We start from the raw sequence: 56,284 nt of genomic DNA on the forward strand, positions 1-56,284 counted from the left end.
CGGAAGCGGCGCAGAAGGCCGGGCGTTTCAACGACGAGATCGTGCCGGTGTCGATCCCGCAACGCAAGGGCGAGCCGCTGCAGTTCGCGACCGACGAGTTCGTGCGTCACGGCGTGACGGCGGAATCGCTGGCGGGGCTGAAGCCGGCGTTCTCGAAAGACGGTTCGGTGACGGCGGCGAACGCGTCGGGCCTGAACGACGGTGCGGCGGCGGTGCTGGTGATGTCGGCGCAGAAGGCGGCGGCACTCGGTCTGACGCCGCTGGCGCGGATCAAGGCGTACGCGAACGCGGGCGTGGATCCGAGCGTGATGGGCATGGGCCCGGTGCCGGCCTCGCGCCGGTGCCTGGAGCGCGCGGGCTGGACGCCGGGCGACCTGGACCTGATGGAGATCAACGAGGCGTTCGCGGCGCAGGCGCTGGCGGTGCACAAGCAGATGGGCTGGGACACGTCGAAGGTGAACGTGAACGGTGGTGCGATCGCGATCGGTCACCCGATCGGCGCGTCGGGCTGCCGGATTCTGGTGACGCTGCTGCACGAGATGGCCAAGCGCGATGCGAAGCGCGGGCTGGCGTCGCTGTGCATCGGCGGCGGGATGGGCGTCGCACTCGCGGTCGAGCGTCCGTAACCGGCCGTTCGTCACCAGCGAACCGAATCCGGGCGCCGGCCGATTGCGGCTTCGGCCGGCGCCACGTGAAGTCAGAGGGGCCTCAGGCAGCTCTCGAAACCAAAAAAATGGAGTGAGATTTATGTCTCAGCGAATTGCGTACGTAACGGGCGGGATGGGCGGCATCGGCACCAGCATCTGCCAGCGTCTGTTGAAAGACGGCTTCAAGGTGGTCGCGGGTTGCGGCCCGAACTCGCCGCGCCGGGTGAAATGGATCGAGGAGCAGAAGGCGCTCGGATACGATTTCATCGCGTCGGAAGGCAACGTCGGCGACTGGGACTCGACCAAGGAAGCGTTCGACAAGGTCAAGGCCGAAGTTGGTGAGATCGACGTGCTGGTCAACAATGCGGGCATTACGCGCGACGTCGTGTTCCGCAAGATGACGCATGAAGACTGGACCGCCGTGATCGACACCAACCTGACGAGCCTGTTCAACGTCACGAAGCAGGTGATCGACGGGATGGTGGAGCGCGGCTGGGGCCGGATCGTCAACATTTCGTCGGTGAACGGCCAGAAGGGGCAATTCGGCCAGACCAACTATTCGACCGCGAAGGCCGGCATCCACGGCTTCACGATGTCGCTCGCGCAGGAAGTCGCGACGAAGGGCGTGACGGTCAACACCGTGTCGCCGGGCTACATCGGTACCGACATGGTGAAGGCGATCCGCCCCGACGTGCTCGAGAAGATCGTCGCGACGATCCCGGTGCGGCGTCTTGGCGGTCCGGAGGAAATCGGCTCGATCGTCGCGTGGCTCGCGTCGAACGATTCCGGCTTTGCGACGGGCGCCGACTTTTCGCTGAACGGCGGCCTGCACATGGGCTGAACGCCCGGGCTGTGCGGGCCGGGTGGCCGCGCAGCCGGGTGTGTTCCGAAGGCCCCCGCCTCCCGGATTCGGGCGGCGGGGATTCGTCACTTGCGCTACGCTGCACAGAAGGGCGTTACATGACCACTACAAAGAAGACGGCCGAACGGCTCATCAAGAAGTATCCGAACCGCCGGCTCTACGATACCGAGACAAGCACGTACATTACGCTCACCGACGTGAAGCAACTCGTGCTGGAGCAGGAGGACTTCAAGGTCATCGATGCGAAATCCAACGAAGACCTGACGCGCAGCATCCTCCTTCAGATCATCCTCGAAGAGGAAAGCGGCGGCGTGCCGATGTTCTCGTCGTCGATGCTGTCGCAAATCATCCGCTTCTACGGTCACGCGATGCAGGGCATGATGGGCACGTACCTGGAAAAGAACATCCAGGCGTTCATCGATATCCAGAACAAGCTCGCGGATCAGTCGAAGAACCTGTACGACACCAATGCGATGAATCCGGAAGTCTGGTCGCAGTTCATGAACATGCAGGCGCCGATGATGCAAGGGATGATGACGAGCTACATCGAGCAGTCGAAGAACATGTTCGTGCAGATGCAGGAACAGATGCAGAACCAGGCGAAGTCGATGTTCAGCACGTTCCCGTTCAAGCAGCCGGGCGCGTCGGAGCCGGAGAAGAAGTAGCGATTTCGCGGCAGGCCGGCCGTGGCGGCGCGAGTTGTCGGGCGTCGGTGCCGCGAAGCAAGGCGGCGCGGGGCGGCCGATCGATCGTGCGTTCCCGCACGACGATGCGCGGCTGCCGCCTGCCGGAAGCGTTGGCCGACGGTCGTTCATGATCGTCGGCACCGAATGCTCGCGCCGGGCATGAACGGGCATGACCGTGGTCCGGTCGATCGAGCTCCAGTCACATACGAATGAACGCCGGGACGCGCCGCACCTGACAGATGCGTTTGTACCGGCGCGGGTGTTTGCCTGTCGAACCCGCAGCGGCGCAGCACCGCAAAGCCGTGGAAGCCGTCTGTCGCGAATCGCGACATCGGGTCCCGGGCACGACAAGATGTGCGATGCCGCGCCGATGCGGTGCGGCCAAGAAAAACAAACCGAATGAGAGAGAGCATGCGAGGGATTCGAATGGCATCGGCCGGCAGGCTGGCCGGTCTTGCTTCGATGTTCATGTGCGGCATTGGCCTGGCCGCACCGGCCTTTGCGATCGGTTGCGCGAAAGTCGCGCAACCGATCGAGAAGCGCATCTGTGCGAATCCCGGGCTGCGGGTGGCCGATGCGCGCATGAATTCGGCCTATGCGGGCGTGCTGAAGGCTGCGCCGGACACTGCTATCCGGGACATGCTGGTGCGCAGCCAGCGCCGCTGGATCGACGCGCGCAACAACCGTCTCGCGGCCGATTACGAGGGGCGTCCGCTGGCCGCCAACGAAGTACGCAAGGCGATCGACCAGCGTACGGCCGAGCTGGCCGATCAGTCGGGTAAAGGGCTGATTGCGCGTGCGCTGGCCGAGCGCCAGTGGCTCGCGAAATACTCGGGTGGCCCGTTGACGGGTTTCGACGGAAACTGCGATTTCATTCCTGACGATGCGAGCGGCGCGCACGTGTCCTATGCGTGTTTCGGCGCGGTCCATGTGCAGAATCGTGCGCGGGTCTGCAGCCAGAGCGAGGACTGGGCGACCGGCGCGGTTTACCAGTACCGCTCGGTGAGCGTCGCCGATGGCGGGAAGGTGCGCCCGGTCGCGTTCTGCGAGGCGCCGGCGCATGGGCATGCGTGCGATAACGGCGGCGCGCAATCGGGGTGGATGCGTGCGGGGGTGTCCGGCGACGACAAGCGTGCGCCAGCACCGGCCACCGGTTTGCCGCAACTCGATGCGGAAATGTGGCCGATCGGCGACGGAGACGATGCGGTGTGGTTCGAGCGGTGCCTGACCGCGGCGATGTTTCCGTGAATGCAGGACCGGATCAAGCCCGCTTCGGCGGGCTTTTTTGCGACCTCGTCGCGGGCGCGATTTCACGCAACGCGGGCCGGATGTGTGCGAATGCCGACGGTAACGCCGACGGGTCCGGCCCGGATTGTTTTAAAGCGCCGAGAATCCTTACGCGTCGTCGTGCGGCGGAAGATCGAGCACGAGCTTGACGGCGCTGTAGTTGGCCTTGAGCGAAAACACGCGGCCGATCACGAGAAACGTCTGCCGCGAATTCTCGAGTTCGACGAAATCGCCCGGCTGCGGCACGTGCGCGCCCTGATCGTACGAAAAGCTGGTGCTGGTTTGCTCGCCGATGGTTTCGGCAGCGTGTTCGGTGAATTCGATCGTGATGTGGGTGGTCATGCGGGCCCCGTTGGGTAATGGAAGAGAACGAACGCTGCGATTTTCGCATAGCGGTGAGGCGGTTTCGGGGTGATTCTGGCGCGGTGGCGTTTGCCGATCATGCCCGTCATCTCGTCGCATCGTCTTGATAGGGATGGATCGGCTTCCCCTGTCGATCTGGCGCGCCTTCGCGAGGCGCACATTGGCGTTGCGGTCCGTAGTATCGCAACCGTCGGTTTTGGCTCGCCGCCCCATAAATAGCTGTAAACCCGCGCTTTTGCTGCTGCACCACCCCAGTCCAGATGTCCCAATCCCCCAAAGTAGGGTTCGTATCCTCGGGTGCCCGAACGTCACTCGATATTAATCAGCCGGTGCAGGTAGCTAGTACGTATCAACAATGTTGACACGTCGATGCGATGAGGCTAAAGTGTATCTACACGTTTATACGTGAGCTATGGAGATATGAGATGACTGTTCAAACCCTCAAGCGTTGGGGGAACAGTCTTGCGGTTCGTATTCCCGCGAGCGTAGCGCAAGAGGCACGCTTCGCAGAGGGGCAGGAAGTCGACATTCATGTGGTTGATGGCAAGGTGCAGATTCTTCCGCACGTTGGCGTCAAGCGATTTTCTCGAGAGCGATATTTGCAGCAGCTTCGCGATCGGAAACTCGAACCGCATCCGATTTTGGACTTCGGCGATCCGCAGGGCACTGAGTTTGGAGGTCCGGACGATTCCACCTGACGCGGAACCGATAGGATCCAAAATATGCTGAACGGAGTACCGGAAGCGGGTGATGTAATTCGGCTGTACATCGGGCCGAGCAAAGGTAACGAGCAAGACGGGTATCGCGCTGTCGTGGTCATCACGCCAGCCGATATCAACGAACTGACGGGGCGCATAGTTGGCTTACCGATTACGTCCTCCGTTCGAGGGTGGGAGTCGGAGATTCCGATTTCAAGCCTCGCTCGGCCGGGCGTGGCGCTGGTAGATCAGATCGTGAATCTGTCATTCAAGGCGCGTGAGTTTCAATTCAAGGGCGAGCGCGCAACGGACGAGGAAATGGAAGCGATCAGATACGCAGTTCGTATGTTTCTCGACCTGTAACGCAACAACGGCGCCGTGAGGCGCCGTTGTTTATTTGGTCACCGTCAGCCTTGCTCGACAACGTGTTCCTGGTAGTCGCGGTTACATGTGCGATCATTGAGTGACACATTCGATCGCCTCAAGGAAGAACCCAATGAGCTTGAGTGACTGGATACCGGCAACGGTGGTGACAGGAGCGTGGAGTTTCGTACTTTGGCATTACAAGGAACGGGTCGGGGCGTACTTGACCAGAAGTGTTCAACATGATTTCGACGTTTGACTAGCCGAAATTCAAAGCGAGTTTCGTGACAAGGAAGCCAAGTTCCAAGCGGACCTGAGAGCGAAGGAAAAACTGATCGCGCCCACCGCGTCGGCCAATAGTCAATGCAGCCTTCGGCCGTATGCGTGCCTGCCCACCTATGCGAACTCGCAAGGGGGCAGGTAAATAAGAGAAGATCTTTCTAATCACTGCGCATGCGATGATTAGCGAAATTACTCTGTCGTTGACGCATTGGGGACTGTTTGTTCCGTTCCCCAAGAGGCTTCGTCGAATGATTTGTAATGAATGCTGGAATTTTTGGCGTCTTTGTACGCCAAATACAGATTCTTATTGAATACCGCTAATGTGACCGGTTCGGATGTTGTGGAACCCGAAACTCCTCTGTCGGACCCCCAGCTTGTTCCATCGAACGAGTTGTAATAAATTTGGTTGTCGGTGCCGCCACCTTTGTGCGCCATATACAATTTCCCATTGAATGCCGCTAATGCAACTGCCTGACTGGTCCAGTCCCAGTCGTTGATTTTTTTCGGTTGATCCCAGCTATTTCCAGTGAGGTTGTATGAGGTATAGTAAATGCTGTTGTCGTCGACACCCTTGTATGCTAAGTACATCCTGTCGTTGAACGTCGTCAATGCAACCGGCTGGGTGGTTTCGGCACCGTGGACGCCGACATAGCCTCCCGATTTCCAGCTCGTTCCGTCGAATTTATGGAAGTAAATGTGCGAGTCGTTGGGGCCCTTGTGTGCCATGTATAACCTTCCATCGTATGCCACCAAGGCGACCGGTTGACGAGTGCTGTCTTGCGGCACGGTATGTTCCTTGGGATCCCAGTTCTTCCCATCGAACGATGCGCAGTAAATGTTGTTGTTGTCGAAAGCACCTTTGTGCGCCATGTACAGCTTCACATTGAATGCTGCTAATGTAACTGCCTGGGTGATCCAGAAAGCCCCATTTTTGACTGACGTCGGGTTCTCCCACTCTTTTCCATCGAAAGATGTGAGGTAAATGTTGTTGTTGCTGCCGGCGCCTTTGTATGCCAAGTATAGCCTCCCACTGAATGTCGTCAATGAAGGGTAATTTAGTGCTTGGGTGGTGTCCGGGGAAGTGTCTTGGTTGCTTTCTTCGTCAACAAGCCGATTGTTGTCATTCATGATGTGCCTCTCTCGATTGTTAGTAATTTTTGAATCGCCGACGTATTTAAGTCGATGCTATTTAGGCCTGCACGTAAAATTTGAAAGCTCACGTGCAATAAACGTAGTCTTGTTCATGCCGCAGAGCCATTACACTCGATTACGCGCCTACGTTATCTGGACGTAGCGCGATTCGATGGAATTGCTGACGCTCGATCACTTCGAAGCGCTAAGCGAAAGGCATAACGAAAACGGCCCTGAAGCGCCGTTGTTCTCATGCAGAGGTCGGCTTCGATAATCTACGAAGATGCCCGCTGCCGACCGGCGTGGTGATCCGCAACCCGTGAAAGCTGACCGTGCTGATCGTGCTGGTGGTCGGCGCGACGAACTGCACATCGTCCGTGCCGGCGATCTCGGTCGGCTTCTTCGTTGCAGTGGTTCTCTCTTACGTTCGAATTCGATGACCCGGACCCACGGGTTCATTTCCCGGCAGTGGCCACACGCAGTTTTGATGCTGGCCCACGGAGCGCGGAAACGCTTCCCATAGGGACATCGAGCACAGGTCGCCGGTACAGCGCGAAGCTCCCTTCGTGCAGCCTAGCAAACGATCGGTTGCGCCTTCAGCCGCTCGCGCTTGTATCTGCGCCGTCGCTGGTCGTCACAGCCGAGATGCCGGCGTTCACAATCTGCCCCTGAGCCTGTAGCGATTCAGCGCGGCTTAGGCGATTCAGACCCTCGACTTCAGGACGAAGTCGGCCGGCACCTCGTTGTCCTTGATGGCGCGCGGGGATACGTCAAGTGCGCCTTGCCTGATGTACCGCTGTTGACAGGCCGACAGACCCTCATCCCGAAGAGAAGGGGACGTATCAACCCCCATCCCCCGATCCACTGCCGATCTGGCGGCCTATCCGATCCAGCACTCCATGGCCGCTTTCCCCGCCAGTTTTGCCTCGCCGAACCCTAAATCGCTGTAAACTCACGCTTTTGCTGCCACGCCCCCACACATCCAGATGTCCCAATCCCCCAAAGTAGGTTTCGTTTCGCTTGGTTGCCCGAAAGCGTTAGTCGACTCCGAACAAATCATCACCCAGCTGCGCGCCGAAGGTTATGAAATCTCAGGCACCTACGACGGCGCCGACCTCGTCGTCGTGAACACCTGCGGCTTCATCGACGAAGCCGTGCAGGAAAGCCTCGACGCAATCGGCGAAGCGCTGACCGAAAACGGCAAGGTGATCGTCACCGGCTGCCTCGGTGCCAAATCGAGCGCCAGCGGCTCGAACCTGATCGAGGAAGTCCATCCGAAGGTGCTCGCCGTCACCGGCCCGCACGCCGTGGGCGAAGTGATGCAGGCCGTGCATTCGCACCTGCCGAAGCCGCACGACCCGTTCGTCGACCTCGTGCCCGCGGCCGGCATCAAGCTGACGCCGCGCCACTACGCGTACCTGAAGATCTCCGAAGGCTGCAACCACCGCTGCACGTTCTGCATCATCCCGTCGATGCGCGGCGATCTCGTGTCGCGTCCGGTCGCCGAAGTGATGCTGGAAGCCGAGAACCTGTTCAAGTCGGGCGTGAAGGAACTGCTGGTGATCTCGCAGGACACGAGCGCGTACGGCGTCGACGTGAAGTACCGCACGGGCTTCTGGAACGGCAAGCCGATCAAGACGCGCATGACCGACCTGGTCGCCGCGCTCGGTGAACTCGCCGCGCAGTACGGCGCATGGGTGCGCCTGCACTACGTGTACCCGTACCCGAGCGTCGACGAAGTGATTCCGCTGATGGCCGAAGGCCCGTTCAAGGGCCACGTGCTGCCGTATCTCGACGTGCCGTTCCAGCACGCGCACCCCGAAGTGCTGAAGCGCATGAAGCGCCCGGCGAACGCCGAGAAGGTGCTCGAGCGCGTGCAGAAGTGGCGTGAGATGTGCCCGGACCTGACGATCCGCAGCACGTTCATCGCGGGCTTCCCCGGCGAGACGGAAGAGCAGTTCGAAACGCTGCTCGACTTCATCCGCGTGGCGGAACTCGATCGCGTCGGTTGCTTTGCGTACTCGCCGGTCGAAGGCGCGACCGCGAATGAACTCGACGGCGCGCTGCCCGACGAGGTCCGCGAGGAACGTCGCGCGCGCTTCATGGAGGTGGCCGAGGAAGTATCGGCGAACCGCATCCAGCGCAAGGTCGGCAAGACCCTCAAGGTGCTGATCGACGAAGTCAGCGCGGAAGGCGGTATCGGCCGCACGGCGGCGGATGCGCCGGAGATCGACGGTGTCGTTTATGTCGAGCCGGCGGCGAAGGCGTCGAAGCGCTACAAGGTCGGCGATTTCGTGTCCGTGAAGATCACGGGCGCCGACGGCCACGATCTGTGGGGCGAGGTGTAAGCAATGACCGGCGCATTTCCGGAGATCCTCGCGCTCGGCGAGGCGATGATCGAATTCAACCAGTCGCAGCCGGGCCGTCCCGAATTCCTGCAGGGCTTCGGCGGCGATACGTCGAACTTCTGCATCGCCGCGGCACGCCAGGGCGCGTCGACCGGCTTCGTGTCGGCGATCGGCGACGATCCGTTCGGCCGCCTGCTGGCCGACATGTGGCGCGCCGAGCACGTCGATACGACGTATGTGCGGATCGACCGTGCGGCGCCGACCGGCGTGTATTTCGTCACGCACGGCGCCGATGGCCACCAGTTCGACTATCTGCGCGCGGGCTCCGCGGCGAGCCGCTATGCGGTGGGCGACCTGCCGCTCGACGCGCTGGCGGCCGCGAAGGCCGTGCACCTGTCGGGCATCAGCCTCGCGATCAGCACGGCCGCGTGCGACGCCGCGTTCGCGGCGGTCGACCATGCACGCCGCAACGGCGTGAAGGTCAGCTTCGACACGAATTTGCGCCTGAAGCTGTGGCCGTTGTCGCGCGCCCGTGCGGTGATGCGTGAGGCGCTGCGCCAGACGGACATCTGCCTGCCCAGCTGGGACGACGTCACGGCGCTCACGGGCGCGAACGATCGCGACGCGATCGTCGACGCGATGCTCGAACACGGGCCGCAGGTCGTCGCGCTGAAGCTCGGCAAGGATGGCGCGTATGTGGCGACGCCGAACGAGCGGCGCGTCGTGCCGGGCTTTGCGGTCGAGGCCGTCGATGCGACGGGCGCGGGCGATTGCTTCGGCGGCGCATTCGTCGCGCGGATCGTCGCGGGCGACGATCCGTTCGCGGCGGCGCGTTATGCGAACGCGGCGGCGGCGCTGTCGACGACGGGCTACGGCGCGGTCGCGCCGATTCCGCACCGCGACGCGGTGGAGCGCCTGATGCAAGGCTGACGCGGAACACGCACGCTGGCCACGGCCCCGCACGATCGATTCATTCGCTGAGAAGGATGAGGAGGCAACATGCAACGTGAAGTGGTGGTGGTGAGCGGCGTGCGTACCGCGATCGGCGATTTCGGCGGCAGCCTGAAGGACATCGCGCCGACCGAGCTCGGCGCGAAAGTCGTGCGCGAAGTGTTGCAGCGTGCGCAGGTGTCGGGCGACGAAGTCGGCCACGTGGTGTTCGGCAACGTGGTGCACACGGAGCCGAAGGACATGTATCTCGCGCGCGTCGCCGCGATCAACGGCGGCGTCGCGCAACATGCACCGGCGCTCACGGTCAACCGGCTGTGCGGTTCGGGGCTGCAGGCGATCGTGTCGGCCGCGCAGGGCGTGCTGCTCGGCGACGCGGACATCGCGATCGCGGGCGGCGCGGAGAACATGAGCCGCGCGCCGTATTCGATCCCGGCGGCGCGCTTCGGGCAGCGCATGGGCGACATGCGCGCGGTCGACATGATGGTCGGCGCGCTGAACGATCCGTTCCAGACGATCCACATGGGCGTGACGGCCGAGAACGTCGCGACGAAGTACGGCATTTCGCGCGACGCACAGGATGCGCTCGCGCTCGAATCGCACCGCCGCGCGTCGCATGCGGCGAAGGCCGGCTACTTCAAGGAGCAGATCCTGCCGGTCGAGCTGATCGGCTCGAAGAAGGGCACGCCGGTGATGTTCGATCACGACGAGCACGTGCGCCACGACGCAAGCCTGGAGGATTTCTCGAAGCTGCGGCCCGTGTTCGTGAAGGAGAGCGGCACGGTGACGGCCGGCAACGCGTCGGGTATCAACGACGCGGCGGCCGCGGTGCTGCTGATGGAGCGCGGCGTTGCCGAGAAGCGCGGCGCGAAGCCGCTGGCGCGCCTCGTCGCGTATGCGCACGCGGGCGTCGATCCGGCCTACATGGGGATCGGCCCGGTGCCAGCCACGCAAAAGGCGCTCGCGCGCGCAGGGCTGACGGTCGCCGATCTCGACGTGATCGAGGCGAACGAGGCATTCGCCGCGCAGGCCTGCGCGGTGACGCAGGAACTGGGTCTTGACCCGGCAAAGGTGAATCCGAACGGGTCCGGCATTTCGCTCGGCCACCCGATCGGCGCGACGGGCGCGCTGATCGCCGTCAAGGCGCTGTACGAGTTGCAGCGCGTCGGCGGCCGTTACGCGCTCGTCACGATGTGCATTGGCGGCGGGCAGGGCATCGCCGCGATTTTCGAGCGAATCTGAAGCAAGGAGCAACGCAAGGTGGGTCGATATTCGGAATGGCAACGGGCGCTCGTCGTCGCGGGCGCGCTGGCGGCGGGCATGGCGATGTCGGGCGCGGTCGCGGCGCAGGCCGTCGCGCCGGGCACGCAACAGGACGAACCGGCACCCGCGCGGCCGCTGCGGCCGAATCCCGAGTTCGCCCGCCTGCCGCGCTACGAAGGCATGCTCGGCGACCGGCCGATCGTCGTGCATCTCGGCCCGAAGACGGACGAGGAAGGCGTGCACGGCGAATACCAGTTCACCGATACGGGTGAGGTCGTCCTGCTCGCGGGCGATCGCGACGGCGATACGCTGGAAATCGAGGAATCGAACGACGGCACGAACATCACGGGCGTGTGGGTCGGCCGCTTCGACGCGACGGGCGACCTGAAGGCCGACCGGATGAACTCGGACGAGTCGGATCCGCAGCCTGTCGTGCTGCGTCTCGCGCCGGGCAAGCGCGCGGCGCTGCAGGTGCGCGACGGCCGCGTGCAGGAGATCGAGACGGTGGGCGGCGTCGTCAACCTGCGCACCGACGACTGAGCTCGTGCTGGCTCGGTGTGCGCGGCGCGCATTGTACCGGGCCAAATGCGCCGATTTTGGCTAATCTAGCGACATATTCCGCAACCGAACGGCCTCGTGCCCGCCTTCCTGTCATGACTGCATCCACCTCCAAGCGCGCGCTGCAAACCCGCATCGTTCAACCCGACGACGTCATTCCGGAAGGCTTCCGTTCGTTCGTGCCGCCGGTCGCGCGCGCGTCGACGGTCGTGTTCCCCGATCTCGCGACGATGCGCGCGCTCGTCTGGCACAACGACAACCAGTGGCGCTACGGGCTGCACGCGACGCCGACGTCGCTCGCGCTCGCGCAGCGGCTCGCCGAGATCGAGGGCGGCACGCACGCGCTGCTGCAGCCGTCGGGCCTCGCGGCGATCATGAACGTCTATTTCGGGATCGTGAAAGCGGGCGACGACGTGCTGATTCCGCACAACGTGTACGGGCCGAATGCCGACTTCGGCAACTGGCTCGCGAAGGATTTCGGCATCACGGCACGCTTCTACGATCCGCTCATCGGTGCCGGCATCGCCGACCTGATCCAGCCGAACACGCGGCTGATCTGGATCGAGGCGCCCGGCTCGGTGACGATGGAAGTGCCCGACGTGCAGGCGATCACGGCGGTCGCGAAGGCGCGCGGCATCGTCACCGCGATCGACAACACCTATTCGGCCGGGCTCGCGTTCAAGCCGTTCGATCACGGCGTCGACATCTCGATGCAGGCGCTGACCAAGTACCAGTCGGGCGGCAGCGACGTGCTGATGGGCGCGACGATCACCGAGGACGCGGAGCTGCACGCGAAGCTGAAGCTCGCGCGGATGCGCTGCGGGATCGGCGTGTCGGTCGACGATTGCTCGCTCGTGCTGCGCAGTCTGCCGAGCATGCAGGTGCGCTTCGACGCGCACAGCAAGAGCGCGCTCGCGCTCGCGCAGTGGCTGAAGGCGCGGCCGGAGATCGCATCGGTATTGCACCCGCAGATTGCCGGCTGCCCGGGGCACGCGTCGTTCGCGCGCGACTTCACGGGCGCGGGCGGGCTGTTCTCGGTGGTGTTCGACGCGCGCTACAGCGCGGAGCAGATCGACCGCTTCGTCGAGTCGCTCGAACTGTTCGCGATCGGCTGGAGCTGGGGCGGCGCATGCAGTCTCGCGATGCCTTACGACGTCGCGTCGATGCGGCCGGACTGGCCGCATCGCGGCACGCTGGTGCGTTTCTACGTCGGTCTCGAGGATGAGGCCGACCTGCGCGCAGACCTCGAGCGCGCGATGCAGGCCGCACTCGGCTGACCGCAGGCCGATAACGTTCGCGGAAAAACGAAACGCCGGCGCGATGCCACATCGCGCCGGCGTTTTTTATTTGAGGTCGTGCGGGATCAGAACAGCCGCAGCAGCCCGTCGAGGCCGACGTGATCGAACGCGACCGTTGCCGCTTCGCGCACGACGGGCTTCGCGTGGAATGCGACCGACAGCCCGGCTTCGGCCATCATCTTCAGGTCGTTCGACCCGTCGCCCATTGCGATCGCGCGGTTCGGCGCGAGGCCGAGCGACGCGCACGTCTCGCGCAGCAGGCGCGCCTTCACGTCGGCGTTGACGATCTCGCCGAGCACCTTGCCGGTCAGCTTGCCGTCGACGATCTCGAGCGTGTTCGCCTGCGCGTAGTCGAGGCCGAGGCGCGCCTTCAGCCGCTCGGTGAAGAACGTGAAGCCGCCCGACACGAGCAGCGTCTTCATGCCGGCGGCCTTCACGCCGGCCAGCATCGTCTCGGCGCCGGGCGACAGTTGCAGCCGCTCCTCGTACACGCGTTCGAGCGCCTGCGCGTCGAGCCCGGCCAGCAGCGCGACGCGGCGCGTGAGGCTTTCGTTGAAATCGCGGATCTCGCCGCGCATCGACGCTTCGGTGATCTCGGCGACCTGCGTTTTCAGTCCGCAGAAATCGGCGATCTCGTCGATGCATTCGATCGTGATCAGCGTCGAATCCATGTCCATCACGACGAGCCCGAAATCGCCGAGCGCGAGGCCGGCCTCGACGAACGCGAAGTCGAGCGCGTGCGTGCCGCAGTACGCGTCGATGTCGAGACGCTGCGCCGGGTTCGCGTTGTCGATGCGCAGCGCGTGATCGTCGGTCTGCACGATGCGGGTGCCGCGCGACAGCGCGAGCAGCGGTTTGTGATGGGCGTCCGACAGCGGCGCAAGACTCTGGATGACGAGGTTGTGGGTCATGGCGGGATGATTGGGAGGCGAATGAAACGCGTGCGCGGCCAACGGGCGGCCGCCTGCGAACGCGGCCCCGTTCGGCTGCGGGCCATTGCGTCGCGAACGCGCCATTGTAGCCGCTCGGTCGAGGCCGGTACGAATCCTGAGGCCGGACTCGAACCGGCACGCGCGCGGCGCGAGCACGAACGCGGGTGCCTAACGTTCGTCCGCGCGATCCCAGTACGGCGGATCGCCGAAATGCTCGGCGAGAAACGCGATGAACGCGAGCGTCTTCAGCGGCACGTGCGCGCGGCTCGGATAGACGGCCCAGATCGCGACGTCGTCCGCGAACGGATAGTCGTCGAGCACCGTGACGAGCGCGCCGCTCGCGAGCAGCGGGCCGACGTCCCAGGTCGACTTGATCGCGATCCCGAAGCCGTCGACGAGCGCTTCGCGGATCGCCTCGCCGTTGCTCGCGACGAGCCGGCCGCCGACCCGCACGGTGAGCGGGCCTTGCGGCGTGGCGAACGACCAGTCGCGCTGGTCGCCGAGGATCACGCATTCGTGTTGCGTAAGGTCGGCCGGATGGCGCGGCGTGCCGCGTGCGGCGAGATACGCGGGCGAGCAGCACAGCACACGGCGGTTCACGGCGAGCTTGCGCGCGACGAGCGTCGAATCCTTCAGCGCGCCAAGGCGGACCGCGACGTCGTAGCCGTCGTCGACGAGATCGACGATCTCGTCGGACAGCCGCAGGTCGAGCGACACCGACGGGTAGCGGCGCAGGAACGCGGGAATCACCGGCGCGACGTGCTGGCGGCCGAACGACGACGACATCGACACCTTCAGCCGCCCGTACGGCTCGCTGCGGCCGTGGCCGACCGACGCGCGCGCGGCGTCGGCGGCCGACAGCAGCGCGTCGGCGCGCGCCATGAAGACTTCGCCGTCCTGCGTGAGGCTGATGCGGCGCGTGGTGCGGTGCAGCAACCGCGCGCCGAGCTGGCGCTCGAGCTGCGCGATGCGCGCGCTCGCGACCGCGGCCGAGACGCCGAACTCGCGTCCGGCCGCGGTGACGTTCGCGAGCAGCGCCGCGCGCACGAACAGCGCGACGTCGAGCAGGTCGAGCGGCTTGTCGGGAGCCGGAATCGGATCGGACGTCATTATTCTGAAATTCCTGAAAATGTTTCAGGAAATATAGCGGTTTTCTCGAAGGATCGGGTTGCCTACGATGACGTTCATGGGGCTGCGCCGCGGCCCGCCCGGTTGCCCTGAAAGGAGTTTCGTGATGAAAGCTGTTGGACTGACCCGCTATCTGCCGATCGACGACCCGCAAGCCTTGCTCGACGTGGAACTGCCGCAGCCCGTGCCGGGCCCGCGCGACCTGCTCGTGAAGGTCGAGGCCGTTTCCGTGAACCCGGTGGATTTCAAGGTGCGCGCGCCGAAACCGAAGGTCGAGGACGCGCCGCGCGTGCTCGGCTGGGATGCGGCCGGCACGGTCGTCGCGGTCGGTGCCGACGTTACGCTGTTCCGGCCCGGCGACGAAGTGTTCTACGCGGGCAGCATCACGCGGCCCGGCACGAACAGCGAATTCCATGCGGTCGACGAACGGATCGCCGCGCTGAAGCCGCGCACGCTTGACTTCGCCGCGGCTGCCGCGCTGCCGCTCACCGCGCTGACCGCGTGGGAAGCGCTGTTCGACCGGCTGCATGTATCGCCGCAGGGCGCGGACGCCGGCAAGTCGGTGCTGATCATCGGCGGCGCGGGCGGCGTGGGTTCGATCGCGATCCAGCTGGCGAAGACGCTCGGCAAGCTGCACGTGATCGCGACCGCGTCGCGGCCGGCGTCGGCCGAATGGGTGCGCTCGCTCGGCGCCGATGCGGTGGTTGACCATTTCGGCGACCTGCCTGCGCAGTTGCGCGACGCAGGGCATCCGAACGTCGACTACGTGCTGATCTTCAACGACACGGACCGCCATTTCCCTGCCGCCGCGGAAGTAATCCGGCCGCAGGGCGGCATTTGCACGATCGTCGAGAACGAGAAGCCGGTGCCGGTCGAACTGCTGAAGGCGAAGAGCGCCGCGTTTCACTGGGAATTCATGTTCACGCGCGCGATGTTCGAGACGCCGGACATGATCGAGCAGCACCGGATCCTCGGCGAAGTTGCGCGGCTCGTCGACAGCGGCACGCTGCGTACGACCGTCGGCGAGCAACTCGGCGCGATCAATGCGGCGAACGTGCGGCGTGCGCATCAGTTGCTCGAAGGCGGGCGCGCGATCGGCAAGCTCGTGTTGAGCGGCTTCTGAGCGTCCTCAGGCCCGTCGCTTCGCGCCACGCCCTTCGACGGGCATCCCCAAGGTGACTTCCTTCGAGGCGGCCCGGCGTTTTCCCGAGCGCCGACATCACGCGTAAGGTTGCGGCGCCGCGAACGCAAGCGGGGTAACACCCGATGCGTTTGCGGCGCATTGCGTGCCGCTTGGCGGTAGACTGGCAGCGCATCATGCATCGAAAACCGCGCGGCACGCGCGTGCCGCCGCATTACAAGGAGGTCAGCATGAGCCAACGCAGTTTGTCGGTCGCCGCATCGTGGTCGGTCGTGTTCGCGGCGGTGTGCGTCAGCGCGAGCGTATTCGCGGCGCCGCCGGTCAAGGGCAGCCTGAAGGGCGGCGGTACGGGACAGCTCGAATACACCGTCAAGGTCGATTCGAAGACCTTCGGCAATACGCAGGAGACCCGCAAGATCCGCTCGGGCGAGACGGACGACTTCAACTGGAAGTCGGTGCCGCCGAGCGGCGCGGTCGCGATGCCGAGCGGCTGCCCGAACGCCGACAGCCTGCCGCGCGACGAGAACGGCGCGATGGTGCGCCAGACCCAGGTGCGGCTTGCGCCGTCGGTCGACGCGAAGGGCGTCGCCAACGTGCAGCTGAGCTTCCAGGCGGCCGCGCCGAAGGGCACGCGCAACGTGACGGCCGGCGGCAAGTCGCTGCAGTGTCCGGACGTCGCGTCGGTGAGCCAGGTGAAGTGGGTGTCGATTCCGACCAACGGCGGTTCGAAGTCCGTCACGATGAGCGATGGCACGAAGGTGACGGTGTCGATCAAGCATTGAGCCGCGCCGCGCGGGCCGGCGTGTCGTCCGGTGCGCGCACAACGGATTCGAATGGCGTGACAAGCAGGGCGGCACGTGACCGTTTCGTGCCGCCGTCACGATGCTTTTGCGAAATTTGCTTAGCAGTACGTTGCTGCTGCAACCGCTCGCGATGCGAGCGCGTCGTGTGGCGACCTGCGTGACGTCATGCGGATGTTACGTTATGCTTTCGATCGTCATCCTCCTTCCGTAACGATATCCCGATGAAATTCCGAATGCGCACGCTGCTGTCTGCCGCTGTGTTCGTCGCCGCGCACGCGCACGCGGCCGACGATTGCAGTTTCGTGAAGAAGGTCGAGCTGCCGTCGCGACAGCAGGTGGCCGTGGTGTCGAGCGGCGCGCTCGAACCGTGCTCGACCGGCAGCTACGCGGTGCGCGTGTATTCGACCGCGCATGCCGCGCCCGGCTTCGATACCGACGATTACGTGACGGGCGTGCTGCATGCGCGCGACGGCACGATTGCCGACGCGTTTACGGCCGACCTCGGCGCGCGAGCGCCGCAGGCCCTCGTCGTGACGACGCGCTCGGCCGGCAGCGGCGGTTATGTCGGCGCGCAGGCCTACGTGACGACGCCGCGCGCGGTGCGGCTCGTCGCGTCGGTCGATGGTCTTGCGCCCGGCGCGGACATCGCGGCCGCGTTGCGGCAGGCGATCGGCAAGCGCCGCGCCGCGCGCTGACCGCGCATCGCGCTTCGCGCGGTGCCGTTGCGTGTCAGTGCGCGCGCTCTTCGAGCCGCGCCGCGAGAAAGCGGTGATCGGCCGAGAACAGCCGGCGATAGGTCATCAGCACCGCGCCGACCGTGCCGAGCGCGGAGGCCGCGGCAATCAGGAACATGATCACGATCTGGTAGCGCACGGCCTGCAGCGGCGACTGGCCGGCCAGTACCTGGCCCGTCATCATCCCCGGCAGGCTCACGACGCCGACGACGGCCATCTGGTTCAGCGTCGGCAGCATGCCCGCGCGCACGGCCTGGCGCGCGGCGTCCTGCGCGGCTTCCCAGCGCGTCGCGCCCAGCGCGAGAGCGGTCTCGACGCGGTCGCGGCGGGCCGTGAGCTCTTCCATCATCCGCTCGACACCGAGCGACACGCCCGTCAGCGTATTGCCGAGAATCATCCCGAGGATCGGAATCGCGTATTGCGGCGCGAACCACGGATGGATGCGGATCACGGCGAACAGGCCGACCGCCGCGACGAACCAGCTGCTGAACCAGATCGATGCGATGCTGTCGATGCGCTGGCCGCGGTACGTGCGCTTGCCGCGTCCCGCGCCGGCGAAGCCGGCGATCAGCGTCATCAGCGCGGTGAGCGGCAGCACGACGTACCAGTGAGGATGACCAAATACCCAGCCGAGCACGTAACCGATCGCGAGCAACTGGACGACGGTGCGCACCGCCGCGAGCGCGAGCTTGCGGCCGAGGCCGAGCGACAGTGCGGTCGAGATCGCGCCGTTGACTGCGACGAGCGCGGCGGCAATGCCGACGTCGACGAGACTCAGGTCCTGCAGTGCCGGGCTCATTGTGCAGCCTCCGTCGGGTTCGCGACATGCAGCACGCCGGCCTGCATGACGAGCCGCAGCGTGCCGATCCGCGCGGCCTGCGCCGGATCGTGCGAGATCCACATGTACGCGCGTGCATCGGGCGCCGCGTCGAACCATGCCCCGACGAGCGCCTCGATCGCGCGCGCCGATTCGGGATCGAGCGCGGAGGTCGGCTCGTCGAGCAGCAGCACGTCGGGATCGAGCTGCAGCACGCGCAGTAGTGCCGTGATCTGCGCTTCGCCGCCCGACAGGTCGCTCGCGCGCTTGTCGAGAAAGTCGGCGCCGCGGCCGGCCTGCGCGGCGAGCGCTTCGGCGCGCGCGCGATCGAACGCGACGTCGCGATAGATCGCGAGCGAATACGGATAGCGCAATTGCGATTCGACGGTGCCGTCCATCTGCGCGGGGCGCTGGCGCACGTAGGCGACGCTGCGCCGGTAGCGCGGGATCGCGCTGCGCCGGATCCGGCTGCCGCGCCACAGGATGTGGCCGCCGTCGAGCGGGTCGAGCAGCGCGAGCGCGCGCAGCAGCACGCTCTTGCCCGACCCGGACGGGCCCGTGATGGCAAGTCGCGATCCCGCAACGAGGCTGAAATCGGTCGGGGCGAGCAGGGTCTTGCCGCTGCTGGCGTCGCGCCGCGTGATGCGCTGCGCATCGATGAGGCCGGTGGGGGCTGTCATGTCACAAATGAAAAAAAGCGTTAATGGCGCCGAAACGTCACCATGGCGTGCGTCATAATACCGATTGAAAAGCCGCGAGTGTCGTGCGCCGTTCGTCCACGCACGCGGCCCGGCATGATGCGGCAACACTTCAGAACAACAACGGAACCGCCATGACGCTAACCCGAGCCATCGGCAAATCGGCTGCATGGATCGTCGGTATCGTCGCGGTGCTCATCGCGGCGGCCGGCGTCTTTCTTTTCACGTTCGACTGGAACCGCGCAAAGCCGTGGGTCAACGAACAGGTGAGCGCCGCACTCGGTCGCCCGTTTGCGATCAACGGCGACCTGAAGGTCGGCTGGCGTCGCCCCGACGGCGAAACCGGCTGGCGTGCCTGGGTGCCCTGGCCGAGCTTTTCGGCCACGCAGCTCGAGATCGGCAATCCCGACTGGGCGAAGGTGCCCAAGTTCGTCACGCTCGATGCCGCGCATTTCGATCTCGCGATCCTGCCGTTGCTCGCGCACGAGATCGTCATCCCGTCGATCGACGTTGTGAATCCTGCCGTCGACCTCGAGCGGCTCGCCGACGGCCGCAATACGTGGACCTTCCAGTTCAAGCAATCGTCACAGCCGTCGCCGTGGAAGGTGCGGCTCGACAGCTTCGGCTTCGCGAAGGGCACCGTCACGTATCGCGACGCGATCACGAAGGCCGACCTGACCGTCGCGATCGATACGCTCGGGCAGCCGATTCCGCTCGGCGACGTGATGGCGGAGCAGGAGCAGACGTCGCGTGCGGCGTCCGCGCAGCGGGTCGGCAAGCACGGCGCCGCGCAGTTGAGCGCGAAGGCCAACGCAGAGGCCGCGTCGAGCGCATCCGCCGCACAGGCGGCAAGTGCGGCGTCGTCCGCAGGCGCTTCGGCGGCGTCTTCGGTTGCTTCGGCTTCAGCGTCGTCTGCCCCGTCTGTCGCTTCCGCATCGACGGCGGCCGTTGCGTCCGGCGCAAGCGGTGCCGCGGCGCCGGCGAAGCCGTCCGGTCCGACCTATGCGTTCGGACTGAAGGTCGACGGCCACTACAAGAACGTGCCGATCAGCGGTACCGGCAAGCTCGGCGGCGTGCTGGCGATCCAGGACACGTCGCGACCGTTCCCGCTGCAGGCCGACGTGAAGGCCGGCGACACGCGGCTCGCGATCGTCGGCACGCTGACCGACCCGACGCATCTCGCGGCGATCGACCTGCGGCTGTGGCTGCAGGGCACGTCGATGTCGCACCTTTACCAGCTCACCGGCATCACGCTGCCCGACACGCCACCTTACGCGACCGAAGGGCGGCTGATCGGCAACTTCAAGCCGCACGCGAGCACGTTCCGCTACGAGAACTTCAACGGCCGCGTGGGCGGCAGCGATCTCGGCGGCACGCTCGCCTACGCGCAGCTCGAGCCGCGGCCGAAGCTGTCGGGCGAACTCGTGTCGAACCTGCTGCAGTTCGCCGATCTCGCGCCGGTGATCGGTGCGGACACGGCCGCGAGCAAGGCGCAGCGCGGCGACACGACACGCCAGCCGTCGGGCCGCGTGCTGCCGGTCGAGACCTTCCGCACCGACCGCTGGCGCGCGCTCGACGCGGACGTCAAGTTCACGGGCCGCAAGCTGATCAAGAGTTCGAGCCTGCCGATCACCAACCTGTACACGCACATCGTGATGCAGGACGGCGTGCTGTCGCTCGAACCGCTGCAGTTCGGCGTCGCGGGCGGCACGCTCGCGACGACCGCGCATCTCGACGGCAGCGGCACGCCGCTGAAGGGCCGCTTCACCGTGGCCGCGCGGCACCTGAAGCTCAAGCAACTGTTCCCGACGCAGAAGGTCATGCAGTCGGCGCTCGGCGAGATCAACGGCGACGCGTCGCTGTCGGCGACCGGCAATTCGCCGGCCGCGCTGGCCGCGACGTCGAACGGCGAAGTGAAGGCGCTCGTGACCGACGGCCGCATCAGCCGCCTGCTGATGGAAGCGGCGGGGCTGAACGTCGCGAACGTCGTCTACGAGAAGCTGTTCGGCAACAACGACGTGAAGATCAACTGCGCGGCGATCGACTTCGTCGCGACCAACGGTATTCTCGACCCGAAGATATTCGCGCTCGATACGGACGACGCGCTGATCAACGTCGACGGCCCGATCAGCCTGCGCGACGAAACGCTCGACCTGAAGATCCATCCGCATACGAAGGGCTTCCGGATCTTCTCGCTGCGCTCGCCGCTGTATGCGAAGGGCACGTTCAAGAACCCGAACGTCGGCGTCGATGCGACCGCGCTCGCGCTGCGCGCCGGCGCGATGATCGGGCTCGGGCTGATCAACCCGTTCGCGGCGCTGATCCCGCTGATCGCGCCGAGCAACAACCGGGACGTGCCGTGCTCGGAACTGTTCGGGCAGATGAAGGAGAAGGTTGCGCAGAAGGCGGCGATGAAGGCCGGCAAGTGATGGGCGCGCTCGTCGAACGGCGAGCGCGCCGCAGCGGCGCCGCACGCCGTGCGTTTGCACGACGGCCGGCCGCCCGGTCGCGCCGATCCGGCGAGCAGTTGCGACCGTCAGCGGCGTGTCAGCGGCCCGCGCGCGCCCAGTGCAGCACGGCGTCGACTTCCCGGCCGTCGATCCGCGCCGGGGCGGCGGTGCCGAGTTGCAGGCGATCGCCGTCAAGCACGGCGACCCGCTGCTGCACGTTGCCGATCCAGTTCGGGAACAGGCTGACGTCCATTTCGTGGGTCAGCGTGCCGTCATCGTCGACATGAAAGGGGCCGGAATAGGCGATGTAGCCGCGCGCGGCGGTCGCGCGCTCGTCGGCGGTGCCGCCGTGCAGGTCGCCGTTCGCGTACGGCGGCCGACCGGCGGCCATCAGCTGGGCGGACATGTAGCCGTCCGGTGTGTAGAGAATCCAGCCGCGCACGTCGCGGCCGAGCGGATAGGCGATCGCGCTGCCGTCGCGCGGGCGGACTTCGTAGGACACGAGGCGCCATGCGCCGACGAGTTGTTCGCGAAGCTGGCTGGCAAGCATGCGGGATTCCAGTAAGACGGCGGTGGGGCGCGTGCCGTCGTGTTGGCGGGCCGCCGGGCGGCGGACCAGGGGGCGGAACGCGCTGTCGGAACGGCATGGTCGGCAGTTTCTCCGACACCTGCTAAAATACACGGTTTTCCGTCGATTTATCCTTTAACGGGACCTGCCGTGCTTTCTACTGCCAACATCACGATGCAATTCGGGCCAAAGCCCCTGTTCGAGAATATCTCGGTCAAATTCGGCGAGGGTAACCGCTACGGTCTGATCGGCGCGAACGGCTGTGGCAAGTCGACGTTCATGAAGATCCTCGGCAGCGACCTCGAGCCGAGCGCCGGCAACGTCGCGCTGGAGCCGAATGTCCGTCTCGGCAAGCTGCGCCAGGACCAGTTCGCGTACGAAGACGTGCGCGTGCTCGACGTCGTGATGATGGGCCACACCGAGATGTGGGCCGCAATGACCGAGCGTGACGCGATTTACGCGAACCCGGATGCCACCGACGACGACTACATGCACGCGGCCGAGCTCGAGGGCAAGTTCGCCGAATACGGCGGTTACGATGCCGAAGCGCGCGCGGGCGCGCTGCTGCTCGGCATCGGCATCGAAGAGAAGTTCCACAGCGGCACGATGAGCGACGTCGCGCCGGGCTGGAAGCTGCGCGTGCTGCTCGCGCAGGCGCTGTTCTCGAAGCCTGACGTGCTGCTGCTCGACGAACCGACCAACAACCTCGACATCAACTCGATTCGTTGGCTGGAGAGCATGCTCAACGAGTACAACTCGACGATGATCATCATCTCGCACGATCGTCACTTCCTGAATTCGGTGTGCACGCACATGGCCGACATGGACTTCGGCACGCTGAAGGTCTGGCCGGGCAACTACGACGACTACATGCTCGCATCGGCGCAGGCGCGCGAGCGCCAGGCCGCGGCGAACACCCGCGCGAAGGAGCGCGTCGCCGAACTGCAGGACTTCGTGCGCCGCTTCTCGGCGAACAAGTCGAAGGCTCGCCAGGCGACGAGCCGCGCGAAGCAGATCGACAAGATCAAGATCGAGGATTTCAAGCCGTCGTCGCGGCAGAACCCGTTCATCCGCTTCGAGTTCGAGAAGAAACTGCACAACGTCGCGGTGGTGGCCGAAGACATCACGAAGAAGTACGAGCGCACGATCTTCCAGAACTTCAACCTGTCGGTGCAGCCGAGCGAGCGTATCGCGATCATCGGTGAGAACGGCGCGGGCAAGACGACGCTGCTGCGTTCGCTGCTCGGCGCGCTCGCGCTCGAACACGGCACGGTGAAGTGGTCCGAGAACGCGAATGTCGGCTACATGCCGCAGGACACGTACGAGGAGTTCCCGAACGACATCACGCTGATGGACTGGATCGACCAGTACCGCAAGGATGGCGACGACGAAACGATGGTGCGTGGCACGCTCGGCCGCCTGCTGTTCTCGTCGGACGACATCAAGAAGTCGGTGAAGGTGCTGTCGGGCGGCGAGAAGGGCCGCATGATCTGGGGCAAGCTGATGCTCGGTCGCCACAACGTGCTGCTGATGGACGAGCCGACCAACCACATGGACATGGAGTCGATCGAGTCGCTGCAGATCGCGCTCGAGCAGTTCGAAGGCACGCTGATCTTCGTGTCGCACGACCGCGAATTCGTGAGCGGGCTGGCGAACCGGATCATCGAAGTGCGCACGGATGGCACGTTGTTCGATTTCGGCGGTAACTACGAGGAATTCCTGACGAGCCAGGGGCAGGAGTAATTGCCCTGACGCGTCCGTTCATGTGCCCCGGCTAAGCGGCACGAAGCCGGGCACATAAAGCGGAACGGCCGGAAACGCATCAAGCCCGCATCGACAGCATTGTCGATGCGGGCTTTTTCATTTCCGCCCCGGCGAGGCCCGACGGCGTTGCTCATTCCAGTTTCCTCTGGTTAATCGACTTCAGGTAAATTACCCACCGAACGCCAATCTCCAACCTCCAATCCCCATCCCGACCCGGAGCCGCCCCTCGATGCAGGACCATCCTTTCCCGCTCGACCTGTCCGGCCTTGCGCCAAGCCTGTATGCGCAGGGCACCGAGGAAAGCATTCTGGCGCGGCTGATGGAGCGGATCGCGCCGGTCAACCGCTTCTGCGTCGACATCGGCGCGAGCGACGGCTTGCGCAACAGCAACACCGCGCGGCTGCTGCGTGAACAGGATTGGGCCGGCGTGCTAGTGGAAGGCAGCTCGTACCGGTTCGGGAAGCTCGCGGCCCACTACGCGGGTGCGGAGCGCGTGCACCTGCATCATGACCGTGTCCAGCCCGACACGATCGACGTGTTGCTCGCCGACGCGAACACGCCGGCCGACTTCGACCTGCTGTCGATCGATATCGACGGCAACGACTACTGGGTGTGGCGCGGCCTGCAGGCGTTTCAGCCGCGCATCGTCGTGATCGAATACAACCCGTACTACACGCCGCCCGAGCGCTGGGTCATGTGCTTCAATCCGGACCACGAATGGGACGGGTCGACCTATTACGGCGCGAGCCTCGTATCGCTCGTGCACCTTGGTCGGCAGAAGGGTTATGAACTCGTCTGCTGCGACGACATGGGCAACAACGCGTTCTTCGTGCGGCAGGATCTGTATCCGCTGCTCGGCATCGCGAACAACGATCCGTCGGTGCTGTTCCGGCCGGCGATGTACAAGCTGCGCTACGTCGGCCACAACACGTTCCTGAGCGGCCATCCGTATCGGCACGGGCCGGCCGAGCACATCTGAATGGACCCGCTCGCCGCCACCTTCGATGAAATTCGCGACGCTTATGCGCTTGGCCGAAGCGGGCCGCCGCGTCAGGTCGGCGAACGTGTCTGGCATTTGCCCACCGATGATGGCGGTGTCGCGATCAAGCTCTACGCACTCGAACATCATGCGCGCGCGGCCAAGGAAGCCACCGTCCTTGCGCATTTCGAGACGCACGGCGATGCCCGCTTCCGTGTGCAGACGCTGAAACGCACGAAAGTCGGCGCACCGTTGTGGACGGGCGCGGGCTCGCACGCGATGCTGACGCGCTGGGAAGCCGGACAGTTCAGAACCTACGATACGTTTTCGCCGGCCGAGTGGGAGGCGCTCGGCGCGAGCCTGGCCGCGTTGCATCTGAGTCTCGAGCGGCTTCATCTGCCGTCGCTCGACACGATCGGCGCGCGGCTGGCCGCGATCGATGCGGATGCGGTGCGCCGCAGCCTGCTGGACGCGCTGGATCGCGCGCGCTCGAACGAGGGTGCGGCGAACCTGCGCCGTTATGTCGAGCTCGCGCTGCGCATGCTCGATCGTTATTATCCGGGCAGCGTCGAAGCGTTTCCCGCCGACGATCCGCAGCATCCGATCCACAACGACTACAACCAGTTCAACTACCTGTTCGCGGACGCGTGCACGCCGCCGCTCATCCTCGACTGGGAAGCGTCGATCGGCGCGCCGCGCGAATACGAGCTGGTGCGTTGCCTGAACCATCTGCCGCTGGAGGCGCCGCACCTCGCGGAAGCCTTCGTGCTCGCGTATCGGCGGGTGAGGCCGGTGAATCCGGCGCGTATCGCGTGGGCGGTCGATGCCGCGTGTCTGCAGCACGCGCTCAAGCTGTGGGTCGTGCAAGGCTGGCTCGACGATCCGTCGCGTTTCGCCGCACACCTGAGCGGCGCGGTGACGATGGCGTCCGCGATGGTGGACGCGCGCGACCGTCTCGTCGATTTCTTCTCCCGTTGCGTGCAAGCAGGAAGCTGAAGTGAATGCGAATCTGAACCGGGTTTCGAATCCGACGCCGTCCGGCGAGCGGCAGCATGTCTTTCCGCCGCCGCTGGACCGCGATTACCGCGTCGAAGACGGGCGCGTCAGGACGCGCTCGCTGGAAGCGCATATCGTCGATCACTGCAACCTGACTTGCGCGGAATGCTGCTCGCTGTCGCCGCTGCTGCCCGAATGGTATGCGAGCCCCGATTCGGTCGAGGACGATCTGCGCAAGGCCGCGAAGGTCCTGAGCCCGCGCGTTTTCAAGCTGGTCGGCGGCGAGCCGCTACTGCACCCGGCGCTCGTCGAACTCATCGAGCGCGTGCGCGACACGGGTATCGCGCCGGTGATCTCCGTCACGACGAACGGCCTGAAGCTCGGCGAGATGTCCGACGCGTTCTGGCAGGCGGTGGATGCGCTGACGATCTCGCGTTACCCGAAACCTTCGCTTTCGCCCGACCTGATCGCGCATGTCGAGCACCAGGCCGCACGCTTCGACGTGCGCCTGAACTGGAAGGTGCAGGACGTGTTCACGACGATGAATCGCGCACAGCCCGGCACGGACCGCGACGACGCGCAGCGTCTCTATCACGATTGCTGGATCCGCGAGCGCTGCCATATGATTCGCGACGGCATGTTCTACACCTGTACGCGTCCGGCGCATTTCCACACGCTCTACAAGGGCGAGAAGGATTTCCGGTCAGACGGCCTGCCGCTGCGCGACGACGCGGACATGCTCGACGCGATGCTCACCTATCTGCAACGCGAGGCGCCGCTCGAAGCGTGTCTGCATTGCCAGGGCGGCAGCGCGCCGGTGGCGCCGCATCGCATCCTTAAACGCATTGAAGTGGACACCTTGAAGGCTCGTTATCCATGATCGTCGGCACGCGCGACCCGTTCGGTTTCGATCGTCTGCACTACCATCCGCGCAGCGGCGTGTCGGCGTCCGGCATCCATGCCGTGCTGCATGCGTCGGGGCAGCCGGCCGGCGCGCCGGACACGGCCGCCATCGCGGGCTACCTGAGCGGCGAGCGTCCCATCGGTCGCACCGTGCTGCGCGACGTGCTGGCGGTGCCGCCCGGCCATGCGCTGGTCCGTTCGCCGCAAGGGCTGACTGTGCAGCCGGCGCCCGAACGGCCGCAGCGCGCCGATCTGGAAACCGTGCTGCGCGCGTCGCTGCAGCGCGCGCTCGACAGCGGCAAGCGCGTCGCGCTGGCGCTGAGCGGCGGACTCGATTCGGCGCTGCTGCTGGCATTGCTGCGCGAACTCGGCGCGCAGCGGCACGTGACGTCCTACATCCTCGCGACCGACATGCCGGACTATTGCGAACGCGATGCGGCACTCGAACTGGCTGAGCAGATGCAGGCGACGGTGAAGATCGTGCGCACGAACGAGGCCGATTTCGTGGCCGCGCTGCCGCGAACGACCCATGCGGTCGAGGAACCGATGTTCAACCTGCATCCGGTCGCCAAGCTGCTGCTGGCCGAGGCGATGGCCGCGGATGGTGTCGAGGTCGCCATCACCGGCGACGGTGCGGACCAAGTGTTGCGCCGCGACCGGTCGGCCAACTACCTGCCGCTGTGCCATGCGTTGTTCGATGCGGCGTCGGTCGACCTGCATCCGCCGTTTGTCGACGCCTCCGTCGTCGCGCATCTGACGAGCATCGAACCCGACCTGAACAAACAATGCCTGCGCGATCTCGGTGCGCGCCTGAACCTGCCGGACCGTCTCGTGCACGGCCCCAAGCGCGGGCGGCTCGCGCCGGCGATGGACCTCGCGGCGCTGCTCGATCGCGACCGCGCGTGCACGCTGGCCGACACGCTCGGTCTTGCCGCGCCCACGCTGCAGGCGGATACCGAACGCGTGCTGTGGACGACGCTGATGCTGATCCTCGATCACTTCGATCATCGCGATGCCGCGCATCGCCCAACCTGAGCCGCTCATGAAACGCATCCTGTTCTGCGTGGTGCCCGAGAAGGGGCACGTCAATCCCTGTATCGGCCCGGCCCAGCATCTGCGCGCCGCCGGCTGCGACGTCGCGTTCTATGCGCCGGCCGACATCAGCGCGCAGCTCGATGGCGCCGGCGACTTCGCCTTCGTCGGGCCGCGCGAGACGCCCGAACGCCACGACCTGTCGCGCGGCGCGAGCTTCGCCGCGAACATTCGCGACGCCGACTGGCTGCGGCACTGGATCCGCACGCTGCTGATCGACCTCGCGCCCGCGCAGGTCGACGGTATCCGCGCGGTCCTGCGCGAATGGCAGCCGGACGTGGTCGTGATCGATCCGCTGCTCTATGCGGCGGCGATTGCGGCCGAGCTGGAAGGCCTGCCGTGGGTCTCGATGTCCAATTCGCTGAATCCGGTGTTGCCGGACGATCTCGATTCGGAGCTGCTGCGCACGGTGCGCTGGCTCGCACCGGAACGCACGCGCCTGTTCGCGCGCTACGGCCTCGACGCGCGTTTTCGCGGTTGCGACATCCTGTCGCCGCATCTGACGCTCGCGTTCACGACCGACGCGCTGGTCGGTGCGCCGCCGCCAGGTGTCGAACTGGTTGGCCCCGCGCTGCCGTCCGGCCCGCGCGGCGACGAGACGGCGTTTCCGTGGGAACGCCTCGACGCGGATCGCCCGCTCGTCTACATGTCGCTCGGCAGCCAGCTTTACTACCACCCGGACGTGTTCGCGAAGGTCATCGACGCGACGCGCGCGACGTCGGCGCAACTGGTGCTGTCGGTGGGCGAACTGGTCGATTCGGATCTGCTGCCGGCCGGTGACGAGCGCGTCGTCGCGGTGCGTTATGTGCCGCAACTGGCGCTGCTGCAGCGCACGCATGCGTTCGTCAGCCACGGCGGCGCGAATTCGGTGATGGAGTCGCTCGCGTGCGGCGTGCCGATGCTGCTGTCGCCGTTCTGCAACGACCAGTTCCATTCCGCGCACTTCGTCGAGCGGGCCGGCGCCGGATGCGTGCTGGATCTGCAGCAGGCTGGTGTGGTGGACATCACCGATGCGCTCGAACGCCTGTTGCGTCCCGGTTCGTTGCGCGAGCATGCGGCGCGAATCCGCGCGAGCTACGCGCGCGACGGCTCGGCGCAGGCCGCGCGCCTGATCAGCGCACTCGCTTCAGGAAGCCGCCTGGCGACAGCGTCATGAGCACGCGGTCCTCGATGTCCTCATCGACCTCGAACCGTGCGTCGCGGGCGAGAAATTCGTGCGCGGCCGTGGCCGGGTTGTTGCCTTTGCCGTATGGCTTGCCGTCGAACATCGATGCCGGCAGGTACTCCATGATGGTGTCCATCACGATCGCGTAGCTGCCGGGCGTCACGAGTGGCGCATAGCATTCGAGTTCGCGCAGCACGTGTGCGTGGGTATGCGTGAGATCGAGGATTGCCATCACGCGCGCGCAGTCGCCGATCTGTGCGCGCACCGACGCGAGCGTGTCGGCCGCGCACGATTCGCCTTCGATCAGCACCATGCGATGGGCGAGCCGGTGCGATTGCAGGCGTTGCCTGACCTCGTCGCGCAGGCGCGGTTCGATCGCGACGACGCGGCCGCGCTCGCCCGCCAGTTCCAGCATCGACGCGGAGAACACGACACCGCCGCCCGCCGCGATGCCGGTCTGCACGATGCAGTCGGGGCGCGTGCGCCAGATCAGTTCCTGGAGCGCGAGCATGTCGCCGGGCAGGTGGAAGAAGCGCTCGCCGAGCCAGCGCGTCTGGAACAGATGGTCGAATTCGGCAGCGCGCGTCAGCCATTCGATGTTGATGTCCCGCATGCGGGCCGAAGGACGCTCTGACATGGTCAATGCAACGAGTAGGAGTGACGTGAAAACGCTGGAATCCTGGCTTCACCGGCACTGGAACCTCAGGCCGGCGCGCATGCAGGCGCTGTCGTCGGGCCATACTAACAAAACGTATCTCGTCGAGTGCGATGCGGCGCGCGCGGTGCTGCGCGTGTCGTGGTCCGCCAAGCCGGTCGAGCAGGTGCATCGCGAGGCGTCGATACTCGGCCATCTCGGCCGCTCGCGCACGGCGCCGATGCTGCCTGCGCTGCCGCGATTGCGGCCGACCGTGGACGCGCAATCCGGTGTGCGGGCGCCCGATGGAAGCTGGCTGCATCTGTTCGAGCATATCGACGGCAGTCCCGGCTTGCCCGACGATGCGCAGGCGGGCGCGCTCGATGCGATGCGCGCACTCGCGCATCTGCATGCGGCGCTGGCGGCGATCCCCGCGAGCGAATCCGCGCCGCTGGCGTGGCTGTCGGCGCGCCATTCGCGCGTTGCGGCACGTGCGATGCCGTCGCTGCCGGTCGACTTGAGCAGCCATTACGACACGATGATCCGGCGGATCGGCGCGCATCTCGACGCCGCGGCACGCTGGTTGACGGGGCCGGTGCATTGGCTGCACGGCGACTATCACGCGGGCAACCTGCTGTATGTGGGCCACGCGGTGAACGGCGTGCTCGATTTCGACGATGTCGGGCAGGGCGCGCAGTGGCTCGAGGCTGCCTTTGCGTTGTTCGCGCTGTCGCGCGATGCGGGCAGGGACGATCGCTTCGTGTTCGATGGGCAACGATGGGAAGCGGGGCTGCAGGCCTATGCGGCGACGCGGCGCGATGCTGCGCCGGACTGGATGCGCGATAACCGCGCTGCACTGATGGCCCTGTTCTGCGCGGACCAGACGCTGATCCATCTGGAAGCCGCACAGCGCGGCCTGTGGATGCCGGGGCCCGGCATCGGATTTCTCGGTGGCTGGTGGCAATTGCTGGACGGTGCCACGCCCTGAAGCTGGCAGGTCGCCCTGTGTCAGTCCCGGACATTCAGGAACAGGCGCACGGCTTCGACCGTATTGGGTCGCGCTTCGCCATGCCGCGATCCGTCGTGCATGCAGAACAGCACGTCGCGATGCTGTGCCGCGCTGTCGGCGACATGTGCGCGCATCGTGTCGCACAGCGCTTGGGGCGACGGTGCCGGCCGCTGCCAGTCGTCCAGTATCGCGGTCCAGCCGGTGTGTTCGCGTTGCAACCGCGCGAGCACGCCGGCGCGATTGTCCTGCGGCATCAGTCCGTAAGGAAGGCGCAGCGGGATCGCGTCCGGTGCGGGAGTGCCGGCCCGGTGATAGGCCTCGCGAACCAACGCGTCGGTCGCCTCGATTTCGTCGATTAACACGTCGTCCGGCAGTGCGCCCGGCCTCGCATGCGAATACGTGTGATTGCCGAGCCGATGGCCTTCGCGCGCCATTCGCGCCGCGACGTCGAGCGCGCCCACCAGGTTCTGGCCGAGCAGGAAGAAGGTCGCCTTGCACGAGGCGTCGCGCAGGACGTCGAGCAAGGGCGGTGTCGAGGGGCCCGGGCCGTCGTCGAAACTGAGGCGAATGGACATTGCGTGGAGGGCGCGTCGCGTGAGTGGAACCTGAACGATAGCGCAATCCGACGGTTGACCGGTCGAGCCTCGTCAGTGAGTGGACGCATGCGTGCGCAACGCGGCCGGCCGACACCGCCCGTGCTTAGGCGTCGCAAGCAAGCGCTGGCTCGTCCGGAATCGCCCGCTCCGCCAGCGCGACGTAATCGCCCGACGCCGTGCGCTCGACCCTTGCATCGACGCGGTACGCGCGCCGCAGGTTCGGCGGCGTCAGCACGTCGGCCGGTGCGCCGTCCGCGACGAGTCCGTCGGCGCTCAGCAGCACGAGCCGGTCGCAGAACCGCGATGCGAGATTCAGGTCGTGCATCGCGACCAGCACGATCGCGCCGCGCCGGCGGGCCGCGTCGCCGACCGCCTCCAGCGCGAGCAATTGCCAGCGCAGGTCGAGCGCGCTGGTCGGTTCGTCGAGCAGCAGCAGCGGCGTGTCGCGCACGAGCACCTGCGCGAGCCCGACCATCTGTCGCTGGCCGCCCGACAACCGGTCGAGCGGCGACATCGCCAGCGGGTGCAGCCGCAGCCGCGTGAACACCTGTTGCAAACGCCGGTCGTGCGTCGCGTCTGACAGGCCGCCGCAGGTGGCGCGCAACGCGCTGCGCACGGCTTCGTAGACGAGCAGCGACGACGGTTGCGGCAAGGTCTGCGGCAGATAGCCGACCTGCCGCGTGTGCTCGCGGCGCGACCCGGACAGCAGGTCGAAGCTGCCGAATGCCGCGCGACCGGTCGCGGACGCGAGCCGCGCCAGCGCGCGCAGCAGCGTCGACTTGCCGACGCCGTTCGGCCCGAGCAGCCCGATCGTCGTGCCCGGCTCGACTGGCGCGAGCGACAGCCCGTCGAGTACGACCCGGGCGCCATAGCGGACGCACAGCGCGTCGAGTTGCAGCATCGGCTCAGCCATCGAGCCTCCTGCGCCGGCTGACGAGCAGCATGAACAGCGGCACGCCGACCAGCGCGGTGATGATGCCGATCGGCAGCGTCACGCCGGGGATCAGCGTCTTGCTGAGCACGGACGCACCGGCCAGCATGATCGCGCCGGCGAGCGCCGCGCCCGGCAGGTAGTAGCGATGCTCGTCGCCGACCAGCAGCCGCGCGACGTGCGGCCCGACGAGGCCGACGAAACCGATCGTGCCGACGAACGACAGCGCCGTCGCGGACAGCAGGCTGATGCGCGCAAGCGCGACGAGCCGAAGCCGTTCGACCGCGATGCCCATGCTGCGCGCCTGCTCGTCGCCGGCGCGCAGCGCCGTCAACGACGCGACGTCGATGCTCGCCCACAGCGTGCAGGCGGCGAACACGCAGGTCAGCAGCACGATCTTGCCCCATGTCGCACGCGCCAGGCTGCCCATGCTCCAGAACACGATCTGCTGCAACGCATTCGCGTCGGCGATGAACTGCAGCAGCCACAGCAGGGCCTCGAAGCTGAACATCAGGCCGATGCCGAACAGTACGACGGTCTCGGTCGTCGCGCCGTGGCGCCACGCGAGCCAGACGATCAGCAGCGTCGCGGCGCTCGCGCACGCGAACGCGCCGAGCGACAGCGCGACGTTCTCGTTCCACAGCACCAGGTGCCAGCCGGAAATCACGACGAGCGATGCGCCGACGCTCGCGGCGGCCGACATGCCGAGCGTGAACGGGCTCGCGAGCGGGTTGTTCAGCACGGTCTGCATTTCGGCGCCGGCGAACCCGAGCGACGCGCCGACGAGCACGGCCATCAGCGCATACGGCAGGCGCACGTCCCACAGGATCACGCGCTGTTCGAGCGGCAGCCCGTCGGGCCGGAACAGGCCGCCGAGCAGGTCGGCGACCGGGAACGGCGACGGGCCGGTCGAGACGTCGACGACGAGCAGCGCGACGAGCACGCCTGCGAGCGCGGCCAGCGCACCGACACGCCGCGCGGCGACCGCGCGGTAGCGAAGTCGCAGCGACGGAGATGAAACGGGTGTCGTCGTGCTCATGTGGTCGCCCCGGATGCCGGCTCGATAACCACGCGTGACGCAAGCGCGAGGCTCGGCAGCACGACGCCGCCGTGATCTTCGCCGTCGATCAGCCGGAACGCGGCGTCGAGCCCCGGGCGGCCGCCCACCCGCGCGACGAAGTCGCGGGCGGAACTGACCTGCTTGCGTGCCTGCTGGCGGCGCATCCGTTCGGCGTCGGGGTTCGGTGCACCTTCCTCGAGGCTGCCTGCGGTCACGAGGACGCGCAGCGGCGGTGAGAGCGGGGCGGCTTGCGCGGCGAACCGGTCGGCATACGGCAGCAGCATGCGCTCGCCCCACCAGATCGACGGGCTTGCGGCCACGTAGCGCCGAAACAGGTGCGCGCGCGTGAGCATCGCGTACAGCGTCAGCAGGCCGCCGTACGAGTGGCCGAACAGCGTCTGCCGCTCGGGATCGACGGGCAGCTGGCGAGCGAGCCACGGCTGCACGTCGTGCTCGATGAAGTCGAGGAAGCGGTCCGCGACGACGCCGCGCCCGTTCGGCAACGGCGCGAGCGTGTAGTCGTCCGCGCGCGCGGCCATGTCGTAGGGCCCATCGACCGGATAGCCGATGCCGATCACGACGGCCTCGGCGTCGCGCGAGCCGTCCGGCCGCGCGCGGCGATTGCGGGTGAGTTGCGCGGCGAGCGGGAACAGCGCATTGCCGTCGAGCACGGTGAGCACCGGATGGGGCGCCGAGCCGGAATGCTCGGCCGGCAACGCGACGAACAGACGCCGCGTGCGGCCGGCGATCGTCACGTCGAACTGGCGGCTGTTCGGCACGAAGACCGGCGGCGCGGCGTCGAGGCCGGGCCACGCAGGCATATCGGCGGCGCACGCGGGCGCGAGCCGGCCGCCGAGCGGGCCGGCCAAGCCGGCGACGAGCAGGGAGCGGCGCATGGAGGAGGCGGGCATCCGCATGTCAGGACCCTTCCTGCACCCAGTATTCGCCTTGCAGCGCAACGGGCTGGAAGCGTCGCACCATCGTGTCGAACGTGGCGCGCGGATCGAGATCGGCGAACAGCGCCGGATGCAGCCACTTGGCCATCGCCTGCACGGCGACGACGTTGAACGGCGAATTGTAGAAGTGATGCCAGATCGCATACGCACGCCGCTCGCGGACCGCGCGCAGCGGCGCGATCTGCGGCCGCTTCAGTGAACGGTCGAGCGAGCGGACGGCGGCGTCGCGCGGCACGCCGGCGCCGAGCGCGATGCGCTGCGGCGCACTTTGCAGCGTCTGGAGCGAGCCGATCGCGGTGCCGATGTAGAAATCGGGCTGGCGGCTCAGCAGGTATTCGGGGTTCAGCGTGCCGTGCTCGCCGGGCACGCGGCCTTTCGCGACGTTGTTGCCGCCGGCGGCGTCGAGCAGGTGGCCCATCATGCCGGTCATCGTGTCGCAGCAGTCGCCCGACAGGCCGACACGGCTTTCGAGGAACACGCTCGGCGCGGCGGGGCGGGCGGTCGCGAGCCGCGTGCGGACGAGGTCGAGTTGCTGTTGCCAGTACGCGTTGAATTCCGTCGCGCGCTGCGGCGAGCCGAATACCTGGCCGAGCAGCGCGATGCTGCGCGGCGTGTTGGCGAGCGGGTCGTGCCGGAAGTCGACGAACACGATCGCGACGCCGGCCGCCTCGAGCCGCGCGAGCGTTTCGCGATCGCGCTCGCCGGGGCCGTGGCCGCCGCCGAGCCCGAAGATCGCGACCTGCGGACGCAGCGCGAGCGCGCGCTCGTCGCTGAAGCTGCCGGACTGCGAGCGTCCGATGCGCGGCACATCCTTCAGGCGCGGGAAGCGCGCGAGCCATTGCGCGTAGCTCGCGGGATCGAGTTGCTCGAAATCCCCCATCATGCCCACGAGGCGGCGCGTCGGATCGTCGCCGTCGACCACCGCCAGCGCCGGCAGCAGGCGGCCCTCGCCGAGCAGCACGCGCTCGACGCGCGCGGGAATCCGGACCTGCCGCCCGGCCAGGTCGGTGACGGTCGTCGTGTCCGCCCGAGCGGCATGGATCACGAGCCAGCCGCACAGCCATACGCCCAGCATGGCCCACATTCCGCTTGTCTTTTTCACGCGACTCCCGATACGATATAAATGAGAACAATTCTCATTTAATTGTAGCCGAGCCGAGGCCATGACAGGGGTATCGGCCGTTTGATCGAACACCAAAATAGTTTGTGCGGGCGCAAGAGGCCTGCACGCGGGGGTATGACGACATGACAGCGCTGACGCCAGCCGCTTCCCATTCCGATCGCTATCGACACGATGCGCACGTCGCGCGGATCCGCGAGGTGCGACCCGGGTTGCGGATCCATTCCGACGATGCAACGGACGAATTCGACGCCGTGATGTCGGGGCAGTGTTCACCGGGCCTGCATCTCGTGCTGTTGCTCGAGGGTGCGCTCGACGTGTCGTACGGCGACCGGCGCGTGGTGTTGACGACCGACGGGCGACGCACCGGCCGCGTGGACCGCGAAACCGCGCGGCCCGCGGTGCGGATGCAGTCGTTCCTGCTCAACGCGACCGAGCCGGACACGTTCCGCAGGCGGCTCAGCAAGGGCGGTTACGCGCGGCGGCTGAGTCTCGCAATGTCGGGCGAATGGCTCGGCCATCTGCAGGAGGCCAGCCGCGGCGTCCTGCCGGAACAACTCGGCGCGATGCTGTCCGCGCATCTCGCGATCCGCTTCTGGCAGCCGACGCCGCGCGCGACGGCGCTCGCCGAGCAGATCGTGCGGCCACCGGCCTATCAGCCGATGCTGCAAGCGATCTATCTGGAAAGCCGCGTGCTCGAACTGCTCGCCGAGGCGTTCACGCCGCTCGAGAGCGATGCGGCGCACGCGTCGGACGCGTCGCTCGGGTCGCGCGACTATCGCCGGATGGCCGAGCTGCGCGCGTTCCTCGCGAGCGATGCGGCACAGGAATTGTCGCTCGACGACATCGCGCGGCACGCCGGGATGAGTGCGAACGCGATGCAGCGCCAGTTCCGCGCGGCCTACGGCACGACCGTGTTCGACTTCGTCCGCGAACATCATCTGCAGCGCGCGCGGCTCGCGCTCGAGCGCGACGCCGTGAGCGTCAAGCAGGCCGCGGCGCTGGCCGGCTACACGAGCGCCGCGAACTTCGCGACGGCCTACAAGCGCCGCTTCGGCGTCACGCCGACGCTCGCGCGACGCAGCGACCGGCGCTGACGACGGTCGGCGACGGCGCTCAAACGACTTCGATGCTTACGCAAAGATTTCGGTTGATTACATGTTTCATAATGTAAATGAGAATCAATCACATTTTGAAACATCGAAAGCGCCACCATGTCGAGTCAAGCTGCAAGCCTTGCATTGAAGCCGGTCGTCGTTGCCGGCCTGTATCTGATGGGTGCGTCGTGCGCGTGGGCGCAGACGCCTGACCGGGCGGCGGAACCTGCCGCCGCGTCTGCCGTCGCCGCCCGATCCGCCGCCGCCAAACCGGACGACCCGGCCAAGCCGGCCGGATCAACACCGCCGGAGGCCGCCGCCGATCCGGCCATGCTGAAGGAGGTCGTCGTGACGGCGAGCCGTCGCGAGCAGGCGATCCGCGAGGCGCCCGCGAGCATTTCGGTGATCAGCCGGGAAGACATCGAGGCGAAGCCGTATACGTCGGTCGCCGAGATCGTCGCCAACGTCGAGGGCGTGAGCGTCGTCGGTGCATCGCCGAACGACCAGGACATCTCGATTCGCGGGATGCCGGGCGAGTACACGCTGATCCTGGTCGACGGCCGTCGCCAGAACACGCGCGAAACGATGAACCGCGGCACGGCCGGCGTGCAGTCGAACCTGATGCCGCCGCTGTCCGCGATCGAGCGGATCGAGGTGGTGCGCGGGCCGATGTCGTCGCTGTACGGCGCCGACGCGATGGGCGGCGTGATCAACGTGATCACGCGCAAGGTGCCGAAGCGCTGGGGCGGCACGATCACGGCCGGCAGTGTGTGGCAGCTCGAATCGAACCAGGGCGACACGCAGAGCGTCGACTTCTGGCTCGGCGGCCCGCTGAAATCCGACGTGCTCGGGCTGCAGGCGTCGGGGCGTCTCCTGCATCGCGGCGAAGACAACATCTACTACCCGAACAGCGGGACGGGCGGCGCGAACGGGCAGCGGATCGGCAGCTTCGACGTGAAGTTGTCCGCGAAACCCGCGAGCAACCAGGACGTGAGCGTAAACATCGGGCGCGAACAGCTCACCTATCTCAGCACGCCGGGCAAGAGCGCCGCGCCGCTCACGCCGCGCACGGCGGCCACCGCGCTCACGGAGACGCGTCATGTCCGCGATTACTGGGGCATCACGCACGACGGCCGCTGGGGCTTCGCCGACACGACGGTGTCGCTGTACGGCGAACGCGGCGTGCAGGACCAGTGGACGCCGGCCGGGCGTTCGCCGGTGAAACCTGCGCTGACCGACACGATCCTCGAGGCCAAGGCCGCCGTGCCGTGGTGGGGCGAGCGCAACATCCTGACCGTGGGTGGCCAGCACATCTGGTCGAGGCTGTCGGGCGTCAGCGTGCAGGACGCGGTGCCGAAAGGGCATGGCGTCAATGCGGATCGCGTCGCACGCAACGCGTGGGCGCTGTTCGGCGAGAACGACTACTTCTTCAACGACCGCTTCACGCTGACGACCGGCGTGCGACTCGATCACGACGACCGCTACGGCAGCCACGTGAGCCCGCGCATCTACGGCGTGTACCAGCTCAGCAAGACGTGGACGGTGCGCGGCGGCGTTTCGACCGGTTTTCGTCCGCCGTCGCTGCGTCAGAGCACGGCCGGCTACTGCATGACGTCGGGCGGCGCGGCGGGCGCGATGCCCGGCACGCTGTGCGGCAATCCGGATCTCAAGCCGGAGACGAGCCTGACCGAGGAGCTCGGCGTGCGCTACGACCTGGGCGACACGTACGCGGGCCTGACGCTGTTCAACAACCTGTTCAAGAACAAGGTGGCGAGCTACGACACGGGCAAGGCCGATCCGCGCTCGCCTGGCCGCAACATCTATGTGTACGACAACATCGACCGGGTCAAGCTGTACGGGCTCGAGATCGGCGCGGGCACGCGCCTGTCGCGCACGCTGAAGGTGTCGGGTGCCTACACGCTGACCGAATCGCGCCGCGAGGGCAGCGGCGAGAAGGCGTTCAACGGCAGTTCGCTCGACGGCTATCCGCTCGACAAGACGCCGAAGCACAAATTCAACGTGCAGGTCGACTGGACGCCGACCGCCAAGCTTGACCTCTACGCAGCGGCGAACTACAGCGGCAGCGAATACTGGGCCGCGTTCCGCAACGGCGCGCAGGGCGTGCGCGAGCGGCCGTCGACGACGACCTTCGATCTCGGCGGGCGCTACCGGATCGACAAGCGTTTCTCCGTCAATTTCGCGGTGCTCAACCTGACCAACAAGATGGTGCCGATCGACGATCGCACGCGCACGACCGGGCTGAGCGGCAACTGGCTCGTCGACCAGGGGCGCCGCATCGCGGTGAGCCTGACCGCCGAAATGTGACGGCATGGCCGGCGCGCCGCGCCGGCTCATTCAATCTGGAGGCAATGTCATGAATGCGATTTCCCGACCCGACGAACTATTAGTACCCCATAACGTGTGGGATGTGTATCGCGCGGATACCCCGTTGTTTCTCGCAACGCCGGCGCATACGGTGCTGGCCTGCGATGTCGCGGAGGCGATCCCGCATGCGGACGCGCCGCTCGCGGCGCGCGTGAACGATGCGTTGCGCCGCGCGCGGGCCGACGGCCACGTGGGCGCGACGGTGGTCGGCGCGGTGCCGTTCGACGTCGGCGCGCCGACTGCGCTGCGGGTTGCGCGCACGATGCTGCGCGCGCGGCCGCTCGGCGCGCGGCGGGCAGCCGGGCCGGCCGGCACGCGCTATGCGACGCGCGAGGTGCCGTCCGCGGATGCGTATGCGGACGCGGTCGCGCAGGCGGTTGCCCGGATTCGTGCGGGCGAGCTCGACAAGGTCGTGCTGGCGCGCACGCTGGAGGCGACCGGCGAGGTGCCGGTCGACGTTGCGGCGCTCGTCGCGCGACTCGCGTCGTGCAATCCGCACGGCTATACGTTCTCCGTGGATCTCGGTGCGGGCCGCACGCTGCTGGGCGCGAGCCCGGAGCTGCTCGTGAACCGCTTCGGCGGCGTCGTGCGCGCGAATCCGCTGGCGGGTTCCGCGCCGCGCAGCCGCGACCCGGTCGAGGACCGGCGCCGCGCGCAGGCGCTGCTGGCGTCCGCGAAGGATCTCGACGAGCACCGGGTCGTCGTCGAAGCCGTGCGCGACAGCCTCGCGCCGCTGTGCCGGCGGCTCGACGTGCCGGCGCGCCCGTCGCTCGTCCATACGGAAACGATGTGGCATCTGTCGACCGAGGTGTGCGGCGAAACCGACGCGGATGCGTTGACGCTCGCACTCGCGCTGCATCCGACGCCCGCCGTCTGCGGCGCGCCGCGCGCGGCGGCGCGCGACTGCATTCGCGATGCCGAGCCGTTCGATCGCGGCTTCTACGCGGGGATGCTCGGCTGGGTCGATGCGCATGGCGACGGCGAGTGGGTCGTCACGATTCGCTGCGCCGAAGCGTTCGACCGCACGCTGCGGCTCTATGCGGGCGCGGGCGTGGTCGGCGAATCGACGCCCGAAGGCGAGCGTGCGGAAACCGCGGCCAAGTTCCGGACGATGCTGGATGCGCTCGGTATCGATCGCGATGCGGCATCGGGCGCCGCGCGGGAGGCCGTATGACGCCCGCGAACCGCACGCCGTGGCCGGACGCGTTCGCCGCGGCGTATCGGCAGAAAGGGTACTGGCTCGGCCAGTCGTTCGCGCAGTGGTTCGACGAACGCGTCGCGCGGCACGGCGAACGCGTCGCGCTCGTACAGGGCGACCTGCGCTGGTCGTACCGGACGTTCGCGGCGGAAGCCGAACGTACGGCCCGCGCGCTGACCGCGTGCGGGATCGTGCCGGGCGACCGCGTCGTCGTGCAATTGCCGAACTGCGTCGCCTTTTTCGCGGTGACGTTCGCGCTGTTCCGGATCGGCGCGCTGCCGGTGTTCGCGCTGCCCGCGCATCGCCGGCGCGAGATCGGCTACTTCTGCCAACACGCGGGCGCGGTCGCCTATGTCGCGGCCGAACAGCACGACGGGTTCGACTACCGGGCGCTCGCGAGCGAGATCCGCGCCGATGCGCCGACGCTGCGCCACGTGCTGTTCACGGCGCCCGGCAATGCGCGCGTGGCGCTGCCGGATGCGACGCCCGACGTTGCGCTGCCGCCGGGGCCCGGCGCGCACGAGATCGCGTTCCTGCAACTGTCGGGCGGCAGCACGGGTACGCCGAAGCTGATTCCGCGCACGCACGACGATTACCTGTACAGCGTGCGCGAGAGCGCGCGCATTTGCGGGCTGACCGAACGCAGCGTCTATCTCGCGGCGCTGCCGGCCGCGCACAACTATGCGCTGAGTTCGCCGGGCTCGCTCGGTGTGTTCGATGCCGGCGGCACCGTCGTGCTGAGCGACGGCGCGAGCCCCGACTCCGCGTTCCCGCTGATCGAGCGCGAGCGCGTGACGGTGGCGGCACTGGTGCCGCCGCTCGTGCCCGTATGGCTGGCCGCGGCCGGGCAGCGGCGCGGCGCGCTGGCGAGCCTCGAACTCGTGCAGGTCGGCGGCGCGCGCTTCGATCCGGCGCTCGCGGCGCGCGCGGCCGACGGCTTCGGCACGCAATTGCAGCAGGTGTTCGGGATGGCCGAAGGGCTCGTCAACTACACGCGGCTCGACGATCCGCGCGACGTGGTGATCGCCACGCAAGGGCGCCCGATCTCGCCGGACGACGAGATCCGCATCGTCGACGACGACGACCGCCCGGTCGAACCCGGCGAGGTCGGCCATCTGCTGACGCGCGGCCCGTACACGATCCGCGGCTACTACGACGCGGCCGCGCACAACGCGCGCGCGTTCACGGCGGACGGCTTTTATCGCACTGGCGATCGCGTCCGCCTGACGGCGGGCGGCCAGCTCGTCGTCGAGGGGCGCGCGAAGGACCAGATCAACCGCGGCGGCGAGAAGATCCCGGCCGAGGAAATCGAACATCTGCTGCTCGCGCATCCGGGTGTCGTCGACGCGGCGCTGGTCGCGATGCCCGACCCGTATCTCGGCGAACGCAGTTGCGCGTACGTGATTCGCGGCGCGTCCGCGCCGGCCGCGGCGGACCTCGTGCGCTTCGTGCGTGGCCAGGGCGTGGCCGCGTACAAGGTGCCCGACCGGATCGAATTCGTCGACGCATTCCCGAAAACGCCCGTCGGCAAGATCGACAAGCGCGCGCTTCGGCAGCACATCGCGGATCGGCTCGCCGCCGCCGCGTGACGGGTGCGGCGACGCCCCGTCGATTTTTCCATTCCAAAGCAATCCATCATGGCCATTCCGAAAATCGCTTCCTATCCGATGCCGGCCGAGCTGCCGGCGAACCGCGTGAACTGGCGGTTCGACCCGCGCCGCGCGGCGCTGCTCGTGCACGACATGCAGGACTACTTTCTCGACTTCTACGACCGTGCGGCCGCGCCGGTGCCGACGCTCGTCGCACACGTGCGCCGCCTGATCGATTTCGCGCATGCCGCCGGGATGCCGGTCTACTACACAGCGCAGCCGGCAACTCAGGCGGCGGCCGACCGGGCGCTCCTGACCGACATGTGGGGGCCGGGCCTCACCGCGCAGCCGTCGCGCGCGGCGATCTGCGACGCGCTCGCGCCGGCGCCCGGCGACACGGTGCTCGACAAGTGGCGCTACAGCGCGTTCCGGCGCTCGCCGCTCGAGACGCACCTGCGCGAGCAGGGGCGCGACCAGCTCGCGATCTGCGGGATCTACGCGCACATCGGCTGTCTGATGACCGCCTGCGACGCGTTCATGCGCGACGTGCAGCCGTTTTTCGTCGCCGACGCGCTCGCGGATTTCTCCGAGCGCGAGCACCGCATGGCGCTCGACTACGTGGCTGGACGCTGCGGAATGGCGGTGACCACGGACGCGCTCGTTGGCGTCGCGCCGGCGGACGATACGGCAGCGATGCTCGCCGCGATCGCGGCGCAGGTCGCCCGCAGCCTGCGGATACCGGCTGCCGACCTGCGCGAGCACGACAACCTGGTCGATTGCGGACTCGATTCGATCCGGATGATGACGCTCGTCGAGCAGTGGCGCGCGCAAGGCTACGACGTCACGTTCGTCCAGCTTGCCGAGCAGCCGACGCTCGGCGCATGGACGCAGGTGCTGCAGCGCGCGGCGCGGGTGAGCGCATGACGGCGCGTCCGGCGATGCCCGGTGCCCGTCCGGCGACGTTCGTCAGCACGGCGGAGGTGTCGGTGCCACAGGCCGACCGCGTGCTGTTCAAGCTGTGCAAGCACTACGCGATCAAGGTGCCGGTCGTGTTCGACGAGCATCGCGCGACCGTCGATTTCCCGTACGGCGTCTGCCGGATGCTGCGCACCGACGACGTGCTGCAGCTTCGCTGCGAAGCCGATTCGTCGGAGCAACTCGAGCAGGTCCAGTACGTGATGGACGAGCACCTGGGGCTGATGTCGCGTAACCGGGCGCTGGTGGTCGCATGGGAGCGGGGCGCGTGACGCGGCCCGCCTCCGGCTCAACGAACTTCGGAGCAAGCTCGCTCATGACAAACGAATCCTTGCCGATCCGCGCGACTTCCGCGCAGTACGGAATCTGGGTCGCGCAACAGGTCGATTCCGACGATCCGGGCTATCTGACGGCCGAGACCGTCGAGCTCGACGGCGCGCTCGACGTCGCCGCGCTGACCGACAGCGTCGAGGCCGTGCTCGATCACGCCGACGCGCTGCACATGCGGTTCGCATGGCAGGACGATGCGCTGTGGCAGGCGCGCCGGACGCCGCGCACGCGGCTGCCGCTCGTCGACCTGTCGGCGCAAGCCGATCCCGTGCAGGCGGCGCATGCGTGGATGAAGGCGTCGCTGTCGATCTGCTGCGACGTGACCGCCGATCCGCTGTACCGCACCGCGCTGCTGCGGCTGTCACCGACCCGGCACTGGTGGTACCTGCAGGTGCATCACATCGCGCTCGACGGCTTCGGCTACGGGCTGCTGCAGCAGGCCGTGGCCGCCCGCTACAACGCACGTGTCGGCGGCGGGCCGCTGCCGGTGCTGCCCGACTGGCGGATCGATCGCGTGGTGGAGGCCGAGGCGCGTTATCGCGCCGACGGCGGCTTCGATGCCGATCGCGCGTTCTGGCGCGCGCATCTGCGCGACGTGCCCGCGCCGCTCGCCCTCGCGCCGAAGCAGGACATCGCCCCCGACGCGTGGCGCGCGACGCGCGTGCTCGACGCCGAACGCGTGCGCGCGCTGCGCGCGGCCGCCGAGCGGGTCGACGTCGACTGGAATGCGTGGCTGCTGTGCGCGGTCGGCATCTGGCTCGCGAAGCAGGGCGGCCAGTGCGACCTGACGCTCGGGCTGCCGGTGATGAACCGGCTCGGCACGCCGGCGCTCGGCGTGCCGTGCATGGCGATGAACATCGTGCCGCTGCGCATGCATGTCGACGCCGAGCGCTCGCCGCGTGCGCTTGCGCGCGAATGCGCGGCGCGCCTGCGCGCGATCCGGCCGCACCTGTATTACCGGTACGGCTGGATTCGCGGCGATCTCGGGCTGCTGGAGCGCAACGCGTTCCTGTTCAACCAGGCCGTCAACGTGATGCCGTTCGAACGGCAGGTCGCATTCCACGGGCTCGCGAGCGACACCCGTGCGGTGAGCGGCGGCCCGGTGAAGGATCTGAACGTGACGCTCGCCGTGCGCGGCGGCGCGTGGCATCTGACGCTGGAAGCCAACCCGAACGCGTACGACGAAGCCGTGCTCGCCGCGCATGCGTGCGACCTTGCCGCATGGCTCGACGCATTTGCCGAACAGGCGCCGGACGCGCCGGTGAGCGCGCTGCTCGACGGGATGCCCGCGCCGTCGATCGTGCGCGGCGCGCCGCTCGCCGGGCCGTACGACGACGTGCTCGCGCGGATCGAACGCATCGCGCGCGACGCGCCGGCGCATCCGGCTATCGAGGCCGGCGACTGGCGCATCGACTACCGCGCGCTGCTTGCCGATGCCGATGCGCTCGCGACGGAACTCGAACGACGGGGTGTGGCGCGCGCTGCACGCGTCGCGATCGCCGCGCCGCGCGCGCCCGACGTGATCGCGGCGATGCTGGCCGTCCTGAAGGTCGGCGCGACGATCGTGCCGATCGATCCGGACGGACCGCCGCAGCGCGTCGCGGCGATGCTGGCCGATGCGGCGCCCGCGCTGGTGATCACACGCGACGCGTATCGCGAATGTGCGGGCGGCCTGCCGGTGCTCGATCTGGATGCGGCGCGTGTGTCGTCGCCGCGCGACGTGGCGTGCGCGGCGCCCGATGCGGCACAGCCCGCGTACCTCCTGTACACGTCGGGATCGACCGGCCAGCCGAACGGCGTGCTGGTCGGGCGCGGCGCGCTCGCGCATTTCGTCGCGAGCACGCGCGACCTGTATCGCATCGGTCCGAGCGACCGGGTGCTGCAGTTCGCGCCGCTGCATTTCGATGCGAGCTTCGAGGAGATCTTCGCGACGCTTTGCAACGGCGCGACGCTCGTGCTGCGCGACGACGCGATGCTCGACTCGATCGACGCGTTCACGGCCGAGGTCGAGCGCCGCCGCATCACGGTGCTCGACCTGCCGACCGCCTACTGGCACGTGCTCGCCCATGCACTGGACGCGCGCCATGCGCAGCGCCTTGCCGGCGTGCGTCTGACGATCATCGGCGGCGAGGCCGCGTTGCCGGAGCGGATCCGGCGCTGGCACGCGCACCTGCCGCATCGGGCGCTGCTGAACACCTACGGGCCGACCGAAGCGACGATCATCGCGACGGCCGCCTGCGTGAGCGGTCCCGGCGCGGTCTGGCGCGACGGCGAGCCGGTACCGATCGGCACGCCACGCGCGGGTGTCGACGCGCAAGTGGTCGACGAGCGGCTGTATCCGGTGGCCGAGGGCCGCACGGGCGAGCTGGTGCTGTGCGGCGACGCGCTGGCGCTCGGCTACCCGGGCAATGCGGCGCTGACGTCCGAGCGCTTCGTCACGCTGCCGGGGAGCGGCGCGCGCGCGTACCGGACCGGCGATCTCGCCACCGTGCGCGACGGCCGGCTGGTGTTCGACGGCCGGATCGACCACGAGGTGAAGATCAGTGGCGTGCGCATCGATCCGCGCGAGATCGAGGACTGGCTGCTGCGCACGCCGGACGTGCGCGAGGCGGCGGTCGTCGCGTTGCGCGGCGACGCCGACGTGACGACGCTCGCGGCGTTCGTCGTCGGGGTGGACGAAACGACCGCGCTGTGTGCGCGGCTCGCCGACGCGCTACCGGCCGCGGCGATTCCCGACGCGTGGCACGTGCTCGAACGGCTGCCGCGCAACGTCAACGGCAAGACTGATCGCAACGCGTTGCGGCAGCGCGCGATGGCGGCCCGCATCGGCGTGGACGACGATCCGCGCGCCGACGCGCTCGAACGGCAGGTGACGCACGCGTGGCGCAGCGTGCTCGGCGGCGTCGCGCTGACGCCGGATTCGAATTTCTTCGACATCGGTGGCAAGTCGTTGCAGGCGATCCAGGTGAGCGCGCGGCTGGCGACCGCGCTCGGCCGCGACGTGCCGGTATCGATGCTGTTCCGCCATGCGACGGTCGCGGCGCTGGCGGCTGCACTGCGCACGCCGCTGCCGTACCGGCCGCGCGCGGAGCGCGACGCGTTCGCCCCGCATCTTGCGATCCAGACGGCGGGAGGCGCCGCGCAGCGGCTCATCTGCATCCATCCGGCCGACGGCCTCGCGTGGAGCTACCTGCGGCTTGCCGCGTACCTGCCCGACACGACGGTCGACGGGCTGCAACTGTCGGTCGGCGACACGAACGGCGCGGCCGATTTCGACGCGCTCGTCGACACCTATGTGCGGCGCGTTCGGGCACTGCAGCCGGACGGTCCGTACCACCTGCTCGGCTGGTCGCTGGGCGGCGCGCTCGCGTACGCGGTCGCGGCGGCCCTCGAACGTATCGGCGCGCCGGTGGGCGTGCTCGCACTGATGGACAGCTATCCGTCGTCCGCGTGGATGGCACAGCCGCAGCCGGAGGCGGGCGACGCGCTGCGGATCCTGCTGACGGTGAACGGCGATTTCGACACGGCGGCGTTGTCCGACGCATTGCTGCGGCAACGCCTGCTGCGCGCGAACAGCCCGTTCGCAGCGCTCGGCGGCGCGGGGCTCGACGCGCTGGTCGACGCGACGCTGCGGCAGATGCGCCAGTTCCGCGCCGCGCCGACCCCGCATTACGGCGGCGAACTGCTGCTGTTCAACGCAACCCGCAAGCGGCCCGGCACGCCGGCGCCCGACAGCTGGGCCGCGCACCGGCCGGCGGCGTTGCCGACCTGCGTGGCGCTCGACTGCTCGCACGACGGGATGTCCGATCCCGAACCGATGGCGGCGATCGGCGCCGCGCTGACCGAACGGCTCGCCGCATGGGCCGACATGGAAACCATTACGAGGAACTTGAATCGATGAGCAGGGAAACCGAGATGACATTTCCGGCGGGTGTGGCCGTCGTGACCGGCGCGGCGCGCGGGATCGGCGCCGCCGTGGTTCGCGCGCTCGCCGCGCGCGGGGTCGACGTCGCCGCGTTCGATGCCGACGGCGACGCGCTGGCGCGGGCGACCGAGGATCGCTCGCCCGCGCAGGGTCGCGTTCATCCGTTCGCGGTCGACGTCGCCGACGCGCACGCCGTGCGTGCGGCAATCGAGCACGTGGAGGCGACGGTCGGCCCGATCGGCATGCTCGCGAACGTCGCCGGCGTGCTGCGGCTCGCGGCGGCGACGTCGCTGACCGACGACGACTGGGCGCATTGCTTCGCGGTGAACACGCACGGCGTGTTCCACCTGTCGCGCGCGGTCGCACAGCGCATGATCGAGCGGCGCGCGGGCAGCATCGTGACCGTCGGGTCGAATGCGGCGCTCGTGCCGCGCACGCAGATGGCCGCCTACGCCGCGTCGAAGGCCGCCGCGCATCAGTTCACGCGCTGCCTCGGCCTGGAGCTGGCCGGCCACGGCATTCGCTGCAACATCGTCGCGCCGGGTTCGACCGACACGCCGATGCAGCGCCAGCTATGGCGAGGCCCGGAAGGCCCGGCAGGCGTCATCGCGGGGTCGCTCGAAACCTATCGCACCGGCATCCCGCTCGGACGCATCGCCGCGCCGGACGACGTCGCCGACACCGTGCTGTTCCTGCTGTCCGACGCCGCGCGCCACGTAACGCTGCACACGCTGTGCGTCGACGGCGGCGCGACGCTCGGCGTGTGACGGCCCGTCTGAATTCCGTCTCCGGAGCATCTTCATGAAACAGATATCGGCCTGTGCCGAACAAGGCGCGGCAGGCGCATTTGCGTTGCCGCGTCACGAGGAACGGTTGCGCGTCGGTGCACGGCTGCCCGTACCCGACGCGCTGCGCCACGCGGTGCCGGCGTCGTATGCCGCGCGGGCGACCGTCGACGCGGGGCGCGCGCAGCTGCGCGCGATTCTCGAACGGCGCGACACGCGCCGGATCGTCGTCGTCGGACCGTGCTCGATCCACGATCCGGCGGCCGCGCTCGACTACGCGCGCCGTCTCGCCGGTCTTGCGCACGCGGTGCGCGACGCGCTCTGCGTGGTGATGCGCGTCTACTTCGAGAAGCCGCGGACGACGGTCGGCTGGAAAGGGCTGATCAACGATCCGGGGCTCGACGGCAGCCATCGCGTCGAGGAGGGGCTGCGCACCGCGCGCCGGCTGCTCGTCGACATCAACGCGCTCGGGCTGCCGGTCGCGACCGAGGTGCTGGACGTCGCGACGCCGCACTACCTGTCCGACCTGGTGAGCTGGGCCGCGATCGGGGCGCGCACCACCGAATCGCAAATCCATCGCGAGCTGGCATCGGGGCTTGCGATGCCCGTCGGTTTCAAGAACGGCACGGATGGCCAGGTCGACATCGCAGCGCACGCGATGCTGGCCAGCATGCGGCCGCACACGTTCATCGGCGTCGATGGTGCCGGCAGTCCGGCCTTGCTGCACAGCACCGGGAATCCGCACGCGCACCTCGTGCTGCGCGGCGGTCGCCACGGGCCGAACTACGACGCCGCGTCGGTGGCGGCCGCAGTCGAAACATTGCGCGCGCAACGCCTGACGCCGAACCTGCTGATCGACTGTTCGCATGCGAACTGCGGCAAGCAGGCGATGCGGCAACTGGCGGTGCTGGACGATGTGGTCGGGCAGATGCGCGCGGGCAACGAAGCGATCCGGGGCGTGATGCTCGAAAGCTTCATCGAGGACGGCGCGCAGCCACTGGGCGGCGCACTGCGCTACGGCTGCTCGATCACCGATCCGTGCATCGGCTGGGAGGCGACCGAGGACGCGCTGTTGCGCGCCCGCTGCCTGCTGACCGACGACGGTACCCATGCGCGCTGACGCGCGTCGTTTCCCTTTTCTATCGGAACACCTCATGTCGACGACTTCCGCTGAATCCCTGCAAGCGCCGGCCGATGCCGGCGCGTCCTTGCTGCCGCTGCTGCTCGCGAATTTCGCGATGGTGGCAGGCACCTACGCATTCGTGACGATCGCCGGCCCGATGGCGCGCCGCATGCATCTCGAACCGCTGCACATCGGCGCGATCATCGGCGTCGTCGGGCTCGTGTGGATGGCTGTCGCGCCTCGCTGGGGGCGCGCGGCGGACACGCGCGGGCGCTTGTCGACGATGCGCGCGGCGATCGTCGGGTTCGTCGCGAGTTCGCTGTTGCTGGCCGGCTACGTCGGCTGGGCGTTGCGCGACGGCGGCAGCGCCGTGCCGCCGGTGTGGGCGGGTGTTGTCGCGCTGCTCGTCACGCGCGCGGCGATGGGCGGTTGTTATGCGGGGCTGCCTGTCGCGGCCACGGCGTGGATCGCGGACCGGACGCCGGCCACGGGGCGCGCGGCCGCGATCGCGCGATTCGGCGCGGCGGGCGCGATCGGGATGGTGCTCGCGCCGCCGCTCGCGGGCTGGCTGGCCGGGTTCGACATGACACTCGCGCTCGCGGTGTTCGCGCTGCTGCCGCTCGTCGGGCTGGCGGGGCTGCGACGGCTGCGCGCCGACGGCGTGCATGCGGTGCGGCAGGCGCCGCCCCGGTTGAAGCCGACCGATCCGCGCGTACGCCTGCCGTGGTGCAGCGCGTTCGCGCTGTACAGCGCGGTGATGATCGCGAACAGCGTGCTCGGTTTTTACGTGATCGACCGGCTGCACGTGCGAACGGGCGACGCGTCGATGGTGGTCGGTTACGCGCTTGGCAGCGCCGGCATCGGGTTGATCGCGACGCAGTCGCTGGTCGGCCGCCTGCGTGCGGTCGCGCCGCTCCAATGGCTGCGCTGGGGCGCGCTGGCGGGTGGCGCGGGGTTCGTGTCGGCGCTGGCCGCGGAGGCCGCGCACCCGCTGCTGCTGTGCGTGAGCTACTTCGTGGCGGCGTGCGGGATGGGCGCCGCATTTCCCGCGGTCGCGGCGCTCGCGAGCACGCGCGTCGAACCGCATGAGCAGGCCGCGTGCGCGGGCGCGATGTCGATGGCGCAAGGGCTCAGCATGGTCGTCGCGCCGCTGGCCGGCACGATGCTGTACGAACTGCATCCGGCGGCGCCGTTCGTGTCGATCGGCGTGGTGCTCGCGCTCGTATTCGTCGCGACATGCGGCGCCGGGGCACGCGCGCCGGCGGCGTGACGATTATCGTGAGCGGTGCGCGAATCGGTCGTCGGTTATTCGATCGGCGCAACGACCAGCGGACAGGCGCCGATCGCGCGCAGCCGCGTGCCGGTCCATTCATAGAAGAACCGGGCGGCCTTCGCGTTGTTGTCGTCGCAGTCGTCGTTGAAGCAGCCCGCGACGATCAGCAGTGCACTGCCGGCGCGGAAATCGACGCGCTCGTCGTCGTTGCCCATGACGCCCGCGATCGCGTTTACGCCGGGCATCGTGTAGGTCGCGCCCGTGTACTTGTCGACGATCGCGAAATTCCGGCAATCCGTTCCGCAACCCCAGATCGCGACGCGGTAGTGGCCGGCAAAATTGGCCGGTTGCGTGAATTCGTCGCGAATGACGGTGCGATACAGGCGCGCTTCCCTGGTGGTCAGTCGGGGCGCCGCGGCCGGCTTGCGCGGCGCGCGTGCGGCGGGTGCCGGATAGCGGTCGAACGAAGGCGACGGGCATGCGGCGGCAGCCGTCGCTGCGGGCGTGGGTGCCGCATGGGCGGCGCCGGAGCCGGCAAGCAGCGCAGCCGATGCACCGGCGATCAGCAGAAATCGATGGGTGAGCGCCACGCGTGCATCCTTCAGGTTCGGGGTGAGATCGGGCCGGATGGTCCGAACGGCCGGCGACGACGATTCTATGACGCTTCGCGTGTGCCGGCGACACGGGATGGCGTTCACGCGAGTGCCTTCAGTCGCGCATCGAACCGGCCGCGCGTGATACGTCTCCCCGTCAAGCATTGTCAAATCGCGGCGATATATCACGATGCCTGACGTTTCAGGCCGTGCACGAAGGCTGTCATGTCCGGGTCGATTGAGTATCCTTGAATTCGATTTGCGGTACTCATGCAGTCACAACCGGGAGGCTTCACATGAATGCACGTCTATACCGCGCGACCGTTGCCGGCGCGCTGATCGGATTGCTCGCACCGTTTTCGGTGGCCCATGCGCAGCTTGGCGATGTTCTGAAGCAGGTCGGCGGCGGTGGCGATTCGGGCGGCAGCGCGGGCGGTGTGCTCGGTAACCTGGGCGGCCTCGGCGGCGCACTGACGGGCGGCGGCGGTTCGTCGCTGATGCCGGGCAGCACCGGCAACGTCGCGGGCCTGCTGCAGTTCTGCATCCAGAACAACTATCTCGGCGGCGCGTCCGGCGGCGCATCATCGGTGAAGGACGCGCTGATGGGCAAGCTCGGCGGCAATGCGTCGTCCGACAGCGGCTACACCAGCGGTGCGAGCGGGATCCTCGATGCCGGCAACGGCAGCAAGCTCGACCTGAGCGGCGGCGGCCTGAAGCAGCAGGTGACCAAGCAGATCTGCGACAAGGTGCTGTCGCAAGGGAAATCGCTGCTGTAAATACGGAGGCGTGCGCCCTGCAACGGGGCGCACGATATCGAACGCCGGCGCGACGGATTCGCGGCATGACCGCGTGACTGCCGCCCGCGTATGCATTTCGCCGCAAATGGGGCGCGGCGGATGTCCGGCGCGTTGCGTCGACGACCGTCATTCGATCCACCGCTCCATGCAGGGAACGGGTCTGGTCGGGCGCGCCGGTCGTGCCGGCGATTGACGGCGGCAGCCGCTGCGGACTGGCCGGCCGCCGTTTGTGTACCGCCCATCGCACGCGTCAATCGGCCAGCCGCTTGTCCGCGAGCGCCTTGCAGCAGTCTTCGTATACCCATTGCACGAGTTTCGCCCGATAGTCGAGATCGTCGGTATCGACGATTTCCTCGACCGCGTCGCGTGCCCACGACGCGTCGACGAACCCGGCATGCCGTTTCGCGATGTCCTGCGCGAGCGCCGCGAGCTTGGCGACCGCGAGCCAGTCGGCCTGGCGGTGATGGCGATCGAGCCAGCGGTGCGCGGCCTGGACCTGGAACGTGGCGTCCGGCCACGATTCGTTGAGGTAAAACGCGCCGAGATTGCCGCAGGTGAGCCAGCAAAGCAGCTCCAGGCGGTCTTGCGAGCCGAGGGTGTGGGATGCGTCGGACATGGCAGCGCTCACGAAATGCAAGGATTCCGGGCGGCGCCGGTCGCAATGGGCCGGTGCCGATAATAAAAACATAGCACGATGCGGGCCCGGCCGCGCACCCGGGCGGATGCTGATGCGGCGGCGGCGAAACGGACGCTGCGCCGGCATTCACGACCGACGGCGCAGCGCGGATGCGGCAGCGGTCGGCGTTCTTTCGAATGGCTGTCAATCGTCACACCAGTCGGCCGCAACGCTCGTTAGAATGTCGGCTCCCCCGAAGCACGGGATCCGATGCGAAGCCTGGAGCAGGTGCTGAAGCACCCGCTCCAGCCAACTTGAGCGCTAACTTTGGCCGACCGCACAAGGCATGGGACCAGAGTAAGCGCTGAAGCGCTAACTCTGATCGACAGGAGACGCAGCACGATGAAAATCTACGACCAGTTCTATATCGATGGCGCGTGGCGCAAACCGGCCGGAACCGGCACGATCGACGTGATCGACTCGGGCACCGAAGCCGTGATCGGCCGGATTCCGGAGGGCGTCGCGTCCGATGCGCAGGATGCGATCCGCGCGGCGCGCGCGGCCTTCGACGCGTGGGCGGCCACGCCGGCCGCGACGCGCGCAGGCTACCTGCGCAAGATCGTCGAGCATCTGCAGGCACGCAGCGAGGAACTCGCGCAGTCGATCACGGGCGAAGTCGGTATGCCGATCAAGCTGTCGCGCGCGATCCAGGTCGGCGGCCCGATCTACAACTGGAAGGCATACGCGAAGCTCGCCGAGTCGTTCGAATTCGAGGCGCAGGTCGGCAACTCGCTCGTCGTGCGCGAGCCGGTCGGCGTTGTCGCGGCGATCACGCCGTGGAACTACCCGCTCAATCAGGTCACGCTGAAGGTCGCACCGGCGCTCGCGGCGGGCTGCACGGTCGTCCTGAAGCCGTCCGAAGTCGCGCCGCTCAACGCATTCATGCTCGCCGAGGCGATTCATGAAGCCGGTTTGCCGCCCGGCGTGTTCAACCTCGTGTGCGGTTATGGCCCGGTGGTCGGCGAGGTGCTGGCGATCGATCCGGACGTCGACATGGTGTCGTTCACGGGCTCGACGCGTGCCGGCAAGCGCGTGGCCGAGCTGGCGGCCGCGGGCGTCAAGCGCGTTGCGCTCGAACTGGGCGGCAAGTCGGCGTCGGTGATCCTCGACGACGCCGATTTCGCGACGGCGGTGAAGGGCACGGTCAACGCGTGCTACCTGAACGCGGGCCAGACCTGCTCCGCGCACACGCGCATGCTGGTGCCGGAAGCGCGTTACGAAGAGGCGCGCGAGATCGCGAAGGCCGCGGCCGAAACCTATGTCGCCGGCGACCCGCGACAGGACGCAACGCGCCTCGGTGCACTCGCGTCGGCCGTGCAGCAGCAGCGCGTGCAGGCGTATATCCAGCGCGGCATCGACGAAGGCGCGGAACTCGTGACGGGCGGCACGGGCCTGCCGGAAGGGCTCGCGAAGGGCTTCTTCGTGAAGCCGACCGTGTTCGGCCGCGTCGATCCGAAATCGACGATCGCGCAGGAAGAGATCTTCGGGCCGGTGCTGTCGATCATCACGTATCGCGACGAAGACGAGGCCGTGCGGATCGCGAACGATTCGCCGTACGGGCTCGGCGGCGCGGTATGGGCCGGCAGCGACGAACGCGCGATGGGCGTCGCGCGCCGCATCCGCACGGGGCAGGTCGACATCAACGGCGGCACATGGAACGGCGCCGCGCCGTTCGGCGGCTACAAGCAGTCGGGGCATGGCCGCGAGAACGGCGTGTACGGGCTCGAAGAGTATCTCGAGTACAAGTCGATGCAGCTCAAGCCAGCGAAGCCGGCCTGAGCGCTTCGCCGCGCATGAACCGGAAACGGCACGCTTGCGTGCCGTTTTTTTATTGACGCGCGTCAAGGTGCGCGGCGGTGGATCGTCGATCATCGCGGTTCCGATGTTCCGACGAGGTTTCAGATGACCGTACGCAGTTCCTTTCCGCCGCTGACGATTCGCGGCCGCACCTTGTTGCCCGTCGTGCAGGGCGGCATGGGCGTCGGCATCTCCGCACACCGGCTGGCGGGCAGCGTCGCCCGCGAAGGCGCGGTCGGCACGATCGCGAGCATCGACCTGCGCCACCATCATGCGGACCTGCTCGCGCGGTGCCGCGCGCAACCCGATCGCGCGACGCTCGAGGCCGCGAACCTCGAGGCGCTCGCCCGCGAGATCCGTCTCGCGAAGACCTACAGCGAAGGGCGCGGGATGATCGCGGTCAACGTGATGAAGGCCGTGAGCGCGCATGCCGACTACGTGCGCGTCGCGTGCGACGAAGGCGCGGACGCGATCGTGATGGGCGCGGGCCTGCCGCTCGACCTGCCCGATCTCACGCAAGGACACGACATCGCGCTGATCCCGATCCTGTCGGACAGCCGCGGGATCGCGCTGGTGCTGAAGAAATGGATGAAGAAGGGACGTCTGCCCGATGCGCTCGTGATCGAGCATCCGGCGCATGCGGGCGGCCACCTCGGCGTCACGCAGATCGACGACATGCACGACCCGCGATTCGATTTCGCACGCGTGCTCGACGAGACCGCGCAGGTGATGGCGTCGCTCGGCCTCGCGCGCGAGACGATCCCGCTGATCGTTGCGGGCGGGATCAACAACCACGACACGGTGCGCGCGGCGTTCGCGGCCGGCGCGAACGGCGTGCAGGTCGGGACGCCGTTCGCGGTGACGGAAGAGGGCGATGCGCATCCGGATTTCAAGCGCGTGCTCGCCGACGCGACGCCCGACGACATCGTCGAATTCGTCAGCGTGACGGGGCTGCCAGCGCGCGCGGTGAAGACGCCGTGGCTCGATCGTTACCTGCGCAACGAGACGCGCATCCGCAACAAGCTCGGCGCGCTGAAGCAGCGCTGTCCGACCGCGCTCGAATGTCTGAGTGTGTGCGGACTGCGCGACGGCATCGAGAAGTTCGGCCATTTCTGCATCGATACGCGGCTCGCGGCTGCGTTGCGCGGCGACGTCGCGAACGGGCTGTTCTTCCGCGGCCGCGAAGCGCTGCCGTTCGGCCGTGCGATCCGCAGCGTGCGCGACTTGCTCGACCTGCTGCTGACAGGCCGGGCGACCGAGCCTGCGGCAAACCGTCCCACGTTTACGCTGGCTTGACGGATATCAAGATGTCGAAAAGACCCTACGAGGAGAATGGAAACCATTCTTTGGGGGTCCGTACCATGCATAAAACGATTCGAACTTGTGTCACCGCTGCCGCCGTCGCGGCAAGCCTCGTCGCGATGCCTTCGCTGTCGCACGCAGCGTCGCCGGGCGACGGCATCAATCAGGGTGACGTACTGGTTCGACTGCGCGCGATCAGCATCCAGCCTAACGAGCGCGCGAGCGACACGCTGGGTGCGCTCAACGTCGGTGTGAACAACGCGATCGTGCCCGAGCTCGACTTCACGTACATGATCCGCGATTACCTCGGTGTCGAGCTGATCCTCGGCACGTCGCGGCACCAGTTGACGTCGAGCCTCGGCAATCTCGGCGGCGTGGGCGTGCTGCCGCCGACGCTGCTGCTGCAGTATCACTTCAACCATGCGGGCAAGGTGCGTCCGTACGTCGGCGCCGGGGTGAACTACACGTACTTCTACAACAACGGGCTCAACGTCGGCGGGGAGGGCGTGTCGATCAACAAGAGCAGCTTCGGCCCCGCGCTGCAGTTCGGCGTCGACGTGCAGGTGACGAAGAAGGTGTTCATGAACGTTGACGTGAAGAAGATCTGGATGAGCACCGATGCGACGCTCGGCGACAAGGGCATCGGCACGCTGCACATCGATCCGCTGATCGTCGGCGTGGGCGTCGGGATGAAGTTCTAGACGCGGCGGGAAAAAACAGAGTTGGGGTTGGCGGCATGGCAGTCGGCATGCCGCTTTTTTTTTGCGCGGCGGATTTACAGCTTGTCGTACTGGAAGCGCATCGCGGTGCCTTCGCGCGTGATGCGCTCCCACACCGCGCGCTTTTCGTCGTCGCTCAGGAACACCCAGTTCGATACTTCGGCGGCCGTGCGGCCGCAGCCCTTGCAGACTTCGTCGAAGAGGGTCGAGCACACGCCGATGCAGGGGCTGTCGGGCAGGTCGTGGAGATTGGAGGCCATCGGGAGGGTTCGCGCAGTTGAATCGTCAGCCGCCATTTTAATGCATCGCGGCCGCCCGGTCGGGCGGGTGCGGCCGGCATGCTGTACCGGTGCGGGGTCGTGACAGTACGACCCCGCACCGGCAAGGGCGCACGGCAACGGCTTGCCGGCTGGATCGACAGCCAGGCCCCGGGCCTAGGTGCGCGCGACGCGCGTCGCGATTCCGCCGGCGAAACAAGCGGCGCGCACACCCGCCGAACGGGCCGCCCGC

Annotated in this window: 52 protein-coding genes; 36 read left to right on the forward strand and 16 right to left on the reverse strand. The window is 67.5% G+C overall.

Going from position 1 to position 56,284, the window contains the following annotated elements:
* The 4 genes from VL15_RS32250 to VL15_RS32265 form a co-directional block, all read left to right on the forward strand.
* The coding region (locus VL15_RS32250) for an acetyl-CoA C-acyltransferase (RefSeq protein WP_048250888.1) at positions 1-626 on the forward strand (626 nt) is incomplete at its 5' end.
* 121 nt (positions 627-747) lie between these two features.
* Positions 748-1,488 carry a 3-ketoacyl-ACP reductase gene (locus tag VL15_RS32255; protein ID WP_048250889.1) on the forward strand — a complete coding sequence of 247 codons (741 nt, stop codon included), beginning with the start codon at positions 748-750 and terminating at the stop codon, positions 1,486-1,488.
* 119 nt (positions 1,489-1,607) lie between these two features.
* Positions 1,608-2,174, forward strand: coding sequence for a polyhydroxyalkanoate synthesis repressor PhaR (gene phaR / locus VL15_RS32260; protein ID WP_048250890.1), 567 nt, complete (start codon positions 1,608-1,610; stop codon positions 2,172-2,174).
* Positions 2,175-2,606: 432 nt separating this feature from the next.
* Positions 2,607-3,443 (forward strand): lysozyme inhibitor LprI family protein, encoded by an 837-nt coding sequence (locus tag VL15_RS32265; protein WP_048250891.1) that lies wholly within the window; start codon positions 2,607-2,609, stop codon positions 3,441-3,443.
* Positions 3,444-3,590: 147 nt separating this feature from the next.
* Here the strand turns inward: VL15_RS32265 and VL15_RS32270 are convergent, their stop codons facing one another.
* Positions 3,591-3,824: a hypothetical protein gene (locus VL15_RS32270; protein WP_048250892.1), complete on the reverse strand. Its 234-nt coding sequence runs from the start codon at positions 3,822-3,824 to the stop codon at positions 3,591-3,593.
* A 446-nt stretch (positions 3,825-4,270) separates the two neighbouring features.
* On the opposite strand from VL15_RS32270, the gene VL15_RS32275 reads away from it, so the two are divergent.
* Complete coding sequence (locus tag VL15_RS32275) at positions 4,271-4,543, forward strand: AbrB/MazE/SpoVT family DNA-binding domain-containing protein (protein WP_048250893.1); 273 nt, start codon at positions 4,271-4,273, stop codon at positions 4,541-4,543.
* 24 nt (positions 4,544-4,567) lie between these two features.
* Entirely contained in the window at positions 4,568-4,906 is a 339-nt protein-coding gene (locus VL15_RS32280; RefSeq protein ID WP_048250894.1) for a type II toxin-antitoxin system PemK/MazF family toxin, read from the forward strand.
* Positions 4,907-5,377: 471 nt separating this feature from the next.
* Here the strand turns inward: VL15_RS32280 and VL15_RS42265 are convergent, their stop codons facing one another.
* A complete protein-coding gene (locus tag VL15_RS42265; RefSeq protein WP_155420340.1) occupies positions 5,378-6,316 on the reverse strand; it encodes a hypothetical protein in 939 nt (312 codons plus the stop codon).
* 989 nt (positions 6,317-7,305) lie between these two features.
* Between VL15_RS42265 and rimO the strand changes: the two genes are divergently transcribed.
* The 5 genes from rimO (at position 7,306) to VL15_RS32305 (ending at position 12,713) form a co-directional block, all read left to right on the forward strand.
* Positions 7,306-8,667: a 30S ribosomal protein S12 methylthiotransferase RimO gene (gene rimO, locus VL15_RS32285; protein ID WP_048250895.1), complete on the forward strand. Its 1,362-nt coding sequence runs from the start codon at positions 7,306-7,308 to the stop codon at positions 8,665-8,667.
* Between the two features lie 3 nt (positions 8,668-8,670).
* Positions 8,671-9,597, forward strand: coding sequence for a sugar kinase (locus tag VL15_RS32290; RefSeq protein WP_048250896.1), 927 nt, complete (start codon positions 8,671-8,673; stop codon positions 9,595-9,597).
* A 69-nt stretch (positions 9,598-9,666) separates the two neighbouring features.
* Positions 9,667-10,857, forward strand: coding sequence for a beta-ketothiolase BktB (gene bktB, locus VL15_RS32295; RefSeq protein WP_048250897.1), 1,191 nt, complete (start codon positions 9,667-9,669; stop codon positions 10,855-10,857).
* An 18-nt stretch (positions 10,858-10,875) separates the two neighbouring features.
* Entirely contained in the window at positions 10,876-11,418 is a 543-nt protein-coding gene (locus VL15_RS32300) for a hypothetical protein (protein WP_048250898.1), read from the forward strand.
* Between the two features lie 113 nt (positions 11,419-11,531).
* Positions 11,532-12,713: a cystathionine beta-lyase gene (locus VL15_RS32305; RefSeq protein WP_048250899.1), complete on the forward strand. Its 1,182-nt coding sequence runs from the start codon at positions 11,532-11,534 to the stop codon at positions 12,711-12,713.
* 86 nt (positions 12,714-12,799) lie between these two features.
* Here the strand turns inward: VL15_RS32305 and serB are convergent, their stop codons facing one another.
* Together serB and VL15_RS32315 are read right to left on the reverse strand one after the other, a co-directional pair.
* A complete protein-coding gene (serB, locus tag VL15_RS32310) occupies positions 12,800-13,645 on the reverse strand; it encodes a phosphoserine phosphatase SerB (RefSeq protein ID WP_048250981.1) in 846 nt (281 codons plus the stop codon).
* A 189-nt stretch (positions 13,646-13,834) separates the two neighbouring features.
* A complete protein-coding gene (locus VL15_RS32315; protein ID WP_048250900.1) occupies positions 13,835-14,776 on the reverse strand; it encodes a LysR family transcriptional regulator in 942 nt (313 codons plus the stop codon).
* A gap of 124 nt (positions 14,777-14,900) precedes the next feature.
* Between VL15_RS32315 and VL15_RS32320 the strand changes: the two genes are divergently transcribed.
* From VL15_RS32320 to VL15_RS32330, 3 genes are all read left to right on the forward strand, one after another.
* Complete coding sequence (locus VL15_RS32320; RefSeq protein WP_048250901.1) at positions 14,901-15,917, forward strand: zinc-binding alcohol dehydrogenase family protein; 1,017 nt, start codon at positions 14,901-14,903, stop codon at positions 15,915-15,917.
* 248 nt (positions 15,918-16,165) lie between these two features.
* Positions 16,166-16,717 (forward strand): DUF6013 family protein, encoded by a 552-nt coding sequence (locus VL15_RS32325; protein WP_048250982.1) that lies wholly within the window; start codon positions 16,166-16,168, stop codon positions 16,715-16,717.
* Between the two features lie 242 nt (positions 16,718-16,959).
* Complete coding sequence (locus VL15_RS32330) at positions 16,960-17,433, forward strand: PliI family lysozyme inhibitor of I-type lysozyme (protein WP_048250902.1); 474 nt, start codon at positions 16,960-16,962, stop codon at positions 17,431-17,433.
* Positions 17,434-17,467: 34 nt separating this feature from the next.
* Here VL15_RS32330 and VL15_RS32335 read toward each other — a convergent pair whose 3' ends face one another.
* Together VL15_RS32335 and VL15_RS32340 are read right to left on the reverse strand one after the other, a co-directional pair.
* Positions 17,468-18,271: an ABC transporter permease gene (locus VL15_RS32335; protein ID WP_048250903.1), complete on the reverse strand. Its 804-nt coding sequence runs from the start codon at positions 18,269-18,271 to the stop codon at positions 17,468-17,470.
* Positions 18,268-18,969 (reverse strand): ABC transporter ATP-binding protein, encoded by a 702-nt coding sequence (locus tag VL15_RS32340; RefSeq protein ID WP_048250904.1) that lies wholly within the window; start codon positions 18,967-18,969, stop codon positions 18,268-18,270. Before VL15_RS32340 ends, VL15_RS32335 begins: the two co-directional genes overlap by 4 nt.
* Positions 18,970-19,121: 152 nt before the next feature.
* On the opposite strand from VL15_RS32340, the gene VL15_RS32345 reads away from it, so the two are divergent.
* Positions 19,122-21,416: an AsmA family protein gene (locus VL15_RS32345; RefSeq protein WP_048250905.1), complete on the forward strand. Its 2,295-nt coding sequence runs from the start codon at positions 19,122-19,124 to the stop codon at positions 21,414-21,416.
* 118 nt (positions 21,417-21,534) lie between these two features.
* On the opposite strand, the gene VL15_RS32350 is transcribed toward VL15_RS32345, so the two are convergent.
* Positions 21,535-21,987, reverse strand: coding sequence for a lipocalin-like domain-containing protein (locus VL15_RS32350; protein WP_048250906.1), 453 nt, complete (start codon positions 21,985-21,987; stop codon positions 21,535-21,537).
* 168 nt (positions 21,988-22,155) lie between these two features.
* On the opposite strand from VL15_RS32350, the gene VL15_RS32355 reads away from it, so the two are divergent.
* The 6 genes from VL15_RS32355 (at position 22,156) to VL15_RS32380 (ending at position 28,895) form a co-directional block, all read left to right on the forward strand.
* Positions 22,156-23,748 (forward strand): ABC-F family ATPase, encoded by a 1,593-nt coding sequence (locus tag VL15_RS32355; protein WP_048250907.1) that lies wholly within the window; start codon positions 22,156-22,158, stop codon positions 23,746-23,748.
* A 250-nt stretch (positions 23,749-23,998) separates the two neighbouring features.
* Positions 23,999-24,748, forward strand: coding sequence for an FkbM family methyltransferase (locus VL15_RS32360; RefSeq protein ID WP_048250908.1), 750 nt, complete (start codon positions 23,999-24,001; stop codon positions 24,746-24,748).
* The gene (locus VL15_RS32365) at positions 24,749-25,744 is read left to right on the forward strand and encodes a phosphotransferase enzyme family protein (RefSeq protein WP_048250909.1); all 996 of its coding nucleotides are present in this window, start codon (positions 24,749-24,751) and stop codon (positions 25,742-25,744) included.
* A 1-nt stretch (position 25,745) separates the two neighbouring features.
* Entirely contained in the window at positions 25,746-26,624 is an 879-nt protein-coding gene (locus VL15_RS32370) for a 4Fe-4S cluster-binding domain-containing protein (protein ID WP_048250910.1), read from the forward strand.
* Positions 26,621-27,682: an asparagine synthase-related protein gene (locus VL15_RS32375; protein WP_048250911.1), complete on the forward strand. Its 1,062-nt coding sequence runs from the start codon at positions 26,621-26,623 to the stop codon at positions 27,680-27,682. Before VL15_RS32370 ends, VL15_RS32375 begins: the two co-directional genes overlap by 4 nt.
* Before the next feature lie 7 nt (positions 27,683-27,689).
* Positions 27,690-28,895 (forward strand): glycosyltransferase, encoded by a 1,206-nt coding sequence (locus VL15_RS32380; RefSeq protein WP_048250983.1) that lies wholly within the window; start codon positions 27,690-27,692, stop codon positions 28,893-28,895.
* Here the strand turns inward: VL15_RS32380 and VL15_RS32385 are convergent.
* Positions 28,852-29,541, reverse strand: coding sequence for a cephalosporin hydroxylase family protein (locus tag VL15_RS32385; RefSeq protein WP_048250912.1), 690 nt, complete (start codon positions 29,539-29,541; stop codon positions 28,852-28,854). The two genes, VL15_RS32380 and VL15_RS32385, sit on opposite strands and share 44 nt — an antisense overlap.
* 25 nt (positions 29,542-29,566) lie before the next feature.
* On the opposite strand from VL15_RS32385, the gene VL15_RS32390 reads away from it, so the two are divergent.
* A complete protein-coding gene (locus VL15_RS32390; RefSeq protein ID WP_048250913.1) occupies positions 29,567-30,526 on the forward strand; it encodes a phosphotransferase in 960 nt (319 codons plus the stop codon).
* 20 nt (positions 30,527-30,546) lie between these two features.
* Here the strand turns inward: VL15_RS32390 and VL15_RS32395 are convergent, their stop codons facing one another.
* The 5 genes from VL15_RS32395 to VL15_RS32415 form a co-directional block, all read right to left on the reverse strand.
* Positions 30,547-31,122 carry a polysaccharide deacetylase family protein gene (locus tag VL15_RS32395; RefSeq protein WP_048250914.1) on the reverse strand — a complete coding sequence of 192 codons (576 nt, stop codon included), beginning with the start codon at positions 31,120-31,122 and terminating at the stop codon, positions 30,547-30,549.
* Between the two features lie 124 nt (positions 31,123-31,246).
* Positions 31,247-32,056: an ABC transporter ATP-binding protein gene (locus VL15_RS32400; protein WP_048250915.1), complete on the reverse strand. Its 810-nt coding sequence runs from the start codon at positions 32,054-32,056 to the stop codon at positions 31,247-31,249.
* A complete protein-coding gene (locus VL15_RS32405) occupies positions 32,049-33,113 on the reverse strand; it encodes a FecCD family ABC transporter permease (protein ID WP_048250916.1) in 1,065 nt (354 codons plus the stop codon). The genes VL15_RS32400 and VL15_RS32405 overlap by 8 nt, the downstream gene beginning before the upstream one ends.
* Complete coding sequence (locus tag VL15_RS32410; protein WP_230684571.1) at positions 33,110-34,030, reverse strand: alpha/beta hydrolase; 921 nt, start codon at positions 34,028-34,030, stop codon at positions 33,110-33,112. Before VL15_RS32410 ends, VL15_RS32405 begins: the two co-directional genes overlap by 4 nt.
* A gap of 22 nt (positions 34,031-34,052) precedes the next feature.
* The gene (locus VL15_RS32415) at positions 34,053-35,174 is read right to left on the reverse strand and encodes an ABC transporter substrate-binding protein (RefSeq protein WP_048250918.1); all 1,122 of its coding nucleotides are present in this window, start codon (positions 35,172-35,174) and stop codon (positions 34,053-34,055) included.
* A gap of 161 nt (positions 35,175-35,335) precedes the next feature.
* On the opposite strand from VL15_RS32415, the gene VL15_RS32420 reads away from it, so the two are divergent.
* From VL15_RS32420 to VL15_RS32465, 10 genes are all read left to right on the forward strand, one after another.
* Entirely contained in the window at positions 35,336-36,307 is a 972-nt protein-coding gene (locus tag VL15_RS32420) for a helix-turn-helix transcriptional regulator (RefSeq protein ID WP_048250919.1), read from the forward strand.
* 117 nt (positions 36,308-36,424) lie between these two features.
* The gene (locus tag VL15_RS32425; protein WP_048250920.1) at positions 36,425-38,632 is read left to right on the forward strand and encodes a TonB-dependent receptor domain-containing protein; all 2,208 of its coding nucleotides are present in this window, start codon (positions 36,425-36,427) and stop codon (positions 38,630-38,632) included.
* A 49-nt stretch (positions 38,633-38,681) separates the two neighbouring features.
* Positions 38,682-39,866 carry an isochorismate synthase gene (locus VL15_RS32430; RefSeq protein WP_053077752.1) on the forward strand — a complete coding sequence of 395 codons (1,185 nt, stop codon included), beginning with the start codon at positions 38,682-38,684 and terminating at the stop codon, positions 39,864-39,866.
* Entirely contained in the window at positions 39,863-41,479 is a 1,617-nt protein-coding gene (locus VL15_RS32435) for a (2,3-dihydroxybenzoyl)adenylate synthase (protein ID WP_048250921.1), read from the forward strand. Before VL15_RS32430 ends, VL15_RS32435 begins: the two co-directional genes overlap by 4 nt.
* Positions 41,480-41,527: 48 nt before the next feature.
* Complete coding sequence (locus VL15_RS32440; RefSeq protein ID WP_196319652.1) at positions 41,528-42,403, forward strand: isochorismatase family protein; 876 nt, start codon at positions 41,528-41,530, stop codon at positions 42,401-42,403.
* Entirely contained in the window at positions 42,400-42,726 is a 327-nt protein-coding gene (locus tag VL15_RS32445; RefSeq protein WP_048250922.1) for a DUF2218 domain-containing protein, read from the forward strand. The genes VL15_RS32440 and VL15_RS32445 overlap by 4 nt, the downstream gene beginning before the upstream one ends.
* Positions 42,727-42,770: 44 nt before the next feature.
* Positions 42,771-46,685, forward strand: coding sequence for a non-ribosomal peptide synthetase (locus tag VL15_RS32450; RefSeq protein ID WP_048250923.1), 3,915 nt, complete (start codon positions 42,771-42,773; stop codon positions 46,683-46,685).
* Entirely contained in the window at positions 46,682-47,476 is a 795-nt protein-coding gene (locus VL15_RS32455; RefSeq protein ID WP_080971026.1) for a 2,3-dihydro-2,3-dihydroxybenzoate dehydrogenase, read from the forward strand. Before VL15_RS32450 ends, VL15_RS32455 begins: the two co-directional genes overlap by 4 nt.
* Positions 47,477-47,510: 34 nt before the next feature.
* Complete coding sequence (locus VL15_RS32460; protein WP_053077753.1) at positions 47,511-48,614, forward strand: 3-deoxy-7-phosphoheptulonate synthase; 1,104 nt, start codon at positions 47,511-47,513, stop codon at positions 48,612-48,614.
* Between the two features lie 34 nt (positions 48,615-48,648).
* On the forward strand, positions 48,649-49,887 hold the full coding sequence (locus VL15_RS32465) for an MFS transporter (RefSeq protein WP_048250924.1): 1,239 nt from the start codon (positions 48,649-48,651) through the stop codon (positions 49,885-49,887).
* 35 nt (positions 49,888-49,922) lie between these two features.
* Here VL15_RS32465 and VL15_RS32470 read toward each other — a convergent pair whose 3' ends face one another.
* Complete coding sequence (locus tag VL15_RS32470; protein ID WP_048250925.1) at positions 49,923-50,480, reverse strand: hypothetical protein; 558 nt, start codon at positions 50,478-50,480, stop codon at positions 49,923-49,925.
* A gap of 299 nt (positions 50,481-50,779) precedes the next feature.
* Here VL15_RS32470 and VL15_RS32475 point away from each other — a divergent pair, with 299 nt between their 5' ends.
* On the forward strand, positions 50,780-51,259 hold the full coding sequence (locus VL15_RS32475) for a DUF2501 domain-containing protein (RefSeq protein WP_048250926.1): 480 nt from the start codon (positions 50,780-50,782) through the stop codon (positions 51,257-51,259).
* A gap of 271 nt (positions 51,260-51,530) precedes the next feature.
* On the opposite strand, the gene VL15_RS32480 is transcribed toward VL15_RS32475, so the two are convergent.
* On the reverse strand, positions 51,531-51,896 hold the full coding sequence (locus VL15_RS32480; RefSeq protein ID WP_047900785.1) for a hypothetical protein: 366 nt from the start codon (positions 51,894-51,896) through the stop codon (positions 51,531-51,533).
* Between the two features lie 402 nt (positions 51,897-52,298).
* Between VL15_RS32480 and VL15_RS32485 the strand changes: the two genes are divergently transcribed.
* From VL15_RS32485 to VL15_RS32495, 3 genes are all read left to right on the forward strand, one after another.
* Complete coding sequence (locus VL15_RS32485) at positions 52,299-53,735, forward strand: aldehyde dehydrogenase family protein (RefSeq protein ID WP_048250927.1); 1,437 nt, start codon at positions 52,299-52,301, stop codon at positions 53,733-53,735.
* A 123-nt stretch (positions 53,736-53,858) separates the two neighbouring features.
* Entirely contained in the window at positions 53,859-55,049 is a 1,191-nt protein-coding gene (locus VL15_RS32490) for an NAD(P)H-dependent flavin oxidoreductase (protein WP_048250928.1), read from the forward strand.
* Positions 55,050-55,114: 65 nt separating this feature from the next.
* Positions 55,115-55,756: an OmpW/AlkL family protein gene (locus tag VL15_RS32495; protein ID WP_048250929.1), complete on the forward strand. Its 642-nt coding sequence runs from the start codon at positions 55,115-55,117 to the stop codon at positions 55,754-55,756.
* Between the two features lie 74 nt (positions 55,757-55,830).
* Here the strand turns inward: VL15_RS32495 and VL15_RS32500 are convergent, their stop codons facing one another.
* Positions 55,831-56,034 carry a DUF1289 domain-containing protein gene (locus VL15_RS32500; RefSeq protein ID WP_006493160.1) on the reverse strand — a complete coding sequence of 68 codons (204 nt, stop codon included), beginning with the start codon at positions 56,032-56,034 and terminating at the stop codon, positions 55,831-55,833.
* Between the last annotated feature and the right edge of the window lie 250 nt (positions 56,035-56,284).

It is taken from the genome of Burkholderia cepacia, from assembly GCF_001039005.1.
Taxonomy (GTDB): Bacteria; Pseudomonadota; Gammaproteobacteria; order Burkholderiales; family Burkholderiaceae; genus Burkholderia; species Burkholderia theae.

Excerpts from the sequence above, each read along its gene's own strand:
- VL15_RS32255 (WP_048250889.1), top strand. The coding sequence starts at position 748 with ATGTCTCAGCGAATTGCGTACGTAACGGGCGGGATGGGCGGCATCGGC.
- phaR (WP_048250890.1), top strand. The coding sequence starts at position 1,608 with ATGACCACTACAAAGAAGACGGCCGAACGGCTCATCAAGAAGTATCCG.
- VL15_RS32265 (WP_048250891.1), top strand. The coding sequence starts at position 2,607 with ATGCGAGGGATTCGAATGGCATCGGCCGGCAGGCTGGCCGGTCTTGCT.
- VL15_RS32270 (WP_048250892.1), bottom strand. The coding sequence starts at position 3,824 with ATGACCACCCACATCACGATCGAATTCACCGAACACGCTGCCGAAACC.
- VL15_RS32275 (WP_048250893.1), top strand. The coding sequence starts at position 4,271 with ATGACTGTTCAAACCCTCAAGCGTTGGGGGAACAGTCTTGCGGTTCGT.
- VL15_RS32280 (WP_048250894.1), top strand. The coding sequence starts at position 4,568 with ATGCTGAACGGAGTACCGGAAGCGGGTGATGTAATTCGGCTGTACATC.
- VL15_RS42265 (WP_155420340.1), bottom strand. The coding sequence starts at position 6,316 with ATGAATGACAACAATCGGCTTGTTGACGAAGAAAGCAACCAAGACACT.
- rimO (WP_048250895.1), top strand. The coding sequence starts at position 7,306 with ATGTCCCAATCCCCCAAAGTAGGTTTCGTTTCGCTTGGTTGCCCGAAA.
- VL15_RS32290 (WP_048250896.1), top strand. The coding sequence starts at position 8,671 with ATGACCGGCGCATTTCCGGAGATCCTCGCGCTCGGCGAGGCGATGATC.
- bktB (WP_048250897.1), top strand. The coding sequence starts at position 9,667 with ATGCAACGTGAAGTGGTGGTGGTGAGCGGCGTGCGTACCGCGATCGGC.
- VL15_RS32305 (WP_048250899.1), top strand. The coding sequence starts at position 11,532 with ATGACTGCATCCACCTCCAAGCGCGCGCTGCAAACCCGCATCGTTCAA.
- serB (WP_048250981.1), bottom strand. The coding sequence starts at position 13,645 with ATGACCCACAACCTCGTCATCCAGAGTCTTGCGCCGCTGTCGGACGCC.
- VL15_RS32315 (WP_048250900.1), bottom strand. The coding sequence starts at position 14,776 with ATGACGTCCGATCCGATTCCGGCTCCCGACAAGCCGCTCGACCTGCTC.
- VL15_RS32320 (WP_048250901.1), top strand. The coding sequence starts at position 14,901 with ATGAAAGCTGTTGGACTGACCCGCTATCTGCCGATCGACGACCCGCAA.
- VL15_RS32325 (WP_048250982.1), top strand. The coding sequence starts at position 16,166 with ATGAGCCAACGCAGTTTGTCGGTCGCCGCATCGTGGTCGGTCGTGTTC.
- VL15_RS32330 (WP_048250902.1), top strand. The coding sequence starts at position 16,960 with ATGAAATTCCGAATGCGCACGCTGCTGTCTGCCGCTGTGTTCGTCGCC.
- VL15_RS32335 (WP_048250903.1), bottom strand. The coding sequence starts at position 18,271 with ATGAGCCCGGCACTGCAGGACCTGAGTCTCGTCGACGTCGGCATTGCC.
- VL15_RS32340 (WP_048250904.1), bottom strand. The coding sequence starts at position 18,969 with ATGACAGCCCCCACCGGCCTCATCGATGCGCAGCGCATCACGCGGCGC.
- VL15_RS32345 (WP_048250905.1), top strand. The coding sequence starts at position 19,122 with ATGACGCTAACCCGAGCCATCGGCAAATCGGCTGCATGGATCGTCGGT.
- VL15_RS32350 (WP_048250906.1), bottom strand. The coding sequence starts at position 21,987 with ATGCTTGCCAGCCAGCTTCGCGAACAACTCGTCGGCGCATGGCGCCTC.
- VL15_RS32360 (WP_048250908.1), top strand. The coding sequence starts at position 23,999 with ATGCAGGACCATCCTTTCCCGCTCGACCTGTCCGGCCTTGCGCCAAGC.
- VL15_RS32365 (WP_048250909.1), top strand. The coding sequence starts at position 24,749 with ATGGACCCGCTCGCCGCCACCTTCGATGAAATTCGCGACGCTTATGCG.
- VL15_RS32375 (WP_048250911.1), top strand. The coding sequence starts at position 26,621 with ATGATCGTCGGCACGCGCGACCCGTTCGGTTTCGATCGTCTGCACTAC.
- VL15_RS32380 (WP_048250983.1), top strand. The coding sequence starts at position 27,690 with ATGAAACGCATCCTGTTCTGCGTGGTGCCCGAGAAGGGGCACGTCAAT.
- VL15_RS32385 (WP_048250912.1), bottom strand. The coding sequence starts at position 29,541 with ATGTCAGAGCGTCCTTCGGCCCGCATGCGGGACATCAACATCGAATGG.
- VL15_RS32395 (WP_048250914.1), bottom strand. The coding sequence starts at position 31,122 with ATGTCCATTCGCCTCAGTTTCGACGACGGCCCGGGCCCCTCGACACCG.
- VL15_RS32400 (WP_048250915.1), bottom strand. The coding sequence starts at position 32,056 with ATGGCTGAGCCGATGCTGCAACTCGACGCGCTGTGCGTCCGCTATGGC.
- VL15_RS32405 (WP_048250916.1), bottom strand. The coding sequence starts at position 33,113 with ATGAGCACGACGACACCCGTTTCATCTCCGTCGCTGCGACTTCGCTAC.
- VL15_RS32410 (WP_230684571.1), bottom strand. The coding sequence starts at position 34,030 with ATGCGCCGCTCCCTGCTCGTCGCCGGCTTGGCCGGCCCGCTCGGCGGC.
- VL15_RS32415 (WP_048250918.1), bottom strand. The coding sequence starts at position 35,174 with ATGTGGGCCATGCTGGGCGTATGGCTGTGCGGCTGGCTCGTGATCCAT.
- VL15_RS32420 (WP_048250919.1), top strand. The coding sequence starts at position 35,336 with ATGACAGCGCTGACGCCAGCCGCTTCCCATTCCGATCGCTATCGACAC.
- VL15_RS32425 (WP_048250920.1), top strand. The coding sequence starts at position 36,425 with ATGTCGAGTCAAGCTGCAAGCCTTGCATTGAAGCCGGTCGTCGTTGCC.
- VL15_RS32430 (WP_053077752.1), top strand. The coding sequence starts at position 38,682 with ATGAATGCGATTTCCCGACCCGACGAACTATTAGTACCCCATAACGTG.
- VL15_RS32435 (WP_048250921.1), top strand. The coding sequence starts at position 39,863 with ATGACGCCCGCGAACCGCACGCCGTGGCCGGACGCGTTCGCCGCGGCG.
- VL15_RS32440 (WP_196319652.1), top strand. The coding sequence starts at position 41,528 with ATGGCCATTCCGAAAATCGCTTCCTATCCGATGCCGGCCGAGCTGCCG.
- VL15_RS32445 (WP_048250922.1), top strand. The coding sequence starts at position 42,400 with ATGACGGCGCGTCCGGCGATGCCCGGTGCCCGTCCGGCGACGTTCGTC.
- VL15_RS32450 (WP_048250923.1), top strand. The coding sequence starts at position 42,771 with ATGACAAACGAATCCTTGCCGATCCGCGCGACTTCCGCGCAGTACGGA.
- VL15_RS32455 (WP_080971026.1), top strand. The coding sequence starts at position 46,682 with ATGAGCAGGGAAACCGAGATGACATTTCCGGCGGGTGTGGCCGTCGTG.
- VL15_RS32460 (WP_053077753.1), top strand. The coding sequence starts at position 47,511 with ATGAAACAGATATCGGCCTGTGCCGAACAAGGCGCGGCAGGCGCATTT.
- VL15_RS32465 (WP_048250924.1), top strand. The coding sequence starts at position 48,649 with ATGTCGACGACTTCCGCTGAATCCCTGCAAGCGCCGGCCGATGCCGGC.
- VL15_RS32475 (WP_048250926.1), top strand. The coding sequence starts at position 50,780 with ATGAATGCACGTCTATACCGCGCGACCGTTGCCGGCGCGCTGATCGGA.
- VL15_RS32480 (WP_047900785.1), bottom strand. The coding sequence starts at position 51,896 with ATGTCCGACGCATCCCACACCCTCGGCTCGCAAGACCGCCTGGAGCTG.
- VL15_RS32485 (WP_048250927.1), top strand. The coding sequence starts at position 52,299 with ATGAAAATCTACGACCAGTTCTATATCGATGGCGCGTGGCGCAAACCG.
- VL15_RS32490 (WP_048250928.1), top strand. The coding sequence starts at position 53,859 with ATGACCGTACGCAGTTCCTTTCCGCCGCTGACGATTCGCGGCCGCACC.
- VL15_RS32495 (WP_048250929.1), top strand. The coding sequence starts at position 55,115 with ATGCATAAAACGATTCGAACTTGTGTCACCGCTGCCGCCGTCGCGGCA.
- VL15_RS32500 (WP_006493160.1), bottom strand. The coding sequence starts at position 56,034 with ATGGCCTCCAATCTCCACGACCTGCCCGACAGCCCCTGCATCGGCGTG.